The 55,316-nt window shown below is 66.1% G+C and carries 56 protein-coding genes and 1 tRNA gene (1 of these 57 only partly in view); 30 read left to right on the plus strand and 27 right to left on the minus strand.

The genetic code is table 11. From position 1 onward, the window contains the following. Positions 1-711 precede the first annotated feature (711 nt). The 4 genes from modA to NCCP691_RS06830 all read left to right on the plus strand — a co-directional run bounded on the left by modA (position 712) and on the right by NCCP691_RS06830 (position 4,403). Positions 712-1,455 (plus strand): molybdate ABC transporter substrate-binding protein, encoded by a 744-nt coding sequence (gene modA, locus NCCP691_RS06815; RefSeq protein WP_220807644.1) that lies wholly within the window; start codon positions 712-714, stop codon positions 1,453-1,455. Beyond that, positions 1,452-2,129 (plus strand): molybdate ABC transporter permease subunit, encoded by a 678-nt coding sequence (gene modB / locus NCCP691_RS06820; RefSeq protein ID WP_220807645.1) that lies wholly within the window; start codon positions 1,452-1,454, stop codon positions 2,127-2,129. The genes modA and modB overlap by 4 nt, the downstream gene beginning before the upstream one ends. After that, complete coding sequence (gene modC, locus NCCP691_RS06825; protein WP_220807509.1) at positions 2,126-3,205, plus strand: molybdenum ABC transporter ATP-binding protein; 1,080 nt, start codon at positions 2,126-2,128, stop codon at positions 3,203-3,205. Before modB ends, modC begins: the two co-directional genes overlap by 4 nt. A gap of 481 nt (positions 3,206-3,686) precedes the next feature. Beyond that, a complete protein-coding gene (locus tag NCCP691_RS06830; RefSeq protein ID WP_220807510.1) occupies positions 3,687-4,403 on the plus strand; it encodes a hypothetical protein in 717 nt (238 codons plus the stop codon). 81 nt (positions 4,404-4,484) lie between these two features. Here NCCP691_RS06830 and rng read toward each other — a convergent pair whose 3' ends face one another. The 8 genes from rng to NCCP691_RS06870 all read right to left on the minus strand — a co-directional run bounded on the left by rng (position 4,485) and on the right by NCCP691_RS06870 (position 11,412). Next, positions 4,485-5,948 (minus strand): ribonuclease G, encoded by a 1,464-nt coding sequence (rng, locus tag NCCP691_RS06835; protein WP_220807511.1) that lies wholly within the window; start codon positions 5,946-5,948, stop codon positions 4,485-4,487. After that, positions 5,945-6,568: a Maf family protein gene (locus NCCP691_RS06840; protein WP_220807512.1), complete on the minus strand. Its 624-nt coding sequence runs from the start codon at positions 6,566-6,568 to the stop codon at positions 5,945-5,947. The genes rng and NCCP691_RS06840 overlap by 4 nt, the downstream gene beginning before the upstream one ends. A 29-nt stretch (positions 6,569-6,597) precedes the next feature. After that, the gene (gene rlmH / locus NCCP691_RS06845; RefSeq protein WP_220807513.1) at positions 6,598-7,068 is read right to left on the minus strand and encodes a 23S rRNA (pseudouridine(1915)-N(3))-methyltransferase RlmH; all 471 of its coding nucleotides are present in this window, start codon (positions 7,066-7,068) and stop codon (positions 6,598-6,600) included. 7 nt (positions 7,069-7,075) lie between these two features. Continuing rightward, complete coding sequence (rsfS, locus tag NCCP691_RS06850; RefSeq protein WP_220807514.1) at positions 7,076-7,711, minus strand: ribosome silencing factor; 636 nt, start codon at positions 7,709-7,711, stop codon at positions 7,076-7,078. Next, on the minus strand, positions 7,711-8,370 hold the full coding sequence (locus NCCP691_RS06855; RefSeq protein ID WP_220807515.1) for a nicotinate-nucleotide adenylyltransferase: 660 nt from the start codon (positions 8,368-8,370) through the stop codon (positions 7,711-7,713). The genes rsfS and NCCP691_RS06855 overlap by 1 nt, the downstream gene beginning before the upstream one ends. Further along, positions 8,361-9,275 carry an oxygen-dependent coproporphyrinogen oxidase gene (hemF, locus tag NCCP691_RS06860; protein WP_220807516.1) on the minus strand — a complete coding sequence of 305 codons (915 nt, stop codon included), beginning with the start codon at positions 9,273-9,275 and terminating at the stop codon, positions 8,361-8,363. The genes NCCP691_RS06855 and hemF overlap by 10 nt, the downstream gene beginning before the upstream one ends. A gap of 73 nt (positions 9,276-9,348) precedes the next feature. Then, positions 9,349-10,623 (minus strand): phosphoribosylamine--glycine ligase, encoded by a 1,275-nt coding sequence (gene purD / locus NCCP691_RS06865; RefSeq protein WP_220807517.1) that lies wholly within the window; start codon positions 10,621-10,623, stop codon positions 9,349-9,351. Between the two features lie 63 nt (positions 10,624-10,686). Next, positions 10,687-11,412 (minus strand): YebC/PmpR family DNA-binding transcriptional regulator, encoded by a 726-nt coding sequence (locus tag NCCP691_RS06870; RefSeq protein ID WP_220807518.1) that lies wholly within the window; start codon positions 11,410-11,412, stop codon positions 10,687-10,689. Positions 11,413-11,542: 130 nt separating this feature from the next. Here NCCP691_RS06870 and NCCP691_RS06875 point away from each other — a divergent pair, with 130 nt between their 5' ends. From NCCP691_RS06875 to NCCP691_RS06910, 8 genes are all read left to right on the plus strand, one after another. After that, entirely contained in the window at positions 11,543-13,057 is a 1,515-nt protein-coding gene (locus NCCP691_RS06875) for a helicase HerA-like C-terminal domain-containing protein (RefSeq protein ID WP_220807519.1), read from the plus strand. Between the two features lie 934 nt (positions 13,058-13,991). Further along, positions 13,992-14,903, plus strand: a complete 912-nt coding sequence (locus tag NCCP691_RS06880) for a DMT family transporter (RefSeq protein ID WP_220807520.1) — start codon at positions 13,992-13,994, stop codon at positions 14,901-14,903. Positions 14,904-14,911: 8 nt separating this feature from the next. Next, the gene (locus NCCP691_RS06885) at positions 14,912-15,691 is read left to right on the plus strand and encodes an SDR family oxidoreductase (RefSeq protein ID WP_220807521.1); all 780 of its coding nucleotides are present in this window, start codon (positions 14,912-14,914) and stop codon (positions 15,689-15,691) included. 2 nt (positions 15,692-15,693) lie between these two features. Then, the gene (locus NCCP691_RS06890) at positions 15,694-16,083 is read left to right on the plus strand and encodes a methylglyoxal synthase (RefSeq protein WP_373870326.1); all 390 of its coding nucleotides are present in this window, start codon (positions 15,694-15,696) and stop codon (positions 16,081-16,083) included. Between the two features lie 15 nt (positions 16,084-16,098). Beyond that, complete coding sequence (locus NCCP691_RS06895; RefSeq protein WP_220807522.1) at positions 16,099-17,073, plus strand: quinone oxidoreductase family protein; 975 nt, start codon at positions 16,099-16,101, stop codon at positions 17,071-17,073. Further along, positions 17,070-17,225 (plus strand): hypothetical protein, encoded by a 156-nt coding sequence (locus NCCP691_RS06900; RefSeq protein ID WP_220807523.1) that lies wholly within the window; start codon positions 17,070-17,072, stop codon positions 17,223-17,225. The genes NCCP691_RS06895 and NCCP691_RS06900 overlap by 4 nt, the downstream gene beginning before the upstream one ends. Position 17,226: 1 nt before the next feature. Further along, complete coding sequence (locus tag NCCP691_RS06905) at positions 17,227-19,047, plus strand: DUF1631 family protein (protein WP_220807524.1); 1,821 nt, start codon at positions 17,227-17,229, stop codon at positions 19,045-19,047. Between the two features lie 177 nt (positions 19,048-19,224). Then, positions 19,225-20,700 (plus strand): hypothetical protein, encoded by a 1,476-nt coding sequence (locus NCCP691_RS06910; RefSeq protein ID WP_220807525.1) that lies wholly within the window; start codon positions 19,225-19,227, stop codon positions 20,698-20,700. An 84-nt stretch (positions 20,701-20,784) separates the two neighbouring features. Here NCCP691_RS06910 and NCCP691_RS06915 read toward each other — a convergent pair whose 3' ends face one another. Together NCCP691_RS06915 and NCCP691_RS06920 are read right to left on the minus strand one after the other, a co-directional pair. Continuing rightward, positions 20,785-21,429 carry a DUF4136 domain-containing protein gene (locus tag NCCP691_RS06915; protein ID WP_220807526.1) on the minus strand — a complete coding sequence of 215 codons (645 nt, stop codon included), beginning with the start codon at positions 21,427-21,429 and terminating at the stop codon, positions 20,785-20,787. 96 nt (positions 21,430-21,525) lie between these two features. Next, positions 21,526-21,873 carry a hypothetical protein gene (locus NCCP691_RS06920; RefSeq protein ID WP_220807527.1) on the minus strand — a complete coding sequence of 116 codons (348 nt, stop codon included), beginning with the start codon at positions 21,871-21,873 and terminating at the stop codon, positions 21,526-21,528. A gap of 68 nt (positions 21,874-21,941) precedes the next feature. Between NCCP691_RS06920 and pepN the strand changes: the two genes are divergently transcribed. From pepN to NCCP691_RS06935, 3 genes are all read left to right on the plus strand, one after another. Then, positions 21,942-24,599, plus strand: a complete 2,658-nt coding sequence (gene pepN / locus NCCP691_RS06925; RefSeq protein ID WP_220807528.1) for an aminopeptidase N — start codon at positions 21,942-21,944, stop codon at positions 24,597-24,599. Positions 24,600-24,639: 40 nt separating this feature from the next. Next, positions 24,640-25,641, plus strand: coding sequence for a class 1 fructose-bisphosphatase (locus tag NCCP691_RS06930; protein WP_220807529.1), 1,002 nt, complete (start codon positions 24,640-24,642; stop codon positions 25,639-25,641). A 67-nt stretch (positions 25,642-25,708) separates the two neighbouring features. After that, positions 25,709-25,784 (plus strand) — tRNA-Thr (locus tag NCCP691_RS06935). A 262-nt stretch (positions 25,785-26,046) separates the two neighbouring features. Here the strand turns inward: NCCP691_RS06935 and NCCP691_RS06940 are convergent. Continuing rightward, positions 26,047-28,569 (minus strand): hypothetical protein, encoded by a 2,523-nt coding sequence (locus NCCP691_RS06940; RefSeq protein ID WP_220807530.1) that lies wholly within the window; start codon positions 28,567-28,569, stop codon positions 26,047-26,049. Between the two features lie 324 nt (positions 28,570-28,893). Between NCCP691_RS06940 and NCCP691_RS06945 the strand changes: the two genes are divergently transcribed. From NCCP691_RS06945 to NCCP691_RS06955, 3 genes are read left to right on the plus strand one after another with little or no spacing between them, the layout of a single operon-like run. Continuing rightward, on the plus strand, positions 28,894-29,646 hold the full coding sequence (locus NCCP691_RS06945; RefSeq protein WP_220807531.1) for a peptidylprolyl isomerase: 753 nt from the start codon (positions 28,894-28,896) through the stop codon (positions 29,644-29,646). A 52-nt stretch (positions 29,647-29,698) separates the two neighbouring features. After that, positions 29,699-32,758 (plus strand): ABC transporter transmembrane domain-containing protein, encoded by a 3,060-nt coding sequence (locus NCCP691_RS06950; RefSeq protein ID WP_220807532.1) that lies wholly within the window; start codon positions 29,699-29,701, stop codon positions 32,756-32,758. After that, the gene (locus NCCP691_RS06955; RefSeq protein WP_220807533.1) at positions 32,755-34,065 is read left to right on the plus strand and encodes a sigma-54 interaction domain-containing protein; all 1,311 of its coding nucleotides are present in this window, start codon (positions 32,755-32,757) and stop codon (positions 34,063-34,065) included. Before NCCP691_RS06950 ends, NCCP691_RS06955 begins: the two co-directional genes overlap by 4 nt. 14 nt (positions 34,066-34,079) lie before the next feature. On the opposite strand, the gene NCCP691_RS06960 is transcribed toward NCCP691_RS06955, so the two are convergent. Continuing rightward, a complete protein-coding gene (locus NCCP691_RS06960; protein ID WP_220807534.1) occupies positions 34,080-34,841 on the minus strand; it encodes an ABC transporter permease in 762 nt (253 codons plus the stop codon). Beyond that, the gene (locus NCCP691_RS06965; protein ID WP_220807535.1) at positions 34,838-35,791 is read right to left on the minus strand and encodes an ABC transporter ATP-binding protein; all 954 of its coding nucleotides are present in this window, start codon (positions 35,789-35,791) and stop codon (positions 34,838-34,840) included. The genes NCCP691_RS06960 and NCCP691_RS06965 overlap by 4 nt, the downstream gene beginning before the upstream one ends. A gap of 160 nt (positions 35,792-35,951) precedes the next feature. Between NCCP691_RS06965 and NCCP691_RS06970 the strand changes: the two genes are divergently transcribed. Further along, positions 35,952-36,170, plus strand: a complete 219-nt coding sequence (locus NCCP691_RS06970; RefSeq protein ID WP_220807536.1) for a hypothetical protein — start codon at positions 35,952-35,954, stop codon at positions 36,168-36,170. 40 nt (positions 36,171-36,210) lie between these two features. On the opposite strand, the gene NCCP691_RS06975 is transcribed toward NCCP691_RS06970, so the two are convergent. Together NCCP691_RS06975 and NCCP691_RS06980 are read right to left on the minus strand one after the other, a co-directional pair. Beyond that, on the minus strand, positions 36,211-36,621 hold the full coding sequence (locus NCCP691_RS06975) for a nuclear transport factor 2 family protein (protein ID WP_220807537.1): 411 nt from the start codon (positions 36,619-36,621) through the stop codon (positions 36,211-36,213). Positions 36,622-36,679: 58 nt separating this feature from the next. Continuing rightward, positions 36,680-37,354 carry an alpha/beta hydrolase-fold protein gene (locus NCCP691_RS06980; RefSeq protein WP_220807538.1) on the minus strand — a complete coding sequence of 225 codons (675 nt, stop codon included), beginning with the start codon at positions 37,352-37,354 and terminating at the stop codon, positions 36,680-36,682. 135 nt (positions 37,355-37,489) lie between these two features. On the opposite strand from NCCP691_RS06980, the gene NCCP691_RS06985 reads away from it, so the two are divergent. Then, entirely contained in the window at positions 37,490-37,999 is a 510-nt protein-coding gene (locus NCCP691_RS06985) for a hemerythrin domain-containing protein (protein ID WP_220807539.1), read from the plus strand. Here NCCP691_RS06985 and NCCP691_RS06990 read toward each other — a convergent pair. Further along, entirely contained in the window at positions 37,996-39,867 is a 1,872-nt protein-coding gene (locus NCCP691_RS06990) for a glycosyltransferase family 2 protein (RefSeq protein ID WP_220807540.1), read from the minus strand. The two genes, NCCP691_RS06985 and NCCP691_RS06990, sit on opposite strands and share 4 nt — an antisense overlap. A gap of 273 nt (positions 39,868-40,140) precedes the next feature. Here NCCP691_RS06990 and clsB point away from each other — a divergent pair, with 273 nt between their 5' ends. Next, positions 40,141-41,370, plus strand: a complete 1,230-nt coding sequence (clsB, locus tag NCCP691_RS06995) for a cardiolipin synthase ClsB (protein WP_220807541.1) — start codon at positions 40,141-40,143, stop codon at positions 41,368-41,370. Continuing rightward, positions 41,367-42,362 (plus strand): lysylphosphatidylglycerol synthase domain-containing protein, encoded by a 996-nt coding sequence (locus NCCP691_RS07000; protein ID WP_220807542.1) that lies wholly within the window; start codon positions 41,367-41,369, stop codon positions 42,360-42,362. The genes clsB and NCCP691_RS07000 overlap by 4 nt, the downstream gene beginning before the upstream one ends. Positions 42,363-42,378: 16 nt before the next feature. Here the strand turns inward: NCCP691_RS07000 and NCCP691_RS07005 are convergent, their stop codons facing one another. Then, entirely contained in the window at positions 42,379-42,708 is a 330-nt protein-coding gene (locus tag NCCP691_RS07005; protein WP_220807543.1) for a thioredoxin family protein, read from the minus strand. Between the two features lie 159 nt (positions 42,709-42,867). On the opposite strand from NCCP691_RS07005, the gene NCCP691_RS07010 reads away from it, so the two are divergent. The 3 genes from NCCP691_RS07010 to NCCP691_RS07020 all read left to right on the plus strand — a co-directional run bounded on the left by NCCP691_RS07010 (position 42,868) and on the right by NCCP691_RS07020 (position 44,542). Then, entirely contained in the window at positions 42,868-43,587 is a 720-nt protein-coding gene (locus NCCP691_RS07010; RefSeq protein ID WP_220807544.1) for an outer membrane protein, read from the plus strand. A 183-nt stretch (positions 43,588-43,770) separates the two neighbouring features. After that, positions 43,771-44,022, plus strand: coding sequence for a hypothetical protein (locus NCCP691_RS07015; RefSeq protein WP_220807545.1), 252 nt, complete (start codon positions 43,771-43,773; stop codon positions 44,020-44,022). Position 44,023: 1 nt separating this feature from the next. Further along, positions 44,024-44,542, plus strand: a complete 519-nt coding sequence (locus tag NCCP691_RS07020) for a hypothetical protein (RefSeq protein WP_220807546.1) — start codon at positions 44,024-44,026, stop codon at positions 44,540-44,542. Between the two features lie 22 nt (positions 44,543-44,564). Here the strand turns inward: NCCP691_RS07020 and NCCP691_RS07025 are convergent, their stop codons facing one another. The 3 genes from NCCP691_RS07025 to NCCP691_RS07035 form a co-directional block, all read right to left on the minus strand. After that, positions 44,565-45,356 carry an oxygen-binding di-iron domain-containing protein gene (locus NCCP691_RS07025; protein ID WP_220807547.1) on the minus strand — a complete coding sequence of 264 codons (792 nt, stop codon included), beginning with the start codon at positions 45,354-45,356 and terminating at the stop codon, positions 44,565-44,567. A 93-nt stretch (positions 45,357-45,449) separates the two neighbouring features. Next, positions 45,450-45,794, minus strand: a complete 345-nt coding sequence (locus tag NCCP691_RS07030; protein ID WP_220807548.1) for a HopJ type III effector protein — start codon at positions 45,792-45,794, stop codon at positions 45,450-45,452. An 85-nt stretch (positions 45,795-45,879) separates the two neighbouring features. Continuing rightward, positions 45,880-46,482 carry a hypothetical protein gene (locus NCCP691_RS07035; protein ID WP_220807549.1) on the minus strand — a complete coding sequence of 201 codons (603 nt, stop codon included), beginning with the start codon at positions 46,480-46,482 and terminating at the stop codon, positions 45,880-45,882. 217 nt (positions 46,483-46,699) lie between these two features. Here NCCP691_RS07035 and NCCP691_RS07040 point away from each other — a divergent pair, with 217 nt between their 5' ends. The 4 genes from NCCP691_RS07040 to NCCP691_RS07055 all read left to right on the plus strand — a co-directional run bounded on the left by NCCP691_RS07040 (position 46,700) and on the right by NCCP691_RS07055 (position 49,192). Further along, positions 46,700-47,218, plus strand: a complete 519-nt coding sequence (locus tag NCCP691_RS07040; RefSeq protein WP_220807550.1) for a hypothetical protein — start codon at positions 46,700-46,702, stop codon at positions 47,216-47,218. A gap of 77 nt (positions 47,219-47,295) precedes the next feature. Continuing rightward, positions 47,296-47,622, plus strand: a complete 327-nt coding sequence (locus NCCP691_RS07045; protein WP_220807551.1) for a hypothetical protein — start codon at positions 47,296-47,298, stop codon at positions 47,620-47,622. Then, the gene (locus NCCP691_RS07050; protein WP_238482343.1) at positions 47,594-48,274 is read left to right on the plus strand and encodes a UdgX family uracil-DNA binding protein; all 681 of its coding nucleotides are present in this window, start codon (positions 47,594-47,596) and stop codon (positions 48,272-48,274) included. The genes NCCP691_RS07045 and NCCP691_RS07050 overlap by 29 nt, the downstream gene beginning before the upstream one ends. Before the next feature lie 123 nt (positions 48,275-48,397). Continuing rightward, a complete protein-coding gene (locus NCCP691_RS07055) occupies positions 48,398-49,192 on the plus strand; it encodes a DUF3014 domain-containing protein (protein ID WP_220807553.1) in 795 nt (264 codons plus the stop codon). 53 nt (positions 49,193-49,245) lie between these two features. On the opposite strand, the gene NCCP691_RS07060 is transcribed toward NCCP691_RS07055, so the two are convergent. After that, the gene (locus tag NCCP691_RS07060; protein WP_220807554.1) at positions 49,246-50,991 is read right to left on the minus strand and encodes a glutamine--tRNA ligase/YqeY domain fusion protein; all 1,746 of its coding nucleotides are present in this window, start codon (positions 50,989-50,991) and stop codon (positions 49,246-49,248) included. A gap of 60 nt (positions 50,992-51,051) precedes the next feature. Further along, positions 51,052-51,381 carry a YnfA family protein gene (locus tag NCCP691_RS07065; RefSeq protein WP_220807555.1) on the minus strand — a complete coding sequence of 110 codons (330 nt, stop codon included), beginning with the start codon at positions 51,379-51,381 and terminating at the stop codon, positions 51,052-51,054. A gap of 357 nt (positions 51,382-51,738) precedes the next feature. Here NCCP691_RS07065 and NCCP691_RS07070 point away from each other — a divergent pair, with 357 nt between their 5' ends. Then, the gene (locus NCCP691_RS07070) at positions 51,739-52,167 is read left to right on the plus strand and encodes a hypothetical protein (protein WP_220807556.1); all 429 of its coding nucleotides are present in this window, start codon (positions 51,739-51,741) and stop codon (positions 52,165-52,167) included. Between the two features lie 9 nt (positions 52,168-52,176). Here NCCP691_RS07070 and NCCP691_RS07075 read toward each other — a convergent pair whose 3' ends face one another. From NCCP691_RS07075 to NCCP691_RS07095, 5 genes are all read right to left on the minus strand, one after another. Beyond that, entirely contained in the window at positions 52,177-52,965 is a 789-nt protein-coding gene (locus tag NCCP691_RS07075) for a LytR/AlgR family response regulator transcription factor (protein WP_220807557.1), read from the minus strand. Then, positions 52,962-54,053: a sensor histidine kinase gene (locus NCCP691_RS07080; protein WP_220807558.1), complete on the minus strand. Its 1,092-nt coding sequence runs from the start codon at positions 54,051-54,053 to the stop codon at positions 52,962-52,964. The genes NCCP691_RS07075 and NCCP691_RS07080 overlap by 4 nt, the downstream gene beginning before the upstream one ends. Continuing rightward, a complete protein-coding gene (locus NCCP691_RS07085) occupies positions 54,050-54,322 on the minus strand; it encodes a 2TM domain-containing protein (RefSeq protein WP_220807559.1) in 273 nt (90 codons plus the stop codon). Before NCCP691_RS07085 ends, NCCP691_RS07080 begins: the two co-directional genes overlap by 4 nt. A 21-nt stretch (positions 54,323-54,343) precedes the next feature. Further along, complete coding sequence (locus NCCP691_RS07090; protein WP_220807560.1) at positions 54,344-54,727, minus strand: DUF2306 domain-containing protein; 384 nt, start codon at positions 54,725-54,727, stop codon at positions 54,344-54,346. Between the two features lie 132 nt (positions 54,728-54,859). Next, positions 54,860-55,316 carry the 3' end of a CaiB/BaiF CoA transferase family protein gene (locus NCCP691_RS07095; protein ID WP_220807561.1) on the minus strand. Its footprint extends 785 nt past the window's final position, so the window shows 457 of its 1,242 coding nt (coding positions 786-1,242); its start codon lies off the right edge, out of view; it ends in the stop codon at positions 54,860-54,862.

A 55,316-nucleotide genomic window follows, 5' to 3' on the forward strand; every position in this document is an offset into this window, starting at 1 on the left:
TGCCGCGACTGCGTTTGTGCCTGCCCGCGGTGTTTGTGTTTTTCTCCGGACGAGCGCCGCTGAGCCGGCACGGAGGCCGGCACTACCCGGGCGGTGGAGGTCTTGCGGCCAGGACGGTGATGTCCTTCGCAGAAACAGGCGGGACCGCGAAGCGAAGACCCGTCCCCGCAACGGCAGTGGGGCCGGCCTCCGTGCCGGCCTGCTGAGGTCGTGCCGCGACTGCGTTTGTGCCTGCCCGCGGTGTTTGTGTTTTTCTCCGGACGAGCGCCGCTGAGCCGGCACGGAGGCCGGCACTACCCGGGCGGTGGAGGTCTTGCGGCCAGGACGGTGATGTCCTTTGCAGAAACAGGCGGGACCGCGAAGCGAAGACCAGCACCCGCAACGGCAGTGGGGCCGGCCTCCGTGCCGGCCTGCTGAGGTCGTGCCGCGACTGCGTTTGTGCCTGCCCGCGGTGGAGGTCTTGCGGCCAGGACGGTGATGTCCCTATTCTCGAAAACAGGCGGGACCGCGAAGCGAAGACCCGTCCCCGCAACGGCAGTGGGGCCGGCCTCCGTGCCGGCCTGCGGAGGTTGTGCAGCGACTGCGTTTGCGCATGCCTGCGGTGTTTGTGTTTGTCTCCGGACGAGCGCCGCTGAGCCGGCACGGAGGCCGGCACTACTTGGGCGGAGGAGGTTGTGGCAAGATATCGCGTCCGCCATTCCCTACATCACCATGCTGCGTTGCCTTGCCCTCCTGACTGGCCTGCTGCTGAGCACCCTGGCTCATGCCGACGACGTGCCGGTCGCCGTCGCGGCCAATTTCGCCGCCCCGATGCAGAAAATTGCGGCCCAGTTTGAAAAGGAGAGCGGCCACAAGCTGGTGATCTCCACCGGCGCCAGCGGCAAGTTCTACGCGCAGATCCGCAACGGCGCGCCGTTCGAAGTCTTCCTCTCCGCCGACGATGAAACGCCGGCGAAACTCGAGCAGGAAGGATACGGCCAGACGGGCACGCGCTTCACCTACGCGATCGGCCGGCTGGTGCTGTGGAGCGCGAAGCCGGATATGGTCGACGCCAGGGGCGAGGTGCTCGCACGCGGCGATTTCACCCATCTCGCCATCGCCAATCCCAGGGTGGCCCCCTATGGCCGCGCGGCGATGGAAACGCTGAAGAACCAGAACCTCGCCGAGCGCCTGACGCCGAAACTGGTGCAGGCGGAAAGCATCGCCCAGGCCCATCAATTCGTCGGCAGCGGCAATGCGCAACTCGGATTCGTCGCGATGTCGCAGGTGTTCGAGGACGGCCGCCTCAAGTCGGGCTCTGCCTGGGTCGTGCCGGCCCAGCTGCATCAGCCGATCCGCCAGGACGCGGTGCTGCTGAAGAAAGGCGAAGGCAAACCGGCGGCGGACGCGCTGCTGCGCTTCCTGAAGAGCGAGCCGGCGCGCCGCATCATCCGCCAGTACGGGTACGAGAACTGATGCTCACCCCGGAAGACTGGGGCGCAGTCCGGCTCACGCTGAAACTCGCCGGGCTGGTCACCGTACTGCTGCTGGTGATCGGCACGCCGATCGCGTGGTGGCTCGCCCGCACACGGTCCCGGCTCAAGCCGGTCGTCGCCGCAGTCGTCGCTCTGCCGCTGGTGCTGCCGCCCACGGTGCTCGGCTTTTACCTGCTGATCACAATGGGACCGGCCGGGCCGGTGGGGCGGCTGACCGAGTACCTCGGCATCGGTCTGCTGCCGTTCAGCTTCACCGGACTGGTCGTCGCCTCCGTCTTTTATTCGCTGCCCTTCGCGGTGCAGCCGCTGCAGAACGCGTTCGAGGCGATCGGCACCCGCCCGCTCGAGGTCGCCGCTACGCTGCGCGCCGGCCCGCTCGACGCATTCTTCACGGTCGCCGTGCCGATGGCGCGTCCCGGCTTTCTCACCGCCGCCATCCTCTCCTTCGCGCACACCATAGGCGAGTTCGGCGTGGTCCTCATGATAGGCGGGAACATACCCGACAAGACGCGCGTGGTGTCGGTGCAGATCTACGACCATGTGGAAGCGCTGCAGTATGCGCAGGCGCACTGGCTGGCCGGCGGCATGATGGTCTTTGCGTTTTGCGTGCTGCTGGCGCTGTACACGCTCAACCCAGTCAGGAAGATGCAATGAACACCGGCGGCGTCGAGATCAGTCTCGCGGTCGCGCACGGCGACTTCCGCCTTCAGGCAGAGCTGAACCTGCCGGGCCGCGGCGTGACCGCGATCGCCGGTCCTTCCGGTTGCGGCAAGACGACCCTCCTGCGCGGCATCGCCGGGCTCGACCGTCATGCCGGCCATCTGCGCGTCAACGGCGAAATCTGGCAGGACGATGCGCGCGGCATATTCCTGCCGGTGCACAAGCGCGCGCTGGGCTATGTGTTTCAGGAAGCCAGCCTGCTGCCGCACCTCGATGTGCGCGCCAATATCGAATACGGCTGGAAGCGCGCCGCATCCGGCGCGACGCGCCCCGACCCCAAACGGATGCTGCGCCTGCTCGGCATCGATCATCTGCTCGGCCGCCGTCCGGCCGACCTGTCGGGTGGCGAGCGCCAACGCGTCGCCATCGCCCGCGCACTGCTCGCCGCGCCCCGGATGCTGCTGATGGACGAGCCGCTCGCCGCGCTCGACCAGGCGCGCAAGCAGGAAGTACTGCCCTACCTCGAACGCCTGCATGAAGAACTCGCGCTGCCCATCCTGTACGTCAGCCACTCGCCGGACGAGATCGCGCGCCTGGCCGACCACCTCGTGCTGATGGAACAGGGCAGGGTGGCCGGCAGCGGACCGATCACCGAGATGAGCGCGCGGCTTGACCTGCCGCAGGCGCAGGCCGAGGCCGGCGTAATCGTCGACGCCGTGGTGGAGGACTGGGACGCGGACTATCAGCTGGCCACGCTGCGCGTCGGCGCCAACGCGATCCGCGTCCCGCATCCCCGGCTGAGCGTCGGCCAGCGTCTGCGCCTGCGCATCCTCGCGCGCGACGTCATCCTCGCGCTCGACCGCCGGGACGACACCTCGGCGCTGAACCATGTCCCGGTGCGGGTGCTGGAGGAAGCGCCGGCAGGGGGCAGCGCCCATGTGATGGTGCGGCTGGATGCGCAGGGAATGCCGCTGCTGGCGCGGGTGACGCGCATCTCGCGGGACAGACTGGGGGTGGCGCCGGGGGTGGGGATGTGGGCGCAGTTCAAGGCGACGGCGGTGTTTGCGTAGATGGAATCCATGCGGCAGCGCCGGCCTGGCAATCATCACGAACAGGGCATCGCCTCACATCAGAATGATGTCGTACTGCTCCTGGTGATAAGCCGATTCCACCTGCATCGAGATCCGCTTGGCGATGAAGTCGCCCAGTATGTTGATGTGTTCGGATTCTTCTTCCAAAAATCGGCGGCGCGGCAGTAATGCATCAACTGACCATGCGTGGTGATGCCGATATCGGCATGGCATTTGGACTGAAAAATTGATACGCGCAACCAACCCCGACCTTGTGCATTTGCATAGCCGTCGCGGCGCGGATGTATGGTGTGGCGTTGCGGCTAGCATGGCAGAGGTGCCCTGAATCTTGTCCCGACATGTGGATAATCCTGAACCGCGCTGGCGGAAGGCGTAGTGTCACACTTAGTCGATTCCATGCTAACAGGCAATATGTTAATCTACCGCGCCATATTCGCGCGGTCAGGAAGGTTGTACCAACATGAATCGATTAGGTTTGACTATTTATGATGCTGGATTCGGATTGGCAATCGCCGGATACGTCGCGCTGCTGAACATGTATTCCCAATTGCCTGAGCCCGAATTCATGGCTCTATTCTCCGAAAAAGGACCATTCGAGCAACTTTCAATCGTGTCGTGGTTATTTGCTGCAATCATCATCATTGCGCGGATTCGGCCCTTAGGTACTCGGGCCTGGGCTTTTGTCCTGTTGTTTATACTATTTGCCGCACGCGAGGCCGACTGGAATAGAATATTCACTGCCGATAGCATTCTGAAAATTAAGTATTACACGCATTCAGTCGCACCGATCGGTGAAAAAATGATAGCCGGTCCCATCGCGATCGTCGCAACTGGGTTGATAATTTATGCTGGCTTTGTCATTCTGCGATTTTTATTTTGGCAGGGCGGCTGGCGTTCACGCGCGGGATTCTGGCTGTTGCTTGCTGCCGTGCTCGTGGTTGCCGGGAAAGTGCTCGATCGCGCTCCGCTTGTGCTAGCCCGCGACTATGGCATTGAAATTTTTTCCTTCCGATACACCCGGGCATTCGAGGAAGGGTTAGAGATGATTCATCCCTTGATATTCGCCTGGTCGATTTGGATCAGCCAGGAAGAAAAACCCTACTTATCCTGCAACTCTCCCGCGCTTGCAGAAAAACAAGTCTCTTCCCTTTCCCTTTCAAGCGGCATGAATTTGTAGGACGTTGAGGCGCGATCTCCTTGCCGCCTCGACGCGATGATATTGCTGTATCCGCGCATTGTGCGCTGTCCTTGTGGCGCACTACATCAGGATGATGTCGTACTGCTCCTGATGATAAAGCGTCTCCACCTGCAGTGAAATCGGCTTGCCGATGAAGTCCCCGAGCATCGCCAGATGCTGGGATTCCTCTTCGAGGAACATGTCCACCACCACCTGCGCGGCGAGGATGCGGAATTCGCGCGGGTTGAACTGCTTGGCTTCGCGCAGCAGTTCGCGCAGGATTTCATAGCAGACGGTGCGCGCGGTCTTGACCTGGCCCTTGCCGGCGCAGGCGGGGCACACTTCGCACAGGATGTGGGCCAGCGATTCGCGGGTGCGCTTGCGGGTCATCTCGACCAGGCCGAGCGCGGAGAATCCGGATACCGAAACCTTGGTGCGGTCGCGCGAGAGCGCCTTGTTCAGCTCGGCCAGCACCGCGTTGCGATGCTCGGCGGTCTCCATGTCGATGAAGTCGAGGATGATGATGCCGCCGAGGTTGCGCAGCCGGAGCTGGCGCGCGATCGCGTGCGCTGCCTCGAGGTTGGTCTTGAAGATGGTGTCGTCGAAGTTGCGGCCATTGACATAGCTGCCGGTGTTGACGTCGATCGTGGTCATCGCCTCGGTCTGGTCGATGATCAGGTAGCCGCCGGACTTGAGGTCGACGCGGCGGCCGAGCGCGCGCTCGATTTCCTCTTCCACGCCGTACAGGTCGAACAGCGGCCGCTCGCCGGTGTAATGGACCAGCTTGGACAGCACCGACGGCGTGTAGACGGTGCCGAACTGCTGCAGTTTCTGGAAGTTCTCGCGCGAATCGACCTGGATCGTGGTCGTCTCGTCGCTGACGAAATCGCGTAGCACGCGCTGCGCCAGGCTCAGGTCCTGGTAGAGCAGGGTGGGGGCGGGGCGGGTGCGGGCGTTTTTCGTGATCGCGGCCCAGGTCTTGCGCAGGTAGTCGACGTCCATCTGCAGGTCGGCGTCGCTCGCGTCCTCGGCCATGGTGCGGATGATGTAGCCGCCTTTTTCGTCGGCCGGGACCAGCTTCTGCACCTTGGCCTTGAGCATTTCGCGCTCGGATTCCTTCTCGATGCGCTGCGAAATCCCGATGTGGGAATCCTGCGGCAGGTAGACCAGCATCCGGCCGGCGATCGAGATCTGGGTCGACAGGCGCGCGCCCTTGGTGCCGATCGGGTCCTTGATCACCTGGACCATGATGGACTGGCCGTCGTAGAGCAGCTTTTCGATCGGGCGCGGCGTGGCATTGGTGTTGTCGTGGTCGCGGGCTTCCCAGATGTCGGCCACGTGCAGGAAGGCGGCGCGCTCCAGGCCGATGTCGATGAAGGCCGACTGCATTCCGGGCAGCACCCGCACCACCTTGCCGAGGTAGATGTTGCCGGTCATGCCGCGCGAGAGCGTGCGCTCGATGTGCAGTTCCTGCACCGCGCCCTGCAGGATCAGGGCGACCCGCGTCTCCTGCGGCGTGATGTTGATGAGGATGTCTTCGCTCATAGCACGGAGATGCCGGCCCGGCCGAGCAGCTGCGCGGTCTCGTGCAGCGGCAGGCCCATGATGCCGGTATAGCTGCCGTCGATGCGGCTGATGAAGACCGACGCCAGTCCCTGCACGCCGTATCCGCCGGCCTTGTCGTAGGGCTCGCTGGTATTGCAGTAGGCGCGCATCATGTCCTTGGTCAGCGTGGCGAAGCTGACTTCGGACACCTGGGTAAGCTGATGCAGCTGGTCGTCGTGATGCAGCGCGACGCTGGTGATGACCTGGTGGGTGCGGCCCGACAGCAGCCGCAGCATGTCCATCGCTTCATTTCTGTCGGCCGGCTTGCCGAGGATGCGGTCGTCGATCACGACCGTGGTATCGGCGGCGAGCACCGGGCGCACGGGCAGCCGGCGCAGGAGCATGATCTGAGCCGCGTACTCGGCTTTTTCACGGGTGACGCGCACCACGTAGTCGCCGGCCCGTTCGCCGGGGTGGACTTCCTCGCTGACGTCGGGGCCGCCGCGCGGCGACTGGTCGCGCAGCATCAGCAGTTCGAAGTCGACGCCGATCTGGCGCAGCAGCTCGCGGCGGCGCGGGCTCTTGGAGGCAAGGTAAATCCTGGTGTCTGCCGGTTTCATGAATCGGATTGAGTCTCGTCGTGTCGTTCTTATACGCGGTGATAGGGATGGTTCTGGGTGATCGACCAGGCCCGGTACAGCTGTTCGGCCAGCAGCACGCGCACCATCCCGTGCGGCAGGGTCAGGCTGGACACCCGTACCAGCATGTCCGCATTCGCCTTGAAGCCGGGATCGAGTCCGTCGGCGCCGCCGATCACGAATGTAACATCCCGCCCGTCCTGTTGCCACTGCGTCAGCAGCTGGGCCAGCTGCATGGTGCTGAGATCCTTGCCGCGCTCGTCGAGCGCGATCACGCGGGCGCCCTTCGGCACGGCCGCTTCGATCTTCGTGCGCTCCTGCGCCATCACGGTCTCGGCGCTGCGCCCGCCCGAGCGGTCGACCGGCTTGATCTCCCGGAGCTGGATGCGGCACTCCGGCGGCATGCGCTTGGCGTATTCGGCGAAGCCGTCCTCGATCCAGCCGGGCATCTTGTGGCCGACCGCGGCGATCACCAGTTGCATGTCGGGCTCAGGCGGCGGTCTTGCGCGCCGGGCGCTTTGCGGCCGTTTTTGCAGCCGTCTTGGCCGCGGTCTTGCGCGGGGCGGCGGTCTTGGTGGCGGCCACCTTCACCGTCTTGCCGGCGGGGACGCGCGGGGTCTTCGCGGCCGGGGTCTTGCGGGCCGCGGTCTTGCGTGCCGGCTTCTTCGGCTCGTCGTCGTCCAGCGTCGTCTGGCTCGCCGCGATGTGGGTGGAGCGCTTGCGGGCCGGCTTGGCTTCGGCCTGCTCGTCGTCCGCCGCCGCGGTGCGCTTGGCGGTGCGCTTGGCGGCGCCGAACTTCACTTCCTTGTCACCCCAGATCTCTTCCAGGCGGTAGTAGTCGCGGATGGCGGGCTGCATGATGTGGACCACCATGTCGCCGAGGTCGACCAGCACCCATTCGCCGGTGTCCTCGCCTTCGATGCTGACCACGCTGCCGCCCTTTTCCTTGACCTTGTCGCGCACGGACGCGGCAAGCGCCTTGGTCTGGCGGTTGGAGGTGCCCGACGCGATGGCCAGGCGGTCGAACATGCTGGTGAGATGGACGGTGTCGTAGACCTTGATGTCCTGGGCTTTCACATCCTCGAGGGCATCGATGACGGTGGCTTGCAGTTTTTTGATATCCATTAGTTCTTCTGATAGAGATGTTGTCGTTCGATATAGTCTAGCACCCCGGCCGGGATCAGCGAGGCGACGCTGCGGCCTTCCGCCAGGGCGGCGCGGATTTGCGTGGCCGAAATGTCGATCGCGAGATTGACGGCAAGATAGGCGAGTCCGGCCGGCGTGCTACGGATCTGCCCGGGCGTGGCGGCGCGCCGCATGAATTCCTGCGCGACCTCGGGCGCCACGTGGGCGGGGTCGAGTGCGAAGCCCGGGCGCGAGGCGGCGCAGATGTGGGCATGGTCGAACAGCGCCCGCCAGTCCTTCCAGGTATGCAACTTCTGCAGCTGGTCAGCGCCGATGAGGAAGGCAAGCGACACGTCGTCGCCGAGCTGAGCGCGCAGCGCGCGCAGGGTGTCGATGGTGTAGGTCGCGCCCTCGCGCCGGATTTCCTGGTCATCGATCGCGACCGGCACGGCGAACCCGCCGAATGCCAGCCGCAGCATGTCGATGCGCTGCGCGGCGCTCGCGGTCAGCGCCTGCTTCTGATAGGGCAGGCCGGCCGGCAGCAGGCGCAGCTCGTCGGGAAACAGCAGCTTCGCGAAATAGCCGGCGAGCGCGACATGGCCGCTGTGCACCGGGTCGAAGCTGCCGCCGAGCAGCGCGATGCAGCGCGTCACGCCCATTCCCGCGGGGTGAGGAAGTCGGTGTACAGCCGGGCCTCGGGGCTGCCCGGTTCCGGATGCCAGTCGTAGCGCCATTTGACGACCGGCGGCATGGACATCAGGATCGATTCGGTGCGGCCGCCCGACTGCAGGCCGAACAGCGTGCCGCGGTCGAGCACCAGGTTGAACTCGACGTAGCGGCCGCGGCGGTAGGCCTGAAAGTCCCGCTCACGCTCGCCATAGGGGGTGTCCTTGCGGCGCTGCAGCAGCGGAATGTAGGCATCGATGAAATGGTCGCCGACGCTGCGCATCATGGCGAAGCTCTGCTCCAGGCCGAGCGCATGAAAATCGTCGAAGAAGATGCCGCCCACGCCGCGCGGCTCCTTGCGGTGCTTCAGGTAGAAGTAGTCGTCGCACCATTTCTTGAAGCGCGGATGCAGGTCCTCGCCGAAGGGCGCAAGCGCCTCGCGGCAGGTGCGGTGGAAATGCACCGCGTCTTCCTCGAAGCCGTAATAGGGCGTCAGGTCCATGCCGCCGCCGAACCACCAGACCGGCTCTTCTCCCTCTTTCGAGGCGATGAAGAAGCGCACATTCATGTGCGAAGTGGGCGCGTAGGGATTGCGGGGATGCATGACGAGCGACACGCCCATCGCTTCCCAGCGCCGGCCCGCGAGTTCGGGTCGGTTGGCGGCCGCAGTGGGGGGCAGCGCATCGCCGCTGACATGGGAAAAGCCGACGCCGCCGCGTTCGAGCACATTGCCTTCTTCCAGGATGCGGGAAATGCCGCCGCCGGCGATCGGGCTCGTGCCATGCGGGCGTTCCCACTGGTCGACGAGGAAGGGCTTGCCGTCGACCTGTTCCAGCGCGCCGACGATGCGCGCCTGCAGGTCGAGCAGGTAGGATTTGACGAGATGTGGAGTGGTCACGGCTGACTCTGATTCTGTCCTGGGTTTATCGAAGGTCAGCCGCCGGTGCGGCCGACGCCGGCCGCATCGTGCATCAGGCCGGCCGCTTCAGCGCGCGCCAGCCGATGTCGCGGCGGAACTGCGCACCGTCGAACCGGATGCCGTCGACCACCTGGTAGGCGTGCTTCTGCGCCATCTTCACGCTGTCACCGAGGCCGACCACGCACAGCACGCGGCCGCCCGACGTCGTCAGGCGATCGCCGGCGAGCGTGGTGCCGGCATGGAAGGTCACGCAGTCCGGGGTCTCGGCCGGGATGCCGGTGATCGGGTCGCCCTTGCGCGGCGCTTCCGGATAGCCGGCGGCGGCCATCACCACGCCGAGCGCGGTGCGGCGGTCCCATTCCAGCGCGACCTGGTCCAGGGTGCCGTTGACCGCGTGCTCCATCACGCCGACCAGGTCCGTCTTCAGACGCGCCATGATCGGCTGGGTTTCCGGGTCGCCCATGCGGCAGTTGAATTCCAGCGTCCTGGGATTGCCCTTGGCGTCGATCATCAGGCCGGCGTAAAGGAAGCCGGTGAACGGGATGCCGTCCTTCTGCATGCCGAGCACGGTCGGGTTGATGATCTCGCGCATGATGCGCGCATGCAGCGAGGGCGTGACGATCGGGGCCGGGGAGTAGGCGCCCATGCCGCCGGTGTTCGGGCCTTCGTCATTGTCCCTGAGACGCTTGTGGTCCTGGCTGGTGGCCAGCGGCAGCACGTTGCGGCCGTCCACCATGACGATGAAGCTGGCTTCCTCGCCGTCGAGGAATTCCTCGATCACGACGCGCGCGCCGGCGTCGCCGAGCTTGTTATCGGACAGCATCATGTCGACCGCGGCATGCGCCTCGTCCAGCGTCATCGCCACCACCACGCCCTTGCCGGCGGCCAGGCCGTCGGCCTTGATCACGATCGGCGCGCCCTTCTGGTTGATGTAGCGGTGCGCCGCCTGCAGGTCGGAGAAGGTCTGGTAATCGGCGGTCGGGATCCGGTGGCGCTTCATGAAGGCCTTGGCGAAGTCCTTCGAGCTTTCCAGCTGCGCCGCTTCCCTGGTCGGGCCGAAGATCTTCAGCCCCTGGTCGCGGAAGATGTTGACGATGCCGGCCGCCAGCGGCACTTCCGGGCCGACCACGGTCAGCGCGATGTTTTCCTTCGCGGCGAACTGGGCCAGCCAGCCGGGATCGGTGATGTCGACATTCTCCAGGCGCGCGTCGAGCGCGGTGCCGCCGTTGCCCGGCGCCACATAGACCTTCTGGATGCGATCCGATTGCGCGAGCTTCCAGGCGAGGGCATGTTCGCGGCCGCCCGAGCCAACTACCAGAATTTTCATGAGAGCTGAATCACTACTGAATGAAAGGGCAGCCGAAGCTGCCCGAAAACGTCCTGCCGGAACCTATTCCTCGATCACCGCGTTGGTGTAGACCTCTTGCACGTCGTCGAGGTTTTCCAGCGCGTCGAGCAGCTTTTGCATCCTCACCGCGTCATCGCCGGTGAACACGGTTTCGGTCGAGGGCTTCATCACCACTTCGGCCACCTCGGCCTTGAAGCCGGCCTTTTCCAGGGTCTCCTTGACCGCCGAGAAGTCGTTCGGCGCGGTCAGCACTTCGATGCCGCCTTCCTCGTCGGTCACCACGTCCTCGGCGCCCGCCTCGAGCGCGGCTTCCATCAGCGCGTCCTCGTCGGTGCCCGGCGCGAACAGCAACTGGCCGCAATGCTTGAACAGGAAGGCGACCGAGCCTTCGGTGCCCATGTTGCCGCCGAACTTGCTGAAGGCATGGCGGACTTCCGCCACGGTGCGCACGCGGTTGTCGGTCATGCAGTCGACGATGATGGCGGCGCCGTTGATGCCGTAGCCTTCGTAGCGGATTTCCTCGTAGTTGGCGCCTTCCAGGCCGCCGGTGCCGCGCTGGATGGCGCGGGTCACGTTGTCCTTCGGCATGTTGGCGTCGGCCGCCTTGTCGACCGCCAGCCTCAGCCGGGGGTTGCTGGCGATGTCGCCGCCGCCCAGGCGCGCCGCCACGGTGATTTCCTTGATCAGGCGCGTCCAGATCTTGCCGCGCTTTGCATCGGTCGCGGCTTTTTTGTGTTTAATATTGGCCCATTTACTATGTCCAGCCATGGCGAATCTTTCCTGGGAATGATCGAGAGGTAGCCTGGCGGACGTGAAATCAAGCACTTACCAGGCCGGAAACCAATCCGGGATTCTAACACAGCGACCCCTCTCAAAAATTGCCTGAAAGCCAACCACGATGCCCTCCCAGCTCCTCATCGCCAAGCATCAGGACAAGGATCTTGTCCTTCTGTCCAACCTCGCCAACCGCCACGGCTGCATCACCGGCGCCACCGGCACCGGCAAGACGGTGACCCTGCAGGCCATGGCCCAGGCGCTGTCCGACATCGGCGTGCCGGTCTTCATGGCCGACGTCAAGGGCGACCTGTCGGGCATGGCCCGGCCCGGCTCGGCATCGCCGCGCATCAAGGAGCGGCTCGACCTGCTCGGACTGCCGGAACCCGACTGGCGCGCCGCCCCGGTGACCTTCTGGGACGTGTTCGGCGAAAAGGGCCACCCGGTGCGCGCCACCGTGTCCGACCTCGGGCCGCTGCTGCTGGCGCGCATGCTCAACCTGAATGAAGTGCAGGAAGGCGTGCTGCAGCTGGTGTTCAAGGTCGCCGACGACCACGGCCTGCTGCTGCTCGACATCAAGGACCTGCGCGCGATGCTGCAGAACGTCGGCGACAACGCGGCCGAACTCAAGACCGAATACGGCAACATCTCGCCGGCCAGCATCGGTGCCATCCAGCGCGGCCTGCTGGCGATCGAGGAGCAGGGCGGCGACCGCTTCTTCGGCGAGCCGATGCTCAACATCGAAGACTTCATGCAGACCGACGCGCAGGGCCGGGGCATGGTCAACATACTCGCCGCCGACAAGCTGCTGCACTCGCCGCGCCTGTACGCGATTTTCCTGCTGTGGATGCTGTCGGAACTGTTCGAGCATCTGCCCGAGGTCGGCGACGTCGACAAGCCCAGGCTGGTTTTTTTCTTCGACGAGGCGCACCTGCTGTTCGACGAGGCGCCCAAGGCGCTGCTGCAGAAGATCGAGCAGGTGGTGCGCCTCATCCGTTCCAAGGGCGTGGGCGTGTACTTCGTGACCCAGAACCCGCTCGACATCCCCGACACCGTGCTCGGCCAGCTCGGCAACCGCGTCCAGCATGCGCTGCGCGCGTTCACGCCGCGCGACCAGAAGGCGGTGCAGGCGGCGGCCGAGACCTTCCGTCCCAATCCGCAGCTCGACACCGCGCAGGTCATCACTGAACTCGGCGTCGGCGAGGCGCTGGTGTCCTTCCTCGACGACAAAGGGCGCCCGCACATCGTCGAACGCGCCTTCATCGTGCCGCCCGCGTCCCAGCTCGGCCCGGTCAGCGATGCCGAACGCCGCGAGGTGATCGACAACTCGGTCGTCGCCGGCGTCTATGAAAAAGTCGTCGACCGCGACTCCGCCTATGAAAAGCTCAAGGGGCGGGCGGAGAAGGAAGTGCCGACCCGGGAAGAAGTGAAGTCCAGCAGCAAGGGCAGCGCCGCGCAGGAAGAGACCGGCGGCGGGCTGGGGGGCATGCTCGGCGGTCTGCTTGGCGGCGGTGGCGGGGTCGGGCGGCGCAAGGATACGGTGGTCGAGGCGATGTTCAAGTCGGCGGCGCGGAGTATTGGGTCGCAGGTGGGAAGGGAGATTATTCGGGGGGTGTTGGGGTCGATTATGAGGAAGTAGGCTACTGCATCTCTTGTTTCTCTCCGGTGCATCAAAGCGGAATCACCCTTCGCGGAGACAAGCGCTCTCGTTTCGCTTTTTTCTTCGGCGCTGCAAAGCGGTAGCCACTTCGTGGACACTAGCCGGGGCCAGTCCCGGCAGGCCGCCTACTTCTTTGTCTCGCCAAAGAAGTAGGCAAGAAAGGGGGGCGCCGAGCCCGACCCGAAGCGCTTGCCCCCTTCGGGGGTTCCCGTCGAAGCGCAACGGGGACGGCCAAACCGCAAACCATCCCATCCCTGACCCTTCACCTCGCCGGCCGCCCTTGAAGGGAAGGGAATCATTCTTTCTCTTGCTGCCGCAGGCGATCGTTTCATGAGTTCCTCTCTCGTTGCCTGCGTGAAGGGTTTGATGGCTCTCGCAGGCTGCGGAGACGCAGTGCATCGACAAGGGCACAGACGGCCGGGGCAAGTTCGCTCGCCTACCACTGTCGGCGTGCACAACATCGACTCCCTTCGCCAAGCCCTTGACAGTTCCCTCCCCTTCAAAGGGGAGGGTCAGGGTGGGGATGGTGTACGGGGTTGCCGTCCCCTTATGCGCAGCCGAAAAATCGGTGGGTCTCGCGGATAAAGAAGCGGGGCTTGTCTGAGCCGAAGGCGAGTTTGCCCCGCTTCCCGCGAGACCTGCCGATTTTTCGGGTACCCCCGAAGGGGGCAAGCATTAGGGTCGGGCTCGGCGCCCCCCCTTTCTTGCCTACTTTTTTGGCGAAGCAAAAAAGTAGGTGGCCCGCCGGGGCCAGTCCCGGCTTGTATCCACGGAGCGGCTACAGCTTTGCAGCACCGAAGAGAAAACCGAAACGAGCCCGAACCGAGCCCGAACCGAGCCCGAACCGAGAGCCACCCCAGAAGAGCCCGCCCGCCTCAATGTAAGAAAATCATCCTCAGCGTAAAATCCCCGGATGCCCGCATCTCCCGCAACTGTCTCCGCCCGCCAGACCTTCCTGCTAGGCCTGTCCATCGCCATCGCCGGCGCCATCCTGTTTTCCGCCAAGGCCATCGTCGCCAAGCTGATCTACCGCTACCAGGTCGACGCCGTGACCCTGATCACTTTCCGCATGCTGTTTTCGCTGCCGTTCTTCGCCGGCCTGGCGCTGTGGCATGCGCTGCGCTCGCCCGCGCTCGCCAACCCGGACCGCGTGCGCATCGTCGTGATGGGCCTGCTCGGCTACTACCTGTCGAGCTTTCTCGATTTCCTCGGGTTGCAGTACATCTCGGCCGGCCTGGAGCGGCTGATCCTGTTCCTGACGCCGTCCTTCGTGCTCTTGATCTCCGTGTTCGTGCTGAAAAAGCGCATCACCGCGGCGGAGTGGGCGGCGCTGGTGACGGCCTATCTCGGCACGGTGCTGGTGTTTTTCCACGACGCCCGCGCCGGCGGCTCCAATGTGCTGCTCGGCGGCGCCTTCGTGCTCGGCAGCGCGATATCCTATGCGATCTACCTGGTGCTGTCGGGCGAGCTGGTGGCACGCGTCGGCGCTTTGCGCCTCGTCGCCTATGCGATGTGCGTGTCGAGCGCGGCGTGCGTGCTGCAGTTCTTCCTGTTGCGGCCGACCGCGCTCCTGCTGGAGCAGCCGGCCGCGGTCTACGGGCTGTCGGTCGTCAACGCGGTGTTCTGCACCGTGCTGCCGGTGCTGATGACCATGGTGGCGGTGGCCCGCATCGGCCCCGGCACCACTTCGCAGGCGGGCATGATCGGTCCGGTGTCGACGCTGTTTCTCGGCGCCGCCATCCTGGACGAGCCGATTACCGGCATACAGCTGGCGGGGACCGCGCTGGTTCTCGCGGGCATCTATCTGTTATCAAGAAAGCGTTAGGGGGAAACATGGATTTTGGAATCAGGGGCAGGAACGCCATCGTCTGCGGCGCCAGCAAGGGACTGGGCCGCGGCTGCGCGGAAGCGCTGGCGGCCGAGGGCGTCAACGTGGTGATCGTGGCGCGCGGCGCCGAGGCGCTGGAAGCCGCCGCGCAGGAGATCCGGCAGAAGACCGGCGTCACCGTGACCGCCATCGCCTGCGACATCACGACGCCGGAAGGACGGGCCAGGGTACTGGCCGCCTGTCCCGACCCGGACATCCTGATCAACAACGCCGGCGGCCCGCCGCCCGGCGACTTCCGCAACTGGACGCGCGACGACTGGATCGCCGCGCTCGACGCCAACATGCTCACGCCGATCGAGCTGATGAAGGCCACGGTCGACGGCATGATGGCGCGCGGTTTCGGGCGCATCATCAACATCACCTCGGGCGCGGTGAAGGCGCCGATCGACGTGCTCGGACTGTCCAACGGCGCGCGCTCGGGCCTGACCGGCTTTGTCGCCGGGCTGGCGCGCAAGACCGTCGCGAAGAACGTCACCATCAACAACCTGCTGCCCGGCGCCTTCGATACCGAGCGCCTGAGCAAGACCATCGCCGCGTCGGCGGCGGCTGCCGGCAAGTCGCCGGAAGAGGCGGCCGAGGCGCGCCGCCGCGGCATTCCGGCGCAGCGCTTCGGCACCGCGGAGGAATTTGGCGCGGTTTGTGCATTCCTGTGCAGCGTGCAGGCCGGCTACATGACCGGCCAGAACGTGCTGCTCGATGGCGGCAATTACCCGGGGACTTTCTGACCGTGAAAAAACGGATCGCGCTGATCGCGCACGACATGAAGAAGGACGACATGGTCGAGCTCGCCTCGCGCCATGCCGACATGCTGCGGCAGTGCCTGCTGGTCGCCACCGGCACCACCGGCAAGCGCCTGCACGACGAAGTCGGCCTGACGGTGGAGCGCAAGCTGTCCGGCCCGTCGGGCGGCGACCTGCAGATCGGCGCCGAGCTGGCCGAGGGCAAGGTCGACCTGGTGATCTTCCTGCGCGACCCGATGACGCCGCAGCCGCACGAGCCGGACATCAATGCCCTGGTGCGCGCCTGCGACGTGCACAATGTGCCCTGCGCGACCAATCTCGCATCGGCGGAGCTGCTGCTGGCGCAGCTCGTACCGCATCATCATCACAATAAATAATCCAGGAGGCCCAACATGCCCAAGGCAATTCGAATCAGCAAGACCGGCGGACCGGAAGTCATGGAGTACGTCGATGTCGAGGTGGGCGACCCCGGCCCGGGCGAGGCGCGGGTGCGCCAGCATGCCTGCGGCCTGAACTACATCGATGTCTATTTCCGCACCGGCGCCTATCCGCAGCCCTTGCCCGGCGGCATAGGCATGGAGGGCGCGGGCGTGGTGGAGGCGGTCGGCGCGGGCGTCAGTCACGTCAAGGCGGGCGATCGCGTCGCCTACGCCTGCCGCCCGACCGGCGCCTATGCTGAAGCGCGCGTGATGCCGGCGGCCGGACTGGTCAAGCTGCCCGACGAGATCGATTTCGAAACCGGCGCGGCGATGATGCTGCAGGGCCTGACCGTGCAATACCTGTTCCGCCGCACCTTCCCGCTGCGCGGCGGCGAAACCATCCTGTTCCATGCCGCGGCCGGCGGCGTCGGCCTGATCGCCTGCCAGTGGGCGCGCGCGATCGGCGTGACCATGATCGGCACCGTCGGCTCCGACGAAAAGGCGGAGCTGGCCAGGGCGCACGGCTGCACCCATACCATCAACTACAACAAGGAAAACTTCGTCGAACGGGTGAAGGAAATCACCGGCGGCGAGGGCGTGCCGGTCGTGTACGACTCGATCGGGCGGGATACCTTCACCGGTTCGCTCGACTGCCTGGCGCCGCTCGGCATGATGGTCAGCTTCGGCGCGGCCTCCGGTCCGGTCCCGCCGTTCAGCCTGAATGAACTTGCCTCGCGCGGCTCGCTGTTCATCACCCGGCCGTCGCTGTTCAATTACACCGCCAAACGCGCCGACCTGGAAAACTCCGCGGCCGACCTGTTTTCGATGGTGACCAGCAGAAAGGTCAGGATCGACATCAACCAGCGCTACGCGCTCAGGGATGCGGCACAGGCGCACAGCGACCTGGAAGCGCGCAAGACCACCGGCTCCACCATCCTGCTGCCATGAACGATTCCGGCAAGAGCCCGATGCGCCATCCCGACGAGCAGCCCGGCGGCGGCGACGGTACGCCGCGTTTCGGCCGGCTGCTGCTGGTGCTGGGCGCGGCGGTGCTGGCGGTGGTCGGGCTGACCCTCTTCTCGGAATGGCTCTACACCTAGCATGAGCGGCGACCGCCTCTCGCTCCTCAATACGCTGGCATTCACCGCCGTGCGCCTGGCGGCGGCGGAATTCGAGCCTTTCACCGAGCGCCTGCTGCTGGCGCTGGCCCAGCCGGCGGCGGAGGACGACGGCCTGCGCGCGAAGATCGCACAGCGGCTGCGCGACCATACGCCGGCGTTCCACCAGTTGCTGCGCGACAGCCTGCAGGAGGAACTGCTGCAGGCCGTGGAGGCGGCGGCCGAGCAGGGCAGGGCGGCGGTGCGCAGCGGCGCGCTGGATCTGTCGGCCGACAGTTTCGACGCGATGCAGCGCCGGGTCCAGGCCGAGAACCTGGCGCAGGCGCTGGACAGGGTGCACGCCGACCAGCTGGCGATACTCGGCATGCGGATCACGCACTGGCTGTGGCCGGACGAACTGCGCACCATCGCCAATCCCTTCCGCGGCCTGAGTTTCGTCAATGCGGTGGTCGAAGCCTGGGCGAAGTTCGAGCGCGAGCCGGGCAGTCTTGCCGTCTTCATGGCGCAGCTCCGGCCGGCGCTGTTTCTGCCGCTGGGCATGCTGTACGAGGCGCTCAACCGCGAGCTGGCGGTACGCGGCGTGCTGCCGGACGCGGAGCAGCGCTATCAGAGCGAGATCCCGGAACTCACCATCGCGGTCACGCCGAGCACGCGTGATCTGCTGCAGGCCTGGCTGGCGCCCGAGGGCACGCTCAAGCTGATCCCGGCAAAGGCAGACGCGCTGCTGGAAGCCATGTTCGACAGGCTCGCCAACGACGAGCGGCTGCCCTTCCGCACGCGCAAGCCGGTCGCGCTGATCGCGCAGGCGTTGATGCCCCTGCTGCGCAACGACAGCGACTTCTTCTTCGGCGAGGATCATCCGGCGCGGCGCTTCCTAGCAGCGCTGTTCGATGTCGCGCTCGCCAGCAGCGACGGCGATGCCCTGTCGCAGCAGATCGCGGCGCTTCCCGAGCGCGTGAGCAGCGCGGCACTGCCGCAACTCGAGGCCGGGCTGCGGCAGGCGCTGGCCGCGCTCGACCAGGCGAACGCCGAGCTGCTGACGGCGCAAAAGACCGAGGCCCTGCGCCAGGAAGCCGGCGCCGCCGCGCTGAGCGCGGCCGAGGCCGACATCGCCTCCCGCCTCGAGACCGGCGAAGTCGATCCGCTGCTGGAGGATTTCCTGCGGCGGCAATGGGTGCAGGTGCTCAGCTTCGCCCGCCGTGTCAGCGACAGCAAGCCCGAGCTGCTGCCGGCGGTCACCGGCCTGATGGACGAACTGATCGGCAGCCTGCAGCCCAAGCAGGGCGCGCAGGAGCGCAGGCAGATGGTGGAACGCCTGCCCTCGCTGGTATCCACGCTGAATTCCTGGATGAATGTCATCAAGTGGCAGGGGCCGGAGCGGGAGGAATTTTTCGCGGCCCTCGCCGAGCGTCACGCCGCCGCACTACGTCCCGGCGACGCGCGGCAGGCGCTCGAACAGCGCATGGAGACGGTGAGCCGGGCAAGCGAGCACCAGCTCGACCGCCGCGCCAGCGAACAGCAGGCGGCGGCGGATGCGGCCTATCTGCCGGTCGTGCACGAACTGGCGCCGGGCGCCTGGGTGGAACTGGTGCGCAACGACGGCAGCCCCGTCAATTGCCGCCTGTGCTGGATCAGTCCGGCGCGCAGCCGGCTGGTGTTCATCGTGCCACAGACGAAACGCGTGTTCATGCTGCGGACCGAGGAGCTGGCCCGCGCCCTGCGGGCAGAGCGGGCAAGTCCCGTGCGGGTCGGGACCTGGGCCGGTGATGCGCTGGAAGCCGCGCTGCAGGATTTGCGCGACTGAACCCGAGGCGATCCTGACCGTTATCCGGGGCACCATGCCGGAAATCGCGACGACCCCGCGCCCTGATCGCCGCTGATCGCGCTATCAGGCTTTCCTGTTCGTTGTCGTGCGGAACCTTCGAAGGCCCCAAACGACTCAGTGGCGGCCGCATGTGCGGCAGAACGAGCAGGTACAGCCATGACACGACCCGTCACCCGATCCTTTTCCAGCCGGATTTCCCCCGGCCGACAGGAAAACCGCGAAGCCCCGCAGGCCCGGCAGACACAGTCCCCTCCGCCACCGGAAGCCGCGCCGTCCGCAGCGCGGCGCACGGAGACACCCGCGGGGCGGGCGGCGGCAAGCCGCCTGCGTTCAAGGCAGAAGCGCGAAACTCAGATCTACGCAGCTCAGATCTACGCAGAGAAGGTCAATACCGCGCAGACGCGTTACGTCTCGCGCGCCGCCCTGCGACGATCGGCAAGGGGAGAAGGAAGCAGCGCCGTCGCCGGTGCCGCCGCATCGCAAGCATCGGTCGCCGCCGGGCGCGCGGCCGCGCGGCGGCTGTGCAAGGCAATGCGCGCTCCCGCCGACAAGCGTCGCGCCCCGGTACCGGTGGCCTCGTCCTCCGCTCCGCCGGCGGCCAGCGCCTCCGCCCGGCGTACGCCGGCGACACGCGGCGCCGCCATCCGCGTGACACACCCGCAGGTCTATCATCGGGCGCTCGATGACCGGTTCCCGATCCGCCATCCCGGCGATCCGACCCGAATCCATCCCAGCTATGCCGACCCGTCCGACCCCACCCGCTGCGCGCCCGCCGTGGCGATCAAGGGCGCGACATTCTCCGCGCCCGCGAAAGCGAGGCTGTTGAAGCATGCCAGGAAGGACCGGGAGTTCAAGCTCGCACGATTCGGTAACCACGAGGCTTATCTCGACGCCCTGGGCCAATCCGTGGTCAGGCAGATCGAGGCGAGCATTATCGGGAAGACGCCGCCCGGACTGGGCAGGCTGAAGGTTGTCAGGCTGACGCGCGAGCAATGCGAGACCGGGCAGGAGGCGGATGGCCTGGAGGGTCAATATGGCGTGGTGCTGGAAGATTACAGTCCCGGGGCGCAGCCGGCACTGCAGAACGGCGGGATCGTGGGGGTGTTCGGCGGGTCCAAGCTCGATTCTGACGAAGCGCGCGCGCAATACGTCGCGCTGTTCGGGGAAGATTTGGGCGAGCAGATCGTCGACACGCACTCCATTCCCGATGCCGGGCGCGGGAAAGTGACCTGGGCCGCGTACGGCGGGGGAAACGCGCTGCAGTTTCTGAATACCGCGCTCAGGCTCTCCAGGGCCGGGGACTGGCGGGTGGATGCGAGGAGAGTGCACGGGGACATCGAGCTCGTCGACATCACCCTGACCGACAAGGACGGGCAAGAGCGCCAGGAGGAGGTGGCACTGGTCGTGCAGTATCGCCCGGTGGCCGACGGCAAGCAGTTTCTGCTGAGCTATGGCCCGCATTACCGGCAGTCGCCGGATGAGCCGAACGCGTCGCCGGAAGGGGCGGGCTCCGCCTCCACCGTGGCAGCCGCGGCGGGCGACGGCGCAGCGCCCGCGCCCCGGATGCCAGGGGCGGATGACGTCATGGAAGATACGATCGTCGTGGCGCCGCCTGCCGGACCATCCTCATAGTCGTCGACGGACTGCAGCGGGTTCGGCCCGGTCGAGTGCACGCCATCCGCGCCTAGCGACGGGAATGACCGCCGCCCGGAGCGGTTAGTCCATCTTCAGTTCGATCCGTCGCGGTACGCCGTTCGGTCCCGGGAAGTCCGCGAACGCGCTCCTGACCATGTAGGGCATGACCTTGGCCAGCGACGGATTGGTGCCTTCGCTGACCACCGTGGTTTCCCATAAGCGCCTGCCGTCCCCCATGCGCGCCAGCGCGATCTTCAGCTCCCGGGTGAACAGCTGGTATTGCGACACCCGCTGCTCGACCACCGGCGGGCCGTACCAGAACGGGTCGTAGAACGGGCCATAGGGGCCATAGGGTCCGTAGAACGGATGGCGGTAGTAGCCCGGCCAGTAGGGGTAGGCGTACGGGTAGGGGCGCACCACCACCGGGTAGACCTCGCGCACGTCGCGTCCGCTGTTGCTGTACGAAAGCGCGACCTTCAGCGCCGGACGCGTGGCGACCGGGGCTTCGGCGAAGCCGAGCCGCTGCAGCTCGACGCGCACCATGTTCTCGTAATTGAGATATTCGAGATTGTTGTTCTGGTCCTTCGTGCGCTCGAAGACGTAGGTCTTCTCGGCCAGCTCGGCGGGCCACTCGTGGAAGCTGGTGACGTTGCTCCTGATGGTGGTGGCGCAGCCCGCCAGCAGGAGCGTCGACAGCGCCAGCAGCCTGATCAGCCAGGATTTCATGTTTGCCTTCTCCGGTATTGCCCAGGGTGTTTATGAAGAATCAGAATGTCCGCCGCATGCAAAGATTCCATGATTTTTGTATCGGCTTGTCGCCGCCTAGCTCGGGTTTTCGAAGAAGATGTAGTTGGTGGCGTAGTCGCTGATCTCGAAATACACCTTCTTCTCGCCCTGGTCGATCTGCATGTTGAGATTGGCGTCGAAGACGCCGTAGCCGTAGCGGTAGGAGCGCGGCGTATTATCGCCCGCCGAGGTCGCGGTGGCGGTGGTCAGCTTGTCGATGCCGATGAAGCGCCGCACCAGCTTGTCGCCCGCGTAGACTTCCAGCACGCCATTGGTGCCGGTCCAGTTCTGGACCGAGCGGCTGATCTGGTTTTGCTGCTCCTGTGTGCAGCCGGAAAGCAGGGCGGCCGATGCCATCACGAAAAGCGCAAAGGATGATTTCATGGGGAGAGTCTCCGCAAGCGTTGGTTGTAAAATGCCGGTTTGGCATTATCCCCTGAATCGAATTCCCTATGCGCACCGATACTCCCCAGACCATCTACCGCAAGGATTACGCGCCGCCCGCCTACCTGGTGGAGACCGTGGAGATGGGCTTTGATCTCGACCCCGATCTGACCCGGGTCGCCACCCGCCTTACCCTGTCCCGCAACCCGGAAAGCGACGGCAAGAGCGTCGTCCTCTACGGCGACGGCGTGCAGCTCGTGCAGCTGCGGATGAACGGGCGCGAACTGACCCGGCGCGGCTACGCGCTCGGCAACGGCGTGCTGGAGATCTTCAACGCCCCGGAGCAGGTGACGCTGGAGATCGAGACCGCCATCCACCCGGCGCTCAATACCTCGCTGATGGGACTGTATGTTTCCAACGGCAATTTCTTCACCCAGTGCGAGGCGGAAGGCTTCCGCAAGATCACCTTCTTCCCCGACCGTCCCGACGTGATGGCGAAGTACAAGGTGATGCTGCGCGCGGACAAGAAGAAATACCCGGTGCTGCTCTCCAACGGCAACCTGATTGAGCAGGGCGACCTCGGCGACGGACGCCACTACGCGCTGTGGGAAGACCCGTTCAAGAAACCGTCTTACCTGTTCGCGCTGGTCGCCGGCAGCCTGGTCTGCCAGGAAGAGACCTGCACCCTCAAGTCCGGCCGCGAAGTGCTGCTGCAGGTATGGGTCGAGGAAGGCAATCTCGACAAGACCCAGCATGCGATGGACTCGCTCAAGCACAGCATCCGCTGGGACGAGGAGCGCTACGGGCTGGAGCTCGATCTCGACCGCTTCATGATCGTCGCCGTCGGCGACTTCAACATGGGCGCGATGGAGAACAAGGGCCTCAACATCTTCAACACCAAGTACGTGCTGGCCAATCCGCGCATCGCCACCGACGCCGACTATGCCGGCATCGAGTCGGTGGTCGCGCATGAGTACTTCCACAACTGGACCGGCAACCGCGTCACCTGCCGCGACTGGTTCCAGCTGTCGCTCAAGGAAGGCCTCACCGTGTTCCGCGACCAGGAGTTCTCGGCCGACATGATCGGTACCGACAGCGGCCGCGCGGTCAAGCGCATCGAGGACGTGCGGGTGCTGCGCCAGGCCCAGTTCCCGGAGGACGCGGGACCCATGGCCCACCCGGTGCGGCCCGATTCCTACGTCGAGATCAACAATTTCTACACCGTCACCGTCTACGAGAAGGGCGCGGAAGTGGTCCGCATGTACCAGACCCTGCTCGGCCGGGATGGCTTCCGCAAGGGCATGGACCTGTATTTCGAGCGGCATGACGGCCACGCGGTGACCTGCGACGACTTCCGTCTCGCCATGGCCGACGCCAACGGGCGCGACCTGTCCCAGTTCGAACTCTGGTACAGCCAGGCCGGCACGCCGCGCGTGAAGGTCGAGACCGCCTACGACGCCGGGCAGGAAGCCTTCGAGATCACCCTGTCCCAGTCCTGCGCGCCGACACCGGGCCAGGCCGAGAAAAAGCCCTTCCACATCCCGGTGGCGGTCGGCCTGCTCGACAGCCAGGGCCTGGACATGCCGCTGTTCCTCGACGGCAGCGGCAGCGCGGAGGCCTTCACCACCGCCGTGCTGGAGCTGACCGAGTCCAGCCAGACCTTCCGCTTCAAGCATGTGAAGGAAAAGCCGGTGCCCTCGGTGCTGCGCAATTTCTCGGCGCCGGTGCACCTGGATATCGACTACACCGAAGCCGAACTCGCCTTCCTGATGGCGCATGACAGCGACGCCTTCAATCGCTGGGAGGCGGGACAGCGTCTGGCCATGCGCCGCATGCTGGCGCTGGTGAAGACCGTGCGCGAAGGCGGGCAGGCCGATGCCGGCGCCGCCGGTCCGCTGCATGACGCCTTCCGCGCGACGCTGACCGACAGCCGGCTCGATCCCGCTTTCCAGGAATTCGCACTGACCCTGCCGTCGGAGACCGTGCTGGCCGAACAGCTGGACGTGGTCGATCCGCATGCGATCCACGCGGTGCGGCAGGCGATGCGCCGCTCGCTGGCGCAGGCCCTGCGCGGCGAATGGCAGATCGCCTACCAGGCCAACCGCACCCCGGGCGAGTACAGCCCCGACGCCGAATCCGCCGGCAAGCGCGGCCTGAAGAACCTGGCGCTGGCCTACCTGGTCGAGCTCGACGACGATGCCGCGCACCGCCTGGCGCAGACCCAGTACGACAACGCCAACAACATGACCGACCGCATCGGCGCGCTGGCCGCACTGGCCAACAGCAGCGCGCCCGGACGCGAGCAGGCGCTGGCCCGCTTCTACGAGGATTTCGAGCAGGAAGCGCTGGTGGTCGACAAGTGGTTCTCGCTGCAGGCCATGTCGCGCAAGACCGACGTCGCCGCCGTACGGGAGCTGATGCGCCATCCCGCCTTCACGCTGAAGAACCCGAACCGGGCGCGCAGCCTGATCTTCAGCTTCTGCAACGGCAACCCCTCGCAGTTCCACGCGGCCGACGGCAGCGGCTATGAATTCTGGGCCGAGCAGGTGATCGCGCTCAACGCGATCAACCCGCAGGTCGCCGCCCGCCTCGCCCGTACGCTCGACCGCTGGCGCAAGTACGAGCCGGCGCTGCAGCAGAAGATGAAGGCCGCGCTGCAGAAGGTCGCCGCCACCCGATCGCTGTCCAAGGACGTGCTCGAGGTGGTCACCAAGTCCTTGGCGTAGTACCAACACCGAACACTGACATTGATAACAGGGAGTACACATGAAAAGGGTCAGCCTGACGCAGTACCTGGTCGAAGAGCAGCGCCTGCACAACACCATACCGGCCGAGCTGCGGCTCCTGATCGAGGTGGTCGCGCGCGCCTGCAAGACCATCAGCCATGCCGTCGGCAAGGGCGCGCTCGGCGATGTGCTGGGCACCGCCGGCAGCGAGAACGTGCAGGGCGAAGTGCAGAAGAAGCTCGACGTGCTGTCGAATGAAATCCTGCTGCAGGCCAATGAATGGGGCGGCCATCTCGCCGCCATGGCATCGGAGGAGATGGACAGCTTCTTCCCGATTCCCAACCGCTATCCGAAGGGCGAGTACCTGCTGCTGTTCGATCCGCTCGACGGCTCGTCCAACATCGACGTCAACGTCTCGATCGGCACCATTTTCTCGGTGCTGAAGGCGCCCGAAGGCATGACCGAGCCGACCGAAGAAGCCTTCCTGCAGCCCGGCAGCCGCCAGGTCGCCGCCGGCTACGCGGTCTACGGCCCGCAGACCGTCCTGGTGCTCACCACCGGCAACGGCGTGCACTGCTTCACCCTCGACCGCGAGATGGGCTCCTGGGTGCTGACCCAGCGCGACATGAAGATCCCGGCGGAGACCAAGGAATACGCGATCAACGCCTCCAACGCGCGCCACTGGTTCCCGCCCGTCAAGCGCTACATCGACGAACTGCAGGCCGGCGAGACCGGGCCGCGCGGCAAGAATTTCAACATGCGCTGGATCGCCTCCATGGTCGCCGACGTGCACCGCATCCTCAACCGCGGCGGCATCTTCATGTATCCCGCCGACGCCCGCGAGCCCGACAAGCCCGGCAAGCTGCGCCTGATGTACGAGGCCAACCCGATGTCCTTCCTGATCGAACAGGCCGGCGGCGCCGCCACCAACGGCAGGCAGCGCATCCTCGACATCCAGCCGAAGAAGCTGCACGAGCGGGTCGCGGTGTTCCTCGGGTCGAAGGCGGAGGTGGAGCGGGTGACGGGGTATCACGCGGAGTAAGCGGACTGGTTCCAAGCCCGCAACAATTCTGCTAGAATTTCGGGCTTCTGCTGATTTGATCAGTAGTGCCGCTGTAGCTCAGTCGGTAGAGCAGCGCATTCGTAATGCGAAGGTCACCAGTTCGATTCCGGTCAGCGGCACCAACTCTTATCAAACAGGCAGTTCAGTGAAAAGCCGCGCGAGCGGCTTTTTTCTTTTGCACGGCATTTCTCCGCAGTGCACGCCTTTCTGCCGCCGATTCCTGCGCTCGTACCTGCCGGGTAGGGGAATAGCAGGCGACGTCGGGCGCCAGGGCAGGGATTCAGGCCGGTGGCCCTGGGTTTAGCCGCCCGCGCCGGACGAGGACACCGCTGTCGCCGCCCGGGCCGGCGGCGAGCGGGGCAATCGCCCGGAGTCCGGGTCACATCACCGGGCTGCGTCGGGTGCCCGGTTTTTCAGTCTCTCGGTGGTGTCGAACCACTGCCGTCTGAGTTTGTCGCCGATGCTCGTCTTTCCTGCCACGCTCCGCTCCGCGCGGCGGTGGTTCATTCCGGCGCGGATGAGTTCGTCGATGATGGCGTAGGTCCGGGGGTGCTGTTCCCTCAGATTTTCGGGAGAGTACACGTCTGCCCGTTCTTTCCTGACGTTCGTTTCAAAGCTTGTATCCGGACTGCCGACGTACGCAGACATCGCTTCGGCAAAAAATTCAAACGTATCGGTTTCGGCGTACCGGGAGATGCCGGTCCTGTCTCTTGCCGCACGCGCGTGCTCACGCTTTATCTCACGGTTGGCTCTGCTGTACGCATTCTTGCGCCGCAAAATCAGGCTTACATCGTACGCCGTAAATGGAAATGACAGCGGATAGGGGGTGGGAATCCGGTCGGGATTAAACCTGTGTAAGCCCATGTCCGAGACGATCGCACAGTCGACGGCGTGACCGATTTCATGCTTCATGTCAGCCGTCAGTTCAGGTGATGGCGAAGCAATGATCTTCGGTTCACCGCCCTTGCCGCGCCGTACAGTAGACCTGAACTGGGTCTCGCTGGGCTCGCTATGCCAAATCCGGAAGCCGGCGTCCGCTGGCGGGTATCTTTCGGAATGCTTCGGAGGGATATCTCCTCTTTGGGCGTCCGCCTCGACGAAGATGCGCTTGCGGCGTTTTTCCGAGATGACCACCTTGTTTCTCGGCCGTGATGCGACACGCAAGTGCTTGCGCAGGAGGAAGCGGGTAGCGGAATCACCGTACGCGGTGAGCGCTTCAAGGACTGCCGCGCGGTCCTGCGGGAACAGCTTTTTCAGCGCGGGGGCTGCGATCTTTTCGATCGATTCCTGCGCGCGGGTGTCGTGCCAGGGCACTCCGGCGCGATTGCTCTCATAGGCTTCGCGCAGGTCCCTGAAGGTGCCCCTGGTCTTCCTGGCCGGCGGCCAGGTTTTCCCGGCCTGGACCGGCAGCACGGCACTGCCGGCTTCTCCTGCGCGACCGCCACCGACAGGCGTAATCGCGTCGTCCTGCTGCATGTTCCCGGCGTGGACCGACAGCACCGCACTGCTCGCTTCTCTCGCGCGGCCGTCATCGACAGCCGTGATGGCGTCGTCCTGCTGCTGTCTGCTTCCGGCAGCGGAATTGCCCCGGATGGCCGGCGGCTCCGGTCTGTCAAACTCTGCCATCAGGCTCCCGTCGTGCTCTTCGATGACAGCCCTGAGACATCGCAGCGCGCTGTCGATCCAGGCGTCCGTTTCCGTCCTCGCGGGATACAAAGGCTTTGCCCGCTCCGCCTGCCGTCGCCGCTTGCTTCGGATCTCCCAGAGGGCGGCCGAGAACGGTGCAAGGTCATTCATGTCGCATGGCCTGAGAAACTGCTGGATGTAGGCATGCCTGGCGTACGCACGCAGGCGTTCGGGAAGCCTCGCGCACGCGCCGTCGAGCGCTTGCGCCACGACTGCCTTCTGTTGCTCCACCCATTCATTCTTGGCCTGCGGACTGGCATCGGTCTGCGGACCGGTCTCGGCCTGCGGACTGGTCTCGGCCCGCGGATTGGTCCCGGTCTGCGGATCGGTCCCGGCCTGCGGATTAGTCCCGGCCTGCGCGTCGGTCCCGGCCTGCGCATGGGTTCCGGCCTCCGGCTTTTTCTGGACCTTCAAATTGAACTTGACCGGTGGCAGAAACGACGCAAGCTCGCGAAGCACCGCGTGATCGACGCCTGCCAGCGAACGATTGCGCACTTTCTCGTCATAGGCCGTGAACACCTCGCGAAATGCCTTCACCATTGCCTCGTCGAGCGTGGTATAGACGAGGCTCGCATCCTTGACCGACATCGAATGGTACGCTTGCCTGTCTTCCGGGGAGGGCGGGGTGCCGGCCTCTGCCGCGCGCATTACATCCGCACTCAGCGCGTGGAGCACGCTGGTTTCGCGCTTGCTTACGCCGATTGCATAATGGCTTACGCCCTTGCTGGCAACAGCGGCGGCGGCCTCTTTCATCTTTGCCGCGTCCGATTGCTCCAGATGGCGAAGCTCGCGCAGGATCGCGGTACGCGCATAGTTATCGATGGCATTTCTCATGCGCTCCCGGGCATCGCGCGTCCAGAACCTGTTCCGCGCCTCGGTCACCCGGCGCAGCACGGTGTGCAGCGCGATCATTCCGGTAGCGTTTTCACGGTCGCGTTCCAGCCCATGCACCGTGACGTTCAGTTTCCCTTCATCCCCGGTGGGACTGAGAAGCAAGGCGACTTCACGGGTGGCGGGTGGAATGTTCGCCATCTCGCGCACGAGCGTTGCGGGGAGCGATTCGAACGCGGTCCTGATAGCCTTGTCGATCCGGCTTTGCTCGAAGCGGCTGAGGGTGGACCGTTCGACCGGCGCCTTTCCGGCCGCCCTGTTATCAGCGCGGGATGCCGTCGCTGGCGGCGAGGGCCGAGGGGTGTGAGGTATCGTGCGAAGGGGAATCATGGCGGTATTTTCGCTTCGGCAAGGGTTGTGACGGGGATGAGTGGGACCGTGCCGCCCGAAAGTTCATTGCCTCGAAACATGGATCGCACCGCGCCTCGGGCTCGGAAGGCGGCGCCGGCGTGAAGAGCGGCAAGCCCAGGGCGGCATGGCGGGGCAGGGGCCGATAAGTACGCCGAGTTTGATTGACCTCAGACCCTTGGGCCGGTCGCCCGCGGCCCGTCGTCACTATACTGACGGTCTGATCATCGGCACCGGTCTCCAGGGCGGAGGCGGGCCGATCCGTCACCGCGCTGCGCACCGCGCGGCCTTCCGCAAGGAGCGGCCATGACCAGCATCGTCCGCATCGATGACGAAGTCATCGACACCGAGGGGTTCATCCGGAACCTCAAACTCACCGGTCAGTTCGAGGGACTGGTCGATCAGCTGGTGCGCGACCGGCTGGCGGTCCACGCAGCGAAAAAGCAGGGCATGCGGGTGGCGCCGGAGGAGGTGCAGGAGCGCGCCGACCAGTTCCGCCGCGTCAAGGGATTGCACCGCGCCGCCGACACCAACCGCTATTTCGATGCGCTCGGGGTGACGCTCGACGAATTCGAAGCCTTCATCACCGACAGCCTGTATGAAGAAAAGATCATGCAGTCGGTGTGCAGCGACGAGGCGGTGGAGAGCTATTTCCAGCTGAATTCGCCGCGCTTCGACAGTGTCGAAGTCAGCCACATCGTGCTCGACGGCGAGAGCAAGGCCAAGGAGATGATGTCGGTGCTCGGCGACGATCCGGACTCCTTCGAGGAGATGGCGCGCGAGCATTCGATTGCCGACACGCGCGAGCAGGGCGGCCTGATCGGCAAGCTGTTGCGCGGTTCGCTGCGGCCGGACATCGAGGCCAAGGTGTTCAATGCCGGGCCGCGCGACCTGCTCGGTCCGTTCCCGTCCGGCGACCGCACCGTGTTCGAGATATTCCGCGTCAATGCCCGCCATCCGGCCACGCTGGACGAGGACACAGCCGCCGAAGTCCGCCGCCTGCTGCGCGAGGAATGGCTGGTGGCCTGCGCGCAGGATCACATGATCCGCGTCGGCTGAAAAGGCGCGCGGATCCCGCCCGTCACCGCCCCCGCGTCCATCCTGTCCATCCATGGAGACCTCGTCGCCGTCATCCTCCCTCGCGGGCTTTCTCGCGTCGGTGGAGATTCTGTCCGCCTTCACGCCCGATGAACTCGAGCGCCTCGCCGGACAGGCGGAGCAGCGCTTCCACGGATTCGGCGATCCGGTCTGCAATGCCGGCGATCAGGCCGGCGGACTGTATGTCGTCCGCAGCGGCTCCGTCCGCCTCTTCACCGAGGAGAACGGCAAGGAAATCAGCATGGGCGTGCGCAAGGCGTCCGAGGTGTTCGGCGAGATCGCGCTGCTGCGCGATGCGCGCCTGGAGTCCTCGGTGCGGGCGTCGGGCAAGACTGAACTGTTGTTCATTCCGCGGCCGGCCCTGGAGGCGGCGCTCGCCCGCAATCCGGAAGCGCACGCCTTCGTCAGCAGTTATGTGGCCATCAGTTCGGCCGGGGGCTTCGTGGCGGGGCTTTTCGACCTGCGCGGCAAGGTCGACAAGCGCGAGCTGGAAGAACTCGTGCGCAGTGTCGGCATCAAGCGGGTCCAGGCGGGCAAGGACATCCTCCGGCAGGACGCGCGCGACGACAAGCGGCTTTATGTCGTGCGCCGCGGCGAGGTGCGGCTGGTGCGCAGCGAGGAAGGCATGGAGTACACGCTGGCGACGCTGCGCGAGGGCGAGATCTTCGGCGAGAAGTCCTGCGTGATGCGGCAGGAACAGATGGCGACCGCCGTGGCCGTCACGGACTGTGCGCTGCTGGTGATTCCCGAGCGCACGGTGCAGATGCTGCTGGAGCGCAATCCGAAGCTGCGCGAGGTGCTGGAAGAACGCATACGCGGCCTGGAGCGCGAGCAGCAGCGCCAGCGCAAGCTGGCCGAGCGCCGCAAGCGGCCGGTGCTGCTGGACCTGGTATCGAAGCCGTCGTACGGCGAGCGGGTGCTGCCGCGCTTCCCGCTAGTGGAACAGGCCGAGGAGATGGATTGCGGCGCCGCCTGCCTGGCAATGCTGTGCCGGCACAACGGCATCTCCATGACGCTCGGCAAGCTGCGCGAGATGGCCAACGTGACCACGCAGGGCGCCACTATGGAGAGCCTGGCGCGCGCCGGTGAAACGCTCGGTTTCACGACACGCGGCGTGCAGTGCACCTACGAAGCGCTGCTCGGCTTCGAGCTGCCTTTCATCGTGCACTGGGAGGGCTATCACTACGTGGTGGTGTACGGCGTCTCGCGCGAGCATGTCTGGGTCGCGGACCCGGCGATCGGATTCCGCAAGATGACGGTGGAGGATTTCGAGCGCGGCTGGCACGGCACCTGCCTGCTGTTCTCGCCCGGGGAAGACATCGCGCAGGTAACCGCGGCGCGCTCGCCCTGGGTGCGCTTTGTCGCCTATCTGCGTCCGCACAAGACCATCCTGCTGCACCTGTTCATGGCGACCTTCGTGATCCAGGTGCTGGGCCTGGTGCCGCCGCTGATCATCCAGAACATACTCGACGGCGTGATCGTGCATCAGAACGTCGGCCTGCTGCACCTGCTGATCGTGGGGCTGATCGTCTCCAACCTGTTCTCCCAGATCATGACCACGGTGCGCGCCTACCTCGCCAACTTCATGGTGCGCAACATGGACTTCGCGATGATGTCGCATTTCTTCAAGCACACCATGTCGCTGCCGTTCTCCTTCTTCGCCAAGCGCAAGGCGGGCGACGTGCTGGCGCGCTTCGAGGAAAACCTGACGATCCGTTCCTTCCTGACGGAGTCGACGGTGACGACGCTGCTGAACCTGATGATGGTCTTCATCTATTTCACCATCATGTTCATGTACAACGTGCGCCTGACCCTGGTGCTGATCGCTTTCGTCATCCCGATCGCGGGCCTGACGGTGGCGGTGACGCCGAAGATCAAGGCGTATGCGCGGGAGGCCTTCGCCGCCGCCACCGACGCCAAGTCGCTGTTGATGGAAACGCTGGGCGGCGTGGAAACCATCAAGGGCATGGGCATCGAGCGCGCGATCCGCCTGAAATGGGAGCGCAAGTATGCGAAGTCGCTCGATGTGCAGTACCGCGCGCAGAGCTTCAACATCCTGGTCACCCTCGCCAGCGGCATGCTGCATGCGGCCACCACCATCGCCATCCTGTGGGTGGGCGCCAGCCTGGTGCTGGCGCGCGAGCTGACGATAGGCCAGCTGATCGCCTTCAACGCGCTGATGGGCAGCGTGCTCTCGCCGCTGATGGGCCTGGTCGGCCTGTGGAGCCGGGTCAACGACGCCGGCGTGGCGATGGAGCGGCTCGGCGACGTCCTCGAGATGGAGCCGGAGCAGCGGGCGGCCGATGCGCAATCGCGCGTATTGCTGCCCGACCTGCAGGGCGACATCCGCCTGGAGAATGTCTATTTCCGCTATGGCGGCAATGAAACGCCGTATGTGCTGGAGAACATCAGCCTGGAAATAAGGCCGGGCGAACTGGTCGCGGTGGTCGGCCGCAGCGGTTCGGGCAAGACCACGCTGGCCAAGATGCTGGTGGCGTTCTATCCGCCTAGCGAGGGCAAGATCACCGTCGACGGCTATGACCTGTCGGTGATCGACAAGGAGTACTACCGGGCGCAGGTCGGCTACGTCATGCAGAGCAATCTCGTGTTCTCCGGGACCATCGCCGAGAACATCGCCAGCGGCGATGAAAGCCCGGACCGCCGCCGCATCGAGGAAGTGGCGAGGATGGCGGACGCGCACGGCTTCATCAGCAAGATGCCGCTCGGCTACGACCAGGTGGTGGGCGAGCGCGGCATGGGGCTGTCGGGCGGGCAGATACAGCGCCTGTGCATCGCCCGCGCGCTCTACCACGATCCGAAGCTGCTGGTGTTCGACGAAGCGACGTCGGCGCTCGATACCCAGTCGGAAAGCAACATCATCGCCAACATGCACGAGATCCTGAAGGGACGCACCGCGGTGGTCATCGCGCACCGCCTCAGCACCATCATGCAGGCCGACAAGATCGTGGTGCTGTACGAGGGCGGCATCGCGGAGCAGGGCCGGCATGAAGAGCTGGTGGGCCGGCGCGGCATGTACTACCAGCTGGTGCAGAAGCAGTTGAACGCCGCATGAAGATACTTGACCAGGAAGCCGACACCGGCAGCGCGCTGTCCACCGCGCGCCTGCTGGAGAAAATCGAAATCATGCGCTCGATGCTGCGCTGGGCCGCGCGGCTGGAGCGGCGCGATATCGAGAAGCTGCTGGCGCAGGCCGGCAGCCTGCGCGACGAGGTGATGCAGCTGTCGCACAAGGAGCGTTTCCTGCGCGCCGCGGGCGGCGAGAGCCTGCCCGCACAGCAGCTGCCGGCGGGCGAGCGGCGCCGGCAGCTGCTGGCGCGCAGCTTCGTCTTCGAAGGCGTGTTCGGCGACAATCCGAAGCTGCTCGACGCGCTGGAAGTGGCGGAGAAGGCTGCGCCCACCGACCTGCCGGTACTGATCGACGGCGAGAGCGGCACCGGCAAGGAACTCATGGCCAAGGTCATCCACGCCAACGGCGCGCGCTCGGACAAGCCCTACATCTCGGTCAACTGCGGCGCGATCCCCGATACCCTGATCGAATCCGAGCTTTTCGGGCACCGGCGCGGCGCGTTCACCGGTGCGGCGACCGATCGCAAGGGCAAGTTCGAGAGCGCGCACCGGGGCACCATCTTCCTCGACGAGATCGGCGAGCTGCCGCTGCCGGGGCAGGTGAAGCTGCTGCGGGTGCTGCAGTCGCACGAGATACAGCGGGTCGGTTCCGACGAGCCGATCGCGGTGGATTGCCGCATCGTCGCCGCCACCAACAAGAACCTGCGCAAGCTGATCGCCGAGGGAAGCTTCCGCGAAGACCTCTTCTACCGCCTCAGCGTGATTCACCTGACGCTGCCGCCGCTGCGGGAGCGCAAGGACGAGATTCCGCTGCTGCTTGCGTATTACGCGGACGAGGCGGCGGAGGCGCTCAAGCGCCCGCCGGTGAAGTTCACGCCGCGCCTGCGCAGCTTCCTGCTCAACTATGCCTATCCCGGCAATGTGCGCGAGCTGCGCAACCTGCTCTATCGGCTGAGCTGCCTCGCGGGCGAGCTGGCGGACGTGGCGCACCTGCCGGAGGACATCCGGCCGCGGCCGCTCGGCCTTGCGGACGGCGCCGACGGACGGGGGGCGGCATCACTGCCGTCGTCGCTCGGCGAGGCCAAGCGGGCGGCGAGCGACGAAGCCGAGCGGGCCTTCCTGGAGCGCGGGCTGAAAGAGGTCGGCGGCTCGGTGTCGGAACTGGCGCGCCGCTGCGACATGAATCGCTCTCACCTGCAGATGCTGTTGAAGAAGCACGGCATCCATTCCAAGGATTTCCGGGTGGGCAAGCCGCCGCCGGCGGACGGCGCCCGGCAGCAGGCGGCGCACTGAGGGCGCGCTGCCTGCTAGCGCTTCAGGCGGTAGCCGGTCCGGAAGATCACCGTGATCGCCGCCAGGCACAGCAGCATGAACACCAGCGTCATGCCGAAGCTGACGCCCACGTTCACGTCCGACACGCCGTAGAAGCTCCAGCGGAAGCCGCTGACCAGGTAGACCACCGGATTGAGCAGCGTGACCTTCTGCCAGAACGGCGGCAGCATGTGTATCGAATAGAAGCTGCCGCCGAGGAAGGTCAGCGGCGTGACGATCATGACCGGCACGATCTGCAGCTTTTCCCAGCCGTCGGCCCAGACGCCGATGATGAAGCCGAACAGGCAGAAGGTGATCGCGGTGAGCACGAGGAAGCCGACCATCCACAGCGGATGCAGGATGGTGTAATCGACGAACAGGCGCGCGGTGGCGAGGATGATGACGCCGAGGATGACCGACTTGGTGGCGGCGGCGCCGACATAGCCGACCACGATTTCCAGCGGCGACACCGGCGCCGACAGGACTTCATAGATGGTGCCCGCCCATTTCGGCATGTAGATGCCGAACGAAGCGTTGGAAATGCTCTCCGTCAGCACCGACAGCATCACCAGGCCGGGCACGATGTAGGCGCCGTAGCTGATGCCGTCGATCTGTTCCATGCGCGAGCCGATGGCGGCGCCGAACACGATGAAGTACAGCGAGGTCGAGATCACCGGCGACGCGATGCTCTGCATCATGGTGCGGAACCAGCGCGCCATCTCGAATTTGTAAATCGCCTTGATGCCGTGGACGTTCATGTCTGCTTCCCCTGGTGCACGAGGCTGATGAAGATTTCCTCCAGCGAGCTTTCGCTGGTCTGCAAGTCCTTGAAGTGGATGCCGTTGTCGTCGAGGCGGCGCAGCAGTTCGGGTATGCCCAGCCGCTCGCCCTCGGCATCGAAGGTATAGACCAGCTGGGTGCCGTCGGACGACAGCTCGAGCCGGTATCCGGCCAGCGCTTCCGGCACCGCGTCGAGCGGCTGCTGCAGGTGGAGGGTGAGCTGCTTCTTGCCCAGCTTCTGCATCAGGACCGCCTTGTCCTCGACCAGCAGGATGCGGCCCTTGCTGATGACGCCGATGCGGTCGGCCATCTCTTCCGCCTCCTCGATGTAATGCGTGGTCAGGATGATGGTCACCCCGCTCTCGCGCAGGCGCCGCACCAGCGCCCACATGTCGCGCCGCAGCTCCACGTCGACGCCGGCGGTCGGCTCGTCGAGGAACAGGATCTTCGGCTCATGGCTGAGTGCCTTGGCGATCATCACCCGCCGCTTCATGCCGCCCGACAGCGCCATGATTTTGGAATCGCGCTTGTCCCACAGCGTCAGGTCCTTCAGCACTTTCTCGATATGGGCGGGATCGGGCGACTTGCCGAACAGGCCGCGGCTGAAGGAGACGGTGTCGTGGACGGTTTCGAAGGCGTCGGTGAACAGTTCCTGCGGCACCAGTCCGATCTTGGCGCGCGCGGCGCGGTACTCGCGGGCGATGTCATGCCCGTCGGCCGCGACGCTGCCGCTGCTGGCGTTGACGATGCCGCAGATGATGCTGATCAGCGTGGTCTTGCCGGCGCCGTTGGGGCCGAGCAGGGCGAAGATCTCGCCCTGGCGGATGTCGAGATTGATGTCCTGCAGCGCCTGGAAGCCCGAGGCATAGGTCTTGGTCAGGTTGCGGACCGAGATCACCGCCGGGCCGCTATCCGTCGATGACGGCATGTTTTCTCCTTGTTATCGATGCCAGCCGCCATCTTAAGCCATCTGCGCCGACTCGGCCGGGACCCGTTCCTGATTGACGCAGCTCATCGGAATGACGCAGGGCACGAACCGATCTGCTGCCGAGCGGACAGAGGTGTAGATCAACAACCAGGAGCGATTCATGCAGACATCGGGCCACGGCCATGTATGGAAGAAAATTGCCGACACCTATCAGCAGTGGGATCAGGACCGGTTCGAACTGATGGCCATGGACGACCTGTCCGAGCGCTTGCCGGAATTCGAGCCGCGGCTGATCGAACAGGCACTCGACGAGGCGCGCAGCGCGGGCCGCGTCGCCACTTCCGGCGACGGCCGGTTCCGGCTCGTGCCGAACAATTGAACGACCGTACCGGGCCCGCCCCGGTGCCGGATCAGGCGTTTCAGTGCGGCCGGTGATGCAGGCTGTTGCTGTCGAAATAGCCCCTGAAACGCCGGATCTTGCCCTGGTCGTCGAAGACCAGCAGGCTCACGCCTTCATACTCGAGGCGCGCGCCCGACGCATCGACGCCGTTGGAGCGCCAGAACAGGCCCGCCGAATGGTCGCCGGCGGTGACGTCGACGAATTCCGAATGCACTTCCCTGAACAGGTGGCGGTATTCGCGCCAGAATCGCTCGACCGCGTCGCGTCCGCGGTAGGCGCGCCCGTTGCGCTCGGCCACCGGGTTGCTCAGCTCGGCGTCCTCCGCGAACATCTCGACCAGGATATCGACCGCCTGCGGGTCGCCTTCTTCCACCCGGTGCAGACGATGAATGAAATCGTCCGCCATGCTCTTGATCTGTTGTTGGTCCATGTTCTCCTCGCACGTCTCACTCAAGGTGAGCAGTACGATGTGCGGCGCCGGGCAAAGTTCATCCCCTGCCGAACAGCCACTCCACCGCGCCGCGCGCCACCTCCGGCGGTATGACATGACCGCCCTCGAACTCGTCGTAGCGCACCTCGTAGCCGGCGCCGCGCAGCCGGGGCACGATGCGGCGGCTGCACGGCGCGATCGGCAGGATGTCGTCGCGGGCGCCATGGGAAATGTAGACGCGCGGTGCGCCGCGCGCATGCACGGGTGCAATAAAGCCGGGTGAGAACGCGATGATGTGCCTGAACAAGTCGCCGTTGGCCAGCCCGAGCGACAGCGCATAGGAGGCGCCGTCGGAAAAGCCGCTGATCGCGAGCCGGGCCGGGTCCACAGCGTAATGCGCGAATGCATGGCCGAGCGCCTTGTCCGCCAGCCGCACGTCGGGCCCGTAGGCGCGGCTGACGATCACATCCCAGGTCGATGCGTCGGACGCCGGCGCCAGCAGGATCATGCCGTGCTCGTCAGCGAGGTGCCGCAGCAGGGCCAGGCCGTGGTGCGCATGGCCGCCCGCGCCGTGCAGCAGGAGCACCAGCGGCGCGGGGCGCGAGGGATCATGCCCGGGCGGCGCATACAGGTAGCTGTCGCGGCGGCCGCCGGCTTCCAGCCGGTGCAGGCCCGGCTCCCCCCGCGCACGGGGCGGCGCGGGGCGGGCCTGCAAGAGGGCATCATGGGCCATCCCGTTCTCCTTCCGGCTGTGAATGCGATTGGACCCCGTGCCGCCGCATGGTTCCGTCCCCGCCGGCAGGAACCTTGGCTGCGGCGGGCGGGTCTTCTCCATTCCCTTTTTCTACGTCCTTCAAGGAGACGAGCAATGGATGAGCAACTGCACATGCAGCGCAGCGGAGCCGGCTTCCCGGTCGACAAGCCGCTCGACGCACTGATCGCGGATCACAATTTCGTGCGCCAGATGTTCGAGCGCTTTCTCAATACGCAGGACATGAACGTGCGCCAGGAAGCGGGGCCGCGCATCATCGAGCTGCTCGAGATGCATGCCCAGCTGGAAGAGACCGTTTTCTATCCCGCCGTGCACGATGTCGACGCCGGGCTGGTCGATCACTCGGAGCATGAGCACCAGGAAGCGCGGCAGCTGATGAACCAGCTCAAGGGGATGGATGTCGGCGATCCGCAGTACGAGCAGCTGATGCGCCAGCTGTCCGACGCGGTGATGCACCATGTGCAGAGCGAGGAGCAGCAGCTGTTCCCGAAGGTGATGCAGGCGGGCCTCGACATGACCGCGCTCGGCGTGCAGATGCAGGCCTATGAAGCGAGCATGGTCAGCGCCGCCGCCCGCGCGAGCGATCGCCCGGGGCAGGGACGCTAGCCGCCCGCGCTGGCCCGCCGCTCCGCGTTCGGCGCCGCCGATTCGATCACGCGGCGGAAGAAGGCGGCCAGCTGCGGGACATGCCGGTCGAAGGTGAAGTGGCCGCGCTGCGACCACACCCGCTCCCGCAGCGCCTGCATCGCCGCGCGGTCATGCAGCCTGGCGGCCAGGTCGGGAATGTCGTCGAAGAAGACGCTGATGTCCATCTGCCGCGCCAGCGTCTGCGTCGCCACGATCGCGCCGGTATTGTCGCGCTGGATCATCGGCAGTCCGGCGGCGGCCAGCGTGCTCATGCGCGCCGGGTAGTTGAGATCGTCCCAGTTGGCGCGGCGAAGCTCGCCGCCATTCATGCTGGCGAAGCTGTGCAGCCAGCCGGCGTCGTACTGCGAGAACTCACTCGTCCAGCGGGCCTGCTCGACATTCGCATGCAGATGCAGGTAGCCGGGCGCCATCCGGCTGGTCTTTTCTATCCACTCCTTCCACTGGCCGTGGGTGAACTCGCCGTAGAAATGCAGATGGATGCGGTGCGCCGCCAGCGCCGCCACCGTGTGCGGATGCAGACCGATCGGGCGGCCGGGCGACACCGTGTGGATCTCGCCGTCCCGCTCCGACAGCAGCGGCGAGCGCGGCTGCTCGAACCAGTCACGCTTGGGCAGGTCGCCGTCGAGCACATGCACCGGCTTGCCGCGCGACAGACCGGGTACGATGGTGTCGAACCAGTCCCGCATCTCCGGGCTTGAAAAGATCTGTCCGTCGGCATGGCGGTAAAGCTCGATCAGCTGCGGCCAGCTGCCTTTTTCGAGACAGATGAACGGCCCCTCCTTGAAATGCCAGACGAAGGGAATGCCCGGCGTGGCCATCAGCACTTCATGCGCGAAGGGGACGGCCTGCCAGTTCAGCAGCGCGTAGATCACGTCCGGCTGCAGCCGCTGCACCGCCTCGCGCCAGTTCTCGCGCGGCAGGTCCTCGACATGGCCGAAAGGCAGCGGACCGACGGTGTTGTACCAGTACGGCTCGCGCATCCACAGTCCGTACAGCTTGTGTCCCTGTTCTTCCAGCGCCAGCACGCGGTCGGCGTTGTAGGCGAGTTCGCCGACGAGCAGGATCTTCAGCCCGTCCGCCGCGCGCGGCGTGTCGGGCCGCTCGCGCATCGCGCGGTACTGCGCGGCCTCGTCGATCAGGTGGCCGGCCGTGCTGTGGAAGCGCAGCGGCTGGGCGACGCGATAGCGGGCGCGGAAGGTATTGATGCCGCCGGCCGGCTCGCGCATGATCTTGTGCCGCTGCTGCGGGTGATCGACCCATTCGCAGCTCACGCTGCCGGTGCCGGCAAACGCCCCCTGCGCGCGCAGCCGCGACCAGTACAGCCGCTCCAGGTCGTCGCTCTCCAGTTCCTTGCGCTCGGTCCAGCGCAGGCCGGTGCGGCGGTGCATGCACTGCACCAGCTGCAGCGGATAGCCGTCGATCTGCCCCGGCGTCTCCCGGTTGTAGCGGTAGCGGATGCCGGAGAAGGCGAGCACCGCTTCGGGCTGCCGGTCGAGGCAATCCGCGAGCGCCCGCAGGTGATCGCGATACCAGACGTCGTCGCTGGGAAGATAGGCGATCAGCGGCGCCCGCGCCTTCGCCATGGCCACGTTGAGCGCATGGCCGAGGCCCTTGTTCTCGGGCAGCCGGTGATAGCGTATGCGCGGATCGGACAGCCAAGGCGCCACCACCTCCGCGGTATCGTCGCGCGATCCGTCGTCCACGATGATGGCTTCCCAGTCCTCCATCCGCTGTGCCGCCAGGCTGTCGAGCGCACGGGCGATGAACGAGGCTTGTTCGAAGCTGGGCATCAGCACGCTGACCGCAGGCGTCCTGGCTGGCGACATGGCGCTCCTTTTTTGCGAGGGAAATGCAGAGATGGTAAGACCTGCAAGGGGGTGCCGGTCTTGATATGCCGCCACTTTCCTGTGCGCGGCGGACATTTCCGCCATGGCAGGCATTTGCGGCAACACCATCGGCCCCGGCGATTGACGAACTACAACCCGGCCCGCGCCGCATTGCCGATACTTGCCCTTGTCCCGTCCGAAAGATGATCCGATGAGTGCTACCCGAAACAGCGCGCGGGTTCGCGCTGCGACGCGGCGGCGGAGGACGCGCCGATGAGCCAGGCCTGGAGCAGCGGCAACCGCTTCACCCTGCTGGAGAACGGCGAGCAGTTCTTTCCGCGCGTATTCGAAGCGATCTCCCAAGCCCGCCATGAAGTGATGATCGAGACCTTCATCCTCTACGAGGACAAGGTCGGACGCGCGCTGCACGAAGTCCTGCTCGTCGCCGCCCGGCGCGGGGTGAGCATCGATGTCACCGTCGATGCCTTCGGCTCGCCCGACCTGTCCGAGGAATTCGTCGGCGCACTGACCTCGGCCGGCGTGCGCCTGCATGTGTTCGACCCCGCGCGGCGCCTGTTTCGGCGCTTCAATTATTTCCGCCGCATGCATCGCAAGCTGGTCGTCATCGATGGCCGCCTCGCCTTCATCGGCGGCATCAATTACTCCGCCGATCACCTTGCCGACTACGGTCCGGAGGCCAAGCAGGATTACGCGGTCGAGGCCGAGGGACCGGTGGTGGCCGACATGCACCGCTTCATGCGCGGCGCGATCGAGGAAGGCAAGCCAAGGCCGTGGTACCGGCGGCGCCCGCCGGCGCCGCCGCGCGCGCAGGTTGCGCCGGCGGGCGGGGCGGACGCGCTGTTCGTCTGGCGCGACAACCGCGAGCGCCGCAATGACATCGAGCGCCAGTACCGCCTTGCGATACGCCTGGCGCGCCGGCGCGTGATCATCGCCAATGCCTATTTCTTCCCCGGCTACGCCTTCCTGCGGGAGCTGCGCAAGGCCGCGCGGCGCGGCGTGGACGTCTCCCTGATCCTGCAGGGCAATCCCGACATGCCCATCGTGCAGACCGCGGCCGCGATGCTCTACCACCACCTGCTGCACGGCGGGGTGCGCATCTACGAATACTGCGAGCGTCCGCTGCACGCCAAGGTCGCGGTGGTGGACGACGAGTGGTCGACCGTCGGTTCCAGCAACCTCGACCCGCTGAGCCTGTCGCTCAACCTGGAAGCCAACGTAATGATCCGCGACCGCGACTTCAACCGCACCCTGGCGGCCAACCTGGAAAACCTGATCGCGCACAGCTGCACGCAGATCCGCCCGCACGATCTGCGCGAACCGAAATGGTGGCGCAAGCTGCGCAGCTTCGTGCTGTTCCATGTGCTGCGCAAGTATCCGTCGTGGGCGGGCCGCCTGCCCGCGCATGCGCCGCGCCTGGCCCTCCTGAGCCCGGAGGCGGAGCAGCAGGCCAGCGACCGCCTCGACGAAAAGGCCAGCCTGTGAACCGGGCCGCTTCCGCGCCGCGCGGCGGCATCACCTCGCGTTCCTGGTGGCCCTGGCTCAAGCGGGCGCTGACGCTCATCTTCTTCGCGGTGGTCGGCTACCTGCTGTTCACCCAGGCACGCGCGGTGGAGTGGGGCGAGGTATTCGAAACGCTGCGCAAGCGGCCGGCTTCGTCGCTGTGGCCCGCCGCGGTGCTGGCCGCCGGGAGCTATCTGCTGTACAGCTGCTTCGACCTGTTCGGCCGCCGCCTGACCGGGCACCGCCTGGCGGCGCCGCAGGTGATGGCGGTAACCTTCATCAGCTATGCGTTCAACCTGAACATGGGTGCGCTCGTCGGCGGCGTCGCCTTCCGCTACCGCCTCTACTCGCGGCTCGGCCTCGATGCGCCGACGGTGACCCGGGTCGTCGGCCTGAGCATGCTCACCAACTGGCTCGGCTACCTGCTGCTGGCCGGTCTCGCGTTCGCGCTGACGCCGCCCGATCCGCCGCCCGGCTGGAAGCTCGATGCCGGCGGACTGCGTCTGCTCGGCGTCGCGCTGCTGGCGGCCGCGCTCGCCTACATGCTGCTCTGCGCCTTCTCCCGCCGCCGCGAGTGGCATGTGCGCGGGCACGACATACAGCTGCCCTCGCTGAGGATGGCGCTGCTGCAGTTGCTGATCTCCTCGGCCAACTGGCTGCTGATCGCGGGCACGGTCTGGCTGCTGCTGGGCCAGAAGATCGCGTTCGGGCCGGTGCTCGCGGTACTGCTGGTGGCGGCGGTGGCCGGCGTGATCACGCACGTGCCGGCCGGACTGGGCGTGCTGGAAGTCGTCTTCGTCACGCTGCTGAGTCATCAGCTGCCGCGGCATGAATTGCTCGCGGGCCTGCTCGCCTATCGCGCGATCTACTACCTGGCGCCGCTCGCGGTGGCGGCGCTCGGCTTTCTGATCATGGAGCTGCGCGCCCGGCGCGCGCGGCAGTCAGGAGGGGCAGGGGGCACCGGCACCACCTGAGCGTGCCGGCCGTGGCCTACCCGGCGTCTATGGCGGCCAGCGCCTCGCGGATCGCGCCGGCATCCGTGGGCCGGACCAGCCGCGACAGTTCGCGGCCATCGCGCAGGAAGACCAGGGTCGGCCACAGCGTGACGCGGAAGGAGCGTCCGAGCGGGCGGCCCTTGCCGTCCTCGACCTTGATGTGGCGGACGGCGGGATGCGTGTCGAAGGCGTCGGCGATCAGCGGCTGCGCCGCCAGGCAGAAGCCGCACCAGGGCGTGCCGAACTCCAGCACCGTCGCGCCGGGAAGGCTGTCGATCTCGGTGCGCGCCGGTTCGATGGCGGCGAAGTCGCGGGTCATCGGCATGGCAAATGAACAAGTGATGAGTATTCGTGAATAGAGCAGGCGGCGCGGGTGGCGGTTCCTCGCGCGGCGGCGGCGCAAGAAATGCTGTAAAAAATTTGCGCTTGGCCGCGCGGGATTCTATTGTAGAAGAACAAGTGATACGTCATGGGGATGTCGTTCATGGGCCAGAATAAAAAATGCCTCGCCGTGGTGCAGGCCGTGTGTCTGTATGCGCTGGCCGCCGGCGCCGCCGCCGAAAACATCTTCTCCGTGTCGTCGGCCAGTCCCCATCACCGCCCGGGAGAACTGCGACTCGACGGCGCCATCGGCCTGAGCATGCCGGGCGCACGCGACATGACGGACGGGGCGCCGCCATCTTCCTATGGCCTGCGCTTCAGCCACTATCCGGAACGCCATCCGAACTGGGGCGTGGGCGTGGACTTCACGCGCTACGGCAGCGGCAACGGGATCAGGAGCCAGGATGCCGAGCGCAGCCTGTGGCAGGGCGCGCTCGCTCCCGGCGCCACGCCGCTCGACCGCGTGACCCAGCGTTTCGATCAGCCGCACGGCGTCAATGTACTGAGCGTCTCGGGCATCTACCGGTGGCATGGCGACGGGCCTGCCGTCGGCCGCCTGCAGCCGTATGTCGGACTCGGCCTGGCCTGGTACCGGTCCAACTCCGACGGCACCACGCCCGGCTTCGCGAGACCGCCCGCGCAGGAAGGCTCCGCGCTCGGCTATCACATGATGGGCGGGGTCCGCTATCACTTCACCGAGCGCGCCGGCGCATTCTTCGAAGCCAAGTTCAACAGCGGCAATGCGCTGCATGCCGTCCCCGGCGATGCGGACGGCTCGCCGCGCAGCTACCACGCCGTCGCGGGCGTCAGCTACAGCTTCTGAGGCAATCGCCGCTGCTTGACATAGATCACATCCGCACGCGCCCTATCCCGCGTTGTTTGAGTCGAGAATGTGAACAAGAGACGGCGCGCGCGCCACGGCTGCAAGCCCGGCATGCCCCCCGCCGACAACAAGTCATGCCACGGCAGGATCAGGGAGCTCAATCAAGTCGTTTGCAAGGAGTCAATGATGGACAAGGCGCCCGCATCGCTGGTCGGCGAGATGAGCATTATGGATACCTCGGGTCACAAGCAGCTGAAGTGGAAGATGGACAATCTGGACGAGATCGCGGTCGCGCGGCAGACGTTCGACACGCTGGTCAAGGAAGGCTATTCGGCCTTCGGCTCCAGGAACAAGACCGAAGCCAAGCAGACAGTGAAGGAGTTCGACCCGACCATGGAAGATGTGGTCATGGTGCCGCGCACGGTCGGAGGCTGACATGTCCTTCCTGCAGAGCGTCCGTCGGCTGCTGGCGCGGCTCGGCGGGCCCGGGGCGCGCCCGCCGTCCGCGGCACGCATGCAGGGGTTGTACCGGCGCGTCAGGGAGCATGCCCTCGAAACCTTCCGCAACAGCGAGCTCGGCGGTTTCGAGGATATCCACCGCGAGCGGCGCGCCAAGCGCCGCTCCCTGAGCCTGCTGATGCGCCTGCTGTCGGCCCAGCAGCGCCAGGAGTTCCGCCAGTTCGGCCATTTCCATGTCAACGGCGGCGCCAGCGGCAACCGCTACCGGATACGTCCGGGCACCTTTGCCAATATCGATGTGCTGTATCCGAGCGGGCGCGTCAAGCACCGCCTCTGCGCCCATCCGGCCGGCGACGTGCCGGTCTATGACGTGATGGCCGCGCAGCTGCTGCACCTGCAGGACCCGCAGAGCGAGCCGCGCTTCCTGCGCCAGGCCAATGTGCACCTGGCGATATCGGAAGAGGGCGGACGCTCGGCCTCGATGTGGATGGGCTAGGCGGCGGCCGCCGGCCACGCGGTCACAGCTGGACGGTGACCGCGCGCGGCGGCGTATAGGCGCCCCTGGTCATCAGGTCCACGCCGCAGGGCAGGGCCTCGATCCAGTCGAGGAATTTGCCCACCATCTCCCTGCCCCTGAAGGGCGCGCCGTGCTGCGGCACGATCCACTCCGGATCGAGTTCGCGCACCATCTCGGCCCAGTAGCGGCATACCTTGTTGGACACCATGTAGCGGCTGTGGAAGCCGCGCATGTACGGCAGGTGCTTGTCGAAGTCGGCCACCGGCGCCGTCGCCAGCGAGGCGGGCATCAGCGACGCGCCCATGTCGCCCGAGAACAGGATGCGGCTGACCGGATCGTAGAACTGCAGGTTGCCTTCCGAATGCAGGAAGTGCGCGGGCAGGATCTGGTAGGTGACGTCGCCGAACGGCAGCAGCGTGCCCTCGTCGGGCACGTCGATGATGCGTCCCTCGGTCTTCCCCTGCGGGCAGAAGTGCGGAACGAAGCGCGACCAGATCTTGGAGATCAGCAGCCGCGTGTCGGACGCGTTCAGCCAGCGGGGCAGGGAGGCGATGATGTCCGGATCCGCGTGCGACGCGAACACATAGCGCAGCTGCTTGGGCGGGAAGTATTTGCTCATCGCCACGAACAGCTCGTTGTAGGTGAGCACCCCGCCCGGATCGAGCAGGATGCCGTTGCCGTCGTGGACGATCAGGAACTGGTTGGACTGGACCGATTCGCCGCCGGCTTCCTCGACGAGATCGGAAAACATCAGGCAGACATGCCTGCCATTGTTGAAAAGTTCTGCGGACATCGGACACCTGCAAGGAAGAGGGGCATTGTAATTGCAGGCGGGGTATCGGCAAAGCAAGAAACGCCGCTTTACCGATATCGGGAAAATACCGTGTTATTTCGGCTGCAGCGCCTCGCCCTCGAAACGCACGCCTTGCCAGCCGCCCTGCATGAAGTTGCGGATGTTCTGATGGTCGCTGCCGTCCGGATGGCCGAGCACATCCTTGCGGTAGTAGTCGCCGAAGCAGGCGAGGGTCTCGGCTTCGGACAGGCCCTGCATGCGGGCGAAGGACAGCAGCTTGCACGAGCCGTTGTTCTGGCCGGCCTCGTTGCGCGCGCTGCCGTTGGTGAAGGCGGTCGGCGTGAACGCGTAGTGCGCGTCGATCACGGCGATGCAGTCGTTGAAGCTGATGGTGTCGGGCGCCGTGCGCAGGCGCTGCAGAAAATCCTGGATGGTCATCGGTCGGTCTCGGGTAGCGCGCCGCGCGGCGCGGGGTGCGCAAGCATAGCCGAATGCGCCCCCCGGTGTCAGCCCCCGCCGCGCCTCATCCCATCGGCCGCCGCTGGTGCTCGATCTGGGCTTCGGCCTGCGTCAGATAGCCTTCCTTCATGCCGTGCACCGAGCGGCCGCCGCCGCCGGCCAGCTCCGGCGCGATGCGGTGCATGAGGTCGTCGGGGACCGACTCGGCGCAGGCGCGCAGCGGCGCGAACAGCGGATGCGCGCGCGGATCGCGTCCGGCCTCGGCTTCCTGCGCGAGCGGCTCGAACAGGCTGCGGGCGCGCTCCATCAGCGCATCGCGCATGCGCGCGGACGACGCGTTGGTCTCGGCCGACTCCGCCAGCACTGCATGGTCGATCACGGGAATCGGCTCGCTGTCGCTGCCGGCGCTCGCCAGCCTGAACGGGTCGAAGCCGGCGGCCATCAGGGCCGACAGGAAGCGCTCGTGGAAGATGCTGTGCCGCACGCCATCGAGCGCCAGCGAGTGGAAGGAAGGGCCGTTGCCCTCGTTGTAGGCCTGGGCGCCCTGCTGCACGATCTCATCGAGCTTGCGCCAGTCGAAGCCGTTCGGGTCGTTCTCCCAGGCTTCCTGCAGATCCATGAATTCCCCGACCAGGCGATTGATCGCTTGCGAGTCCGGCTGCGACATATTGCCTCCTGTTGATTCGGTATCGATCCCGCTTTGGCGCGCAAATGCCGAAATCGTTCAGCCCACGTGGCATGGCGAGCGATCCAGTTCCACGCCTGCTGATGTAGCCGATCAAAGCATGTGCGAATTTCGCGGGTGATAATGCCCCTGGGTCTTTCATTTCCCTCCCCGAGGGTGTAGAAAGCTGCAGTTTGCAAACTTTGTGAGGCACAAGACGTTGACTACCAGAAGCAAACGCTGGAACGGCAAGTTCGAAAACCTCTCCGCCGATTTTCTCCGGGCCGTGCTCGAGAAGATGAATGACTACGGCGACCGCGTGCAGTTCTCGCTCGCGGGCGGCAGCGCCGAGCCGAGCTACCAGGTGATCAATCCCCAGGACAAGAAGATCGCCTTCGACAACCGGCATACGCTGCTCAAGACCGAAGGCGATGAATTCAGCGGCGCCAATGCCACGGGGGTCTATACCGCCGACCAGGTCAAGGCCGCCATCGCCGGCTTCGCCCCGGCCTCATCGGGGAGCGGACGCGCCGTCAAGGCGGTGCGCGCCGGCGGCACCCGCGTCAGCGCGGCGCGGCTCGAAGAACAGTTCGCGACCGCCCGCTACGAGTACTACCGGAACAACCGGCAGACCCTGCCGCCCGGCATTACCGGCCACACGGAAGAGATCACCAGCCTGATGAAGCAGGGCAAGTCGGTGGAAGAAGCCTTCGACGAGGTGGTGCGCAAGTACTTCTGATGCTTTCCCGCGGCGGGAACAGAAACGTTCCCCCCGGCGCCCTGTCTGACCGGCATAACCGTTTCAAGGAGGCGAGCGTGCAGGTAAGCGAACTTGAACTACTCGACGTCCGGCTGCATCAGCTGCGCGACAGGCTGCGGTCGGAGCCGCACGGCGAGCGCATGCTCGGCATGGACGATCCCCTGGTGAAGGCCGCGCTGGCATGCGAGTTCATGCTGCCGGAGCAGCTGACGGTGCGCAATCTCGCCGACACCGTCGAACGCAAGATCGGCAACGTGCAGTTGCTGCTCGAGCGCGCGCGCAGCCATGAACAGCTGCCCGAGTCGGCGCAGATCGCGTCCGGGCAGGAGTACATGGCGGGTTCGCAGGAATACCGTGCCGAACACGCGCAGCCGCGGCGCTGACACGCCTGTCGATCCGCCCGCGCCCGGCTCCCGGGTCCGCCGCCCCGCGGCCCCGCTGGTCGCGCCGCAGAACGGCGACCTGCGCCTGGTGCGCGCCGCCGCCGCCCACTGCCAGGCCTGCCCGCTCTACCGCGACGCCACCCGGACCGTCTTCGGCGAGGGGCCGGACCATGCGCGCGTGATGCTGGTGGGCGAGCAGCCCGGCGACCGCGAAGACCTGCAGGGCCATCCCTTCGTCGGACCGGCGGGCCAGCTGCTCGACCGCGCGCTGGAAGCGGCCGGCATCGACCGCAATGGGGTGTATGTGACCAACGCGGTCAAGCACTTCAAGTTCGAGATGCGCGGCAAGCGCCGCCTGCACAAGAAGCCGGTGGACAGCGAGATCGGCGCCTGCCACCAGTGGCTCGCGCGCGAACTCGCGCTCGTGCGTCCCGAGATCATCGTCGCGCTCGGCGCCACCGCCGCCCGCTCGCTGCTCGGCCGCGCCACGCCGGTGGAGGCCAACCGCGGCCGGTTCATGCCCTTCGCCGGGGACGGCCGCCTGCTGATCACCATTCATCCGTCGTTTCTGCTGCGCATGCCGGACGAGGCGCGGCACGCGGCCTACGACCGTTTCGTGGCCGACCTCAGACTCGCCGCGCCCGGGCACTGAGCGAAAGCAGGTCATCTTCCGGCACCGCTTTTCATCGCTCGCGGTTCGGCGTATGGTGAACGGAAAACGGCGCCGCGACCGCGAGGGCGCCTCCACGCCGTCTCTCAACCGGAGGAGAGCGAGATGAAACGCGTACTCGGCTGGCTGCTGCTGCTGATCCTGCTTGGCGTCGCCATCGCCGTCTTCTACGTGTGGCGCCAGGGACCGACCTACCGCCCGCCGCCGGAGGCGCCCGCCGACGTGCCGCCGCCGCCCGCGGCGACCGCGCCGCCGCCCGAGACCCACTACCCGGTGCCCGAAACCGACGCCCCCCTGCCGCCGCTGGCCAGGAGCGACGGCCCGGTGCTGGCCGCGCTCTCGGAAGTCTTCGGCAACGGCGTGCGCCGCTTCCTGCAGCCGCAGGAAGTCGCGCGCCGCATCGTGGTAACCATCGATAACCTGCCCCGGCAGAACATGTCCGGCCAGCTGCAGCCGCACAAGCCGGTCACCGGCAGGCTGCGCACGCAAGGGCAGGGCGAGGACCTGCGCCTGGACGACGCCAACTACGAGCGCTATCGCCCCTATGTGAAGCTGATGGAGTCGGTGGACGCGGCCACCTTCGCCGCCGCCTATCAGAAGTTCTACCCGCTGTTCCAGCAGACCTATCGCGAGCTGGGCTATCCGAAGCAGCATTTCAACGACAGGCTGGTGACGGTGATCGACCATCTGCTGAAGGCGCCGTCGCTGGACGAAGCGCCCGAACTGGAGCAGCCGCACGTGTTCTACAAGTTCGCCGACCCGGAGCTGGAGTCGCTGTCGGTCGGGCACAAGCTGATGATCCGGATGGGGAATGCGAATGCGGAACGGGTGAAGGCGAAGCTGCGGGAGATCAGGACCGAGCTGACGAAGAACGGTCCGCAGCCGGCGCCGCGCAAATGAAAAGGCCCGGGCGCGATGCCCGGGCCTGACCTGCCTGAACGGCGCCTTCGCGCTTACTTCGTCCAGCTGTCCTTCAGCGTCACCACCCGGTTGAACACCGGCCGGCCCGGCGCATGATCCACGCGGTCGGCGACGAAGTAGCCATGCCGTTCGAACTGGAACTTGTCGTCCGGCTGCGCGGCGCGCATGCCCTGTTCCAGGTAGGCGGTGATGACTTCCTTGGCGTTCGGGTTGAGCGCCTGCTTGAAGTCCTTGCCGCCGGCGTCCGGATGCGGATCGCTGAACAGGCGGTCGTAGAGGCGCACCTCGGCTTCCAGCGCGTGGGTGGCGCTGACCCAGTGAATCGTGCCCTTGACCTTGTAGTTGTTCGCGCCTTCGGTGCCGCTCTTGGAGTCGGGGAAGTAGTTGCAGTGCACCGCGACGACCTTGCCGTCCGCGTCCTTGTCGCAGCCGGTGCACTCGACCACGTAGCCGTAGCGCAGGCGCACCTTGTTGCCGGGGAAGAGGCGGAAATAGCCCTTGCTCGGCGTTTCCATGAAGTCTTCTTCCTCGATCCACAGTTCGCGCGTGATCGGGAAGCTGCGCTGGCCGCGTTCCGGATGGTGCGGATGCACCGGGGCGCTGCATTCGTCGACCAGGTTCTCGGGGAAGTTGTCGATGATGAGCTTGAGCGGGCGCAGCACCGCGACCGCGCGCGGCGCCCTGGGGTCGAGGTCGTCGCGCAGCGCGCCTTCCAGCGTGCTCATGTCGATCCAGCTGTCGGCCTTGGACACGCCGACGCGCTCGCAGAACAGCTGGATGGATTCCGGCGTGAAGCCGCGGCGGCGGATGCCGACGATGGTGGGCATGCGCGGGTCGTCCCAGCCGTCGACGATCTTTTCCTCGACCAGCTGCAGCAGCTTGCGCTTGCTGGTGATCGCATAGGTCAGGTTCAGACGCGCGAATTCGGTCTGCTCCGGCAGCGGATGCCTGAAGAAGCCGCCCTCGGCCGCACGCGCCAGCACCCAGTCGTAGAACGGCCGGTGATCCTGGAACTCCAGCGTGCAGAAGGAGTGCGAGACGTTTTCGATCGCGTCTTCCAGCGGATGCGCATAGTCGTACATCGGGTAGATGCACCACTTGTCGCCGCTGCGGTGATGGTGCGCATGACGGATGCGGTAGATCGCGGGATCGCGCATGTTCATGTTGGGCGACGCCATGTCGATCTTCGCGCGCAGGATGTGCTCGCCATCCCGGAACTCGCCCGCCTTCATGCGGCGGAACAGGTCGAGCGACTCGGCCGCCGGGCGGTCGCGGAAAGGCGAGTTCCTGCCCGGCTCGCTGAAGCTGCCGCGGTTCTTCGCCATGTCTTCGGCGCTCTGGCTGTCGACATAGGCATGGCCGGCGCCGATCAGGTACTCGGCGATTTCATAGAACTTGTCGAAATAGTCGCTGGCGAAGTAGAGATGTTCGCCGCTCTCGTCCTTCCAGTCGAAGCCGAGCCATTTCACGCTGTCGAGGATGGTGTCGACGTATTCCTGCTCTTCCTTGGTCGGATTGGTGTCGTCGAAGCGCATGTGGCAGCGCCCGCCGAAGTCGCGCGCCAGGCCGAAGTCGATGCAGATCGCCTTGGCATGGCCGATGTGCAGGTAGCCGTTCGGCTCGGGCGGAAAACGGGTCACCACCGCCGGCAGCGGGCGGCCGAGATGGTCGGTGCGCTGGCTGTACTTGCCGGACGCGATGTCGGCTTCGATCAGGCCGCGCAGGAAATTGGACGACGCGCCGGCGTCGGCGCCAGGGTTCTTGGAATCGTTGCTCATCGGGGGAGTTGTCAGGGAATGCTGTGCGGATGCAAGGTTTGCGGCATTTTACCGTACCGCTCAGGCACGCGGCGCGAACATGATGATTGCCATTCCCGCCAGGGAAACCAGGGCGCCGACGACGTCCCAGGCGGTCGGGCGGATGCCGTCGACCGCCCACAGCCAGCACAGGGCGACGCCGATATAGACCCCGCCGTAGGCCGCATAGACGCGGCCGGCGGCGCTCGGGTGCAGGCTCAGCAGCCAGGCGAACAGGGCAAGGCTGGCGGCGGCCGGCAGCAGCAGCCACGCCGACCCGCCTTTCTTCAGCCACAGCCAGGGCAGGTAGCAGCCGACGATTTCCGCCACCGCGGTCAGCGTGAACAGCAGGACGGTCTGCACGGCTTGCATCGGTCGTTCTCCGGGACAGGTAAGGACCGCATCATAGCAAGGCCGCCGCGCCGTTTTTTTTCCGTCCCGATACGTCCATGCACGCTTTTCGCCGGCGCCGGCTTGAGGCGGGCCAAGGAGCATGCAGCGAGGGCGGCGCGCTTGAGCTACATCTAGTCCGGCGCGGATGAATATCGATTAAATACGCCTGTGTCCAACCAGCCAGGCCGTTCGCATCGATGGCCTGCATACCATCCGCAGCCCGGGCCGCCCGCATGCCTCAGCCACCGGCATCGTCAGGCGCGCCATCCTTCCGGTCTTCCTGCCAACGCGGCAACCCCCGACCGGCGCGCGCGGAACAAGTCAAAGGAGCGATCGATGACAATCAGGCGCGAGGATCTCGCCGCAGCCGCCTCTCTCGGCCTGCTGCAGCACAGCCAGGTGGATCCCCTGCTGATCTTCCTGCTGCAGCGGGACGTGCTGGCCAGGCGCGCCGAGCTGGCCGCCGCCGCCGGCTCGGCCGCCGCGCCGCAGGCCTGGCTGCGCGCGGTGCTGTGGTATACGCTGGCCTTCCTGGCCGTGCTGACCGTGGGGCTGTTCGGGGTGCTGTATCTGTCCCGGTCGGGGCCGGGCGCGGGCCTGGCCGCGCTGCTCGCCGCCGTCGTCCTGTACGCCGCGGCCGGCGTCAAGCTGGCGAGCTGGAGCAGGGGACGCGGCTATTGCCGCGGCACGCGGGTGACGCTCGGCGTGGTGATGGCCTCGGTGCCGCTGGCCGCGCTGGTCGTCCACCAGGCAGTCGCCTTCTGAGCTGCCGGGTCACATCTGCCGGAACAGGTGGGCATAGACGCGGCTGACCGGCAGCGTCTGCGTCCGCCCGCGCAGCCGCAGCGCCAGCCTGCCGGCATCGTCGCGCAGCGCCGCCTCCACGAATTTCAGATTCACCACCGTCCCCCGGTGCACCTGCCAGAACTGCGCCGGATCGAGCTGCGTCAGCAATTCCTTGAGCGGCGTGCGGATCAGGGCCTCGCCCTCGGCCGTCACCACGTTTACATACTTGTCGGCGGCCTCGAAATACTGGACTTCGCCGACGGGAATCAGCCGGATCTGGTTGCCGACCGCCGCCCGGATCAGGTCGAGCCGCCCGGTGGAGGCCGGCGGCGGCATCAGGGTGCGCAGCTGGCCGACGATGCGTTCCAGTGCCTGGTCGCGCTCCGCGTGCCGCGCCAGCCGGGCCTGCAGGCGGCTCACCGTCCTGGCCAGCCGGTCGTCGCTGACCGGCTTGAGGACATAGTCCGCGGCCGCCTGGTCGAAGGCCTGCAGCGCGTAGTCGTCATAGGCGGTGACGAACACCACCAGCGGGAAGGGTTTATCGTCCGGCCAGTCCTCGGCCAGCTCCTGCGCCGCTTCCAGGCCGGTCTTGCCCGGCATCTTGATGTCGAGGAAAAGCACGTCGGGCTTCAGCGCGAGCGCTTCCCGCACCGCGTCCACGCCATTGGCCGCCACGCCGCCGATCAGCAGCTCCGGCCACAGGCGCTGCAGCGACTGCTGCAGCATGAAGGCGAGCACCGGCTCGTCTTCGGCGATCAGCGCGTAGATCTGGTTCATATCGGCAGTCTCAGGATGGCGGTTGCGCCGTGCGGCTGGCGGGGCTCCAGCGCGAGACCGGCGCGCGGCCCGTGCAGCGCCTGCAGGCGCTCCCGGATATTGCGAACCCCGGTACGGGTGCCGGCGCTCGCAGCGTGCTCGTCGAGGCCGAGACCGTCGTCGCTGACGCGCAGCACGAGCACGTCACCCTCGCGGCGTGCGTCGATCTCCAGCGTGCCGCCTTCGAGCTTCGGCTCCAGGCCGTGCTTGATCGCGTTTTCCACCAGCGGCTGCAGCAGCATCGGCGGCACCGCCAGCGGCGCCAGTTCCGGCGGCAGCTGCAGGCGGAAGGAGAGGCGGCTGCCCATGCGCACCTGCATCAGGCCGAGGTAGGCCTGCATCAGGCGGAACTCCTGTTCCAGCGTGGTGCCGTCGCCGCGGGCGGCGCCGAGCGTGGCGCGCAGGTACTGGATCAGCTGGTCGAGCATGCGCTGCGCGCGTGGCGGATCGACCGCGATCAGGCCCTGCAGGTTGGCCAGGGTGTTGAACAGCATGTGCGGCTCGATCTGCGCCTGCAGCAGCTGCAGCTGGGCCTGCAGTGCCTGCCGCTCGATCGCCGCGGCGCGCGCCTTTTCCGCTTCCGCCTCGGCCCGCAGCTGCTGCATCCAGGCGCGGCTGAAGAAAAACCAGGTCACGCCGATGCAGGTGAGCAGGAAGACGATGTAAAAGGCGACCGGGTTTTCGCCGCGCACGGCGCCGATGAGCTCTGGCGGGACGCCGAGCAGGAAGCCGGCGAGCAGATTGCCGAGATGGCGGGCGGCGGGGACCGCGGCCAGGAATATCAGCATGAACGGCAGCAGCGGCGGCTTGCCCAGTCCCCACAGCAGCAGCCGGCCGCCGTCGATGAACAGCACCATCAGCGTGCCGACGCAGACCGATACCACGATGTTCTGCGTCAGCGAGGCATTGAGCTGCAGCACGTAGGTCACCACCAGCGCCGCCGCGAGATTGAAGATCTGCGTCAGGGCCACGTCGATGGCCAGCCTGCGCAACCGCGGGTAGCGGTACGGTGCAGGTTGGGTCGGGGTGGCGGATGTGTCGGCGATCATGGGCGGCGCTTGCTGAGTTCACGTTCGATCATGCGCTGCTTCCAGCGCGCGCCCGGTGCGTACAGGAAAACCGCCAGGCCGTGAAATAGTAACCCGATTCCCCAGCCGAACAGCGGCCAGAATGCCCAAACGCGCTGCGGCACCACCAGCAGGTTGAACAGGATGAGACCGGTGTTGACCACCGCGAAGACGGCCAGGTGGACAAGAAAGCCGACCTTGCGCTCGACGTGGCGCCGGGCTTCGAGATAGACGGGATCGTGCGAAGTCATGATGTTCTCCTGAAAGAGATGTCAGGCCAGCCCGACCGCGTTCCACAGCAGGTCGCCGAGACGGCGGCCGGGCAGCAGGGTGAAGATGCCGGCGATCGCCAGGCCGACGTAGGCGCCGCGCATGCCGCGGCGATGGGCGCCGATCCTCCCGTGCGCCGCCGCGTACAGCGAGGCGGTCACGGCCAGGATGGACACGACCGAGAGGATATGGATGGCCGAGAAGCCGCCGAACTTCCGTATGCCGAAAGACACCAGCGCCGTCGTCAGCATCAGCACCACCCACACCCGGCCGAACAGCCGGTGCGCGTTGCTGCCTTTCCTCGATGCCAGCGCCAGTGCGCCGAACAGCAGCGCGCCGACGGCGGTGACGAGATGAACCAGGATGATCGGGGTGAATGCCGCCATGATCTGCCTCCGTTGTCGATTGATGGAGGCAGTATCCGGATGCCGCCGGCGCGCGGCCACCGGCATGCGACGAACTGCGGAAAACGGGGAGTGAACTGCGTCCGTACGGCGCGAACCGCGCGGACGCCCGGCTCAGACGACTTTCTTGTCGCGCAGCGCTTCGATCTCGGCCTGGGTAAGGCCGAGCATGCCGTGCAGCACTTCATCGGTGTGCTGGCCGAGCAGCGGCGGCGGCAGGCTGCAGGCGGGCGGGGTGGCCGACATCTTCATCGGGCTGCCGACGAGTTTCACATTGCCGCCCGTCGGATGCGGAATGTCGACCCGCAGTCCGCGCGCCCGGACCTGCGGATTCTCGAAGACCTCGTCGAGATTGTTGATCGGGCCGCAGGGCACGCCCGCCGCCTCCAGCGCATCGATCCATTCCTGCTTGGTCCGGGTCTTCACCATGTCCGACAGGATGGGCACCAGGATGTCGCGGTGGCGCACCCGCATCGGATTGGTGGCGAAGCGCTCGTCGGTCGCCAGTTCCGGCCGGCCGCCGGCTTCCACGAAACGCCTGTACTGGCCGTCGTTGCCGACCGCCACGATG

It is taken from the genome of Noviherbaspirillum aridicola (assembly GCF_019656455.1).
GTDB classification, from domain to species: domain Bacteria; phylum Pseudomonadota; class Gammaproteobacteria; order Burkholderiales; family Burkholderiaceae_D; genus Noviherbaspirillum; species Noviherbaspirillum aridicola.

Coding starts and splice junctions, on each gene's coding strand:
- NCCP691_RS06895 (WP_220807522.1), top strand. CDS start 16,099: ATGCCCAAGGCAATTCGAATCAGCAAGACCGGCGGACCGGAAGTCATG.
- NCCP691_RS07070 (WP_220807556.1), top strand. CDS start 51,739: ATGACAATCAGGCGCGAGGATCTCGCCGCAGCCGCCTCTCTCGGCCTG.
- NCCP691_RS06900 (WP_220807523.1), top strand. CDS start 17,070: ATGAACGATTCCGGCAAGAGCCCGATGCGCCATCCCGACGAGCAGCCC.
- NCCP691_RS06980 (WP_220807538.1), bottom strand. CDS start 37,354: ATGGCCCATGATGCCCTCTTGCAGGCCCGCCCCGCGCCGCCCCGTGCG.
- clsB (WP_220807541.1), top strand. CDS start 40,141: ATGAGCCAGGCCTGGAGCAGCGGCAACCGCTTCACCCTGCTGGAGAAC.
- NCCP691_RS06880 (WP_220807520.1), top strand. CDS start 13,992: ATGCCCGCATCTCCCGCAACTGTCTCCGCCCGCCAGACCTTCCTGCTA.
- NCCP691_RS06945 (WP_220807531.1), top strand. CDS start 28,894: ATGACCAGCATCGTCCGCATCGATGACGAAGTCATCGACACCGAGGGG.
- NCCP691_RS07060 (WP_220807554.1), bottom strand. CDS start 50,991: ATGAGCAACGATTCCAAGAACCCTGGCGCCGACGCCGGCGCGTCGTCC.
- NCCP691_RS07015 (WP_220807545.1), top strand. CDS start 43,771: ATGATGGACAAGGCGCCCGCATCGCTGGTCGGCGAGATGAGCATTATG.
- NCCP691_RS07090 (WP_220807560.1), bottom strand. CDS start 54,727: ATGGCGGCATTCACCCCGATCATCCTGGTTCATCTCGTCACCGCCGTC.
- NCCP691_RS06905 (WP_220807524.1), top strand. CDS start 17,227: ATGAGCGGCGACCGCCTCTCGCTCCTCAATACGCTGGCATTCACCGCC.
- NCCP691_RS07020 (WP_220807546.1), top strand. CDS start 44,024: ATGTCCTTCCTGCAGAGCGTCCGTCGGCTGCTGGCGCGGCTCGGCGGG.
- NCCP691_RS06985 (WP_220807539.1), top strand. CDS start 37,490: ATGGATGAGCAACTGCACATGCAGCGCAGCGGAGCCGGCTTCCCGGTC.
- rng (WP_220807511.1), bottom strand. CDS start 5,948: ATGAGCGAAGACATCCTCATCAACATCACGCCGCAGGAGACGCGGGTC.
- rlmH (WP_220807513.1), bottom strand. CDS start 7,068: ATGCAACTGGTGATCGCCGCGGTCGGCCACAAGATGCCCGGCTGGATC.
- NCCP691_RS06975 (WP_220807537.1), bottom strand. CDS start 36,621: ATGGACCAACAACAGATCAAGAGCATGGCGGACGATTTCATTCATCGT.
- NCCP691_RS07075 (WP_220807557.1), bottom strand. CDS start 52,965: ATGAACCAGATCTACGCGCTGATCGCCGAAGACGAGCCGGTGCTCGCC.
- NCCP691_RS07035 (WP_220807549.1), bottom strand. CDS start 46,482: ATGTCGCAGCCGGACTCGCAAGCGATCAATCGCCTGGTCGGGGAATTC.
- NCCP691_RS07065 (WP_220807555.1), bottom strand. CDS start 51,381: ATGCAAGCCGTGCAGACCGTCCTGCTGTTCACGCTGACCGCGGTGGCG.
- NCCP691_RS06910 (WP_220807525.1), top strand. CDS start 19,225: ATGACACGACCCGTCACCCGATCCTTTTCCAGCCGGATTTCCCCCGGC.
- NCCP691_RS06990 (WP_220807540.1), bottom strand. CDS start 39,867: ATGTCGCCAGCCAGGACGCCTGCGGTCAGCGTGCTGATGCCCAGCTTC.
- NCCP691_RS07010 (WP_220807544.1), top strand. CDS start 42,868: ATGGGCCAGAATAAAAAATGCCTCGCCGTGGTGCAGGCCGTGTGTCTG.
- NCCP691_RS06885 (WP_220807521.1), top strand. CDS start 14,912: ATGGATTTTGGAATCAGGGGCAGGAACGCCATCGTCTGCGGCGCCAGC.
- NCCP691_RS06870 (WP_220807518.1), bottom strand. CDS start 11,412: ATGGCTGGACATAGTAAATGGGCCAATATTAAACACAAAAAAGCCGCG.
- NCCP691_RS06840 (WP_220807512.1), bottom strand. CDS start 6,568: ATGAAACCGGCAGACACCAGGATTTACCTTGCCTCCAAGAGCCCGCGC.
- NCCP691_RS06940 (WP_220807530.1), bottom strand. CDS start 28,569: ATGATTCCCCTTCGCACGATACCTCACACCCCTCGGCCCTCGCCGCCA.
- NCCP691_RS06875 (WP_220807519.1), top strand. CDS start 11,543: ATGCCCTCCCAGCTCCTCATCGCCAAGCATCAGGACAAGGATCTTGTC.
- pepN (WP_220807528.1), top strand. CDS start 21,942: ATGCGCACCGATACTCCCCAGACCATCTACCGCAAGGATTACGCGCCG.
- NCCP691_RS06915 (WP_220807526.1), bottom strand. CDS start 21,429: ATGAAATCCTGGCTGATCAGGCTGCTGGCGCTGTCGACGCTCCTGCTG.
- NCCP691_RS06830 (WP_220807510.1), top strand. CDS start 3,687: ATGAATCGATTAGGTTTGACTATTTATGATGCTGGATTCGGATTGGCA.
- NCCP691_RS06960 (WP_220807534.1), bottom strand. CDS start 34,841: ATGAACGTCCACGGCATCAAGGCGATTTACAAATTCGAGATGGCGCGC.
- NCCP691_RS06930 (WP_220807529.1), top strand. CDS start 24,640: ATGAAAAGGGTCAGCCTGACGCAGTACCTGGTCGAAGAGCAGCGCCTG.
- NCCP691_RS07055 (WP_220807553.1), top strand. CDS start 48,398: ATGAAACGCGTACTCGGCTGGCTGCTGCTGCTGATCCTGCTTGGCGTC.
- NCCP691_RS06855 (WP_220807515.1), bottom strand. CDS start 8,370: ATGGGCGTGACGCGCTGCATCGCGCTGCTCGGCGGCAGCTTCGACCCG.
- modC (WP_220807509.1), top strand. CDS start 2,126: ATGAACACCGGCGGCGTCGAGATCAGTCTCGCGGTCGCGCACGGCGAC.
- NCCP691_RS06970 (WP_220807536.1), top strand. CDS start 35,952: ATGCAGACATCGGGCCACGGCCATGTATGGAAGAAAATTGCCGACACC.
- NCCP691_RS07085 (WP_220807559.1), bottom strand. CDS start 54,322: ATGACTTCGCACGATCCCGTCTATCTCGAAGCCCGGCGCCACGTCGAG.
- NCCP691_RS07025 (WP_220807547.1), bottom strand. CDS start 45,356: ATGTCCGCAGAACTTTTCAACAATGGCAGGCATGTCTGCCTGATGTTT.
- NCCP691_RS07005 (WP_220807543.1), bottom strand. CDS start 42,708: ATGCCGATGACCCGCGACTTCGCCGCCATCGAACCGGCGCGCACCGAG.
- NCCP691_RS06965 (WP_220807535.1), bottom strand. CDS start 35,791: ATGCCGTCATCGACGGATAGCGGCCCGGCGGTGATCTCGGTCCGCAAC.
- purD (WP_220807517.1), bottom strand. CDS start 10,623: ATGAAAATTCTGGTAGTTGGCTCGGGCGGCCGCGAACATGCCCTCGCC.
- NCCP691_RS06950 (WP_220807532.1), top strand. CDS start 29,699: ATGGAGACCTCGTCGCCGTCATCCTCCCTCGCGGGCTTTCTCGCGTCG.
- NCCP691_RS06920 (WP_220807527.1), bottom strand. CDS start 21,873: ATGAAATCATCCTTTGCGCTTTTCGTGATGGCATCGGCCGCCCTGCTT.
- NCCP691_RS07030 (WP_220807548.1), bottom strand. CDS start 45,794: ATGACCATCCAGGATTTTCTGCAGCGCCTGCGCACGGCGCCCGACACC.
- NCCP691_RS07080 (WP_220807558.1), bottom strand. CDS start 54,053: ATGATCGCCGACACATCCGCCACCCCGACCCAACCTGCACCGTACCGC.
- modA (WP_220807644.1), top strand. CDS start 712: ATGCTGCGTTGCCTTGCCCTCCTGACTGGCCTGCTGCTGAGCACCCTG.
- rsfS (WP_220807514.1), bottom strand. CDS start 7,711: ATGGATATCAAAAAACTGCAAGCCACCGTCATCGATGCCCTCGAGGAT.
- NCCP691_RS06955 (WP_220807533.1), top strand. CDS start 32,755: ATGAAGATACTTGACCAGGAAGCCGACACCGGCAGCGCGCTGTCCACC.